The sequence below is a fragment of the Nostoc sp. CALU 546 genome (assembly GCF_048836525.1).
Genome location: NZ_JAWJTF010000063.1, coordinates 1 through 56461, shown reverse-complemented (window position 1 = coordinate 56461; position 56461 = coordinate 1). Strand labels below are relative to the sequence as shown.

Genomic DNA, 56461 nt, shown 5'->3' with positions numbered 1-56461 from the left:
AGTTTAGCTTTATGTCTTGTGCTATGCTGGTAAGGGTATTGATATTGGTTTTAACAAGGCTTAGGGAATGGGGGAGATGAGAGGACAAAGGGACAAGGTTAAAGGGAAAAGGATAAAGAAACAAACCCCTTCCCCTTTACCCTTTACCCTTTACCCTTTTTCATAATCTCCCATGCCCAATGCCCCATGCCCAATACCCCATAATTTAAACATTCTTTACATTTGTATTTGGAAAAATTGCCCACTTCAGCTAAAAATAAAAATGAGAGCAGTTGACAAAACTTTAATTTCTACTTAAGAGAGGGGTTCTAGATATGGATATCGATTACCGGATAGCGATCGTTTTAGCACCAGTTGCGATCGCAGCTAGTTGGGCAGTGTTTAATATTGGCGCTGCGGCTTTAAGACAAATTCAAGGCTTTTTGGATAGAGAAGCTTAAATTCATTAATCGGGGATTGGGCATGGGGCATTGGGCATTGAAAAGAGGTAGAGGGGAAAAAGGTAATTTTTTATTCTCTCCCCTGCTCCCCTGCCCCCTACTCCCCGTGCTTCTTCCTTATCCCCACACTCCCTATTCCCCACCCTTAAAACTTGGATATCGATTCTGTAATACAACCCTTGCAACGCTTTGGTGTGCATCTGGGACTCGATCGCATTGTCAATCTATTGGCAAATCTTGGCAATCCCCATCACCAAGTCCCGGTAATTCATGTTGCTGGCACTAATGGCAAAGGTTCAGTCTGTGCCTATCTTTCCTCCGTACTAACTGAAGCAGGTTATCGTACAGGACGCTACACTTCCCCCCATTTAGTCGATTGGACGGAACGTATTTGTCTGAATGAACAGCCAATTTCTTCTGAGGAATTGAGCCAATTATTAGAAAAAGTCCAAGCTGCTATTCGTGCTGGTGATGATTCTGCAACTCAGTTTGAAGTAATTACGGCAGCTGCTTGGTTATATTTTGCCCAGCAGCAAGTCGATGTGGCTGTGGTAGAAGTCGGACTAGGAGGGCGCTTAGATGCTACAAATGTCTGTTTGGAACCCTTGGTTACAATCATTACTTCTATTAGCCGGGAACACTGGCAGCAACTTGGCCCTACCATCGCTGACATTGCTAGAGAAAAAGCAGGTATTCTCAAACCTGGATGTCCCGTTGTGGTTGGAGGATTGCCACCAGAGGCAGAAGAAGTTGTGCGATCGCGTGCTTTAGAATTACAATGCCCGATTTTTACGCCTCAACCTGCCCGTCAAATCGCTACAGGATGGGCAGAATATCAAACTATTCAAAATTCTAAATTAATTAAATACCCGTTACCGTTAGCGGGACAAATTCAATTAACTAATTCAACTTTGGCTTTAACTGCTTTAGAAATTCTCCAACAACAGGGTTGGCAGATTTCTGAAGAAGCCATAATTAACGGCATGGCAAAAACTAAATGGCCAGGGCGAATGCAATGGACTACCTGGAAAAGCCATAAATTATTACTTGATGGCGCTCATAATACCGCCGCCGCCCAAGTTCTCCGCCAGTATGTTGATACCTTAGATGCAGTTAACCCTAACCCCGTCAATTGGGTTATGGGAATGTTTGCTGATAAAGATCATGCTGATATTTTTGCCGCCCTGCTGCGCCCAGGCGATCGCCTTTTTTTAGTACCAATACCAGTAGAACCTTGGCCAGGTAGAACTTCCGCTAATCTACAGGAATTAGCAAGCCTAGCTTACAGCCTTTGTCCCCAATTAAGCGATCGCCAAATCCATCCAGATTTATTCACAGCATTAGAAACTGCAACCTCAACCACCACCACAGACGATTTAATCGTTTTGTGTGGTTCCCTTTATTTAGTCGGCGATTTTTTACAACAAGGGAATAGGGAATAGGGAATGGGGAATGGGGAATGGGGAATAGGAAGAAAGGGAGAAGAGTTTTCCCCTCAGCAAGAGCAGCACCCCGCCCCTCTGCCTCTTTTCAATGCCCAATGCCCAATGCCCCATTCCCAAATTTATCTATTGTTCCACTCTTGCGCCGCATCTTCTACAGCTTTATCTACAGTCTTTTGGTTTAACATTGCTGCTTGTAAGTTCTCATAAACTGCTTTTTGCAGTTTCTTGGAATCTTTCAAAGTAGGAGTTAATATTTCTGCCTTTTGCAATTGTTCAGCAGTAATAACTCGTGCTTTTTCAACTGTTGAAGCATTAGCTGGAACATCTTTAAAGTAACTATCAGATAATGCCTTGACTGTAGAAGGTAGGACATTTGCAGCCTTAGCAAAAGCTAACTGATTTTCGTCATTGGTGACAAATAAAGCAAACTTCACAGCGCCGTCTGGTTGTTTGCTATCGCGGGGAATAACTATGTTCATCACTGCGACATTTTTCTTACCTGTGTCCCCAGTGAGTTGAGGTGCTATTCCCGAACCTTGAGCAATTTTCGGGGCGTTATTTGCGATCGTTTTTAGGAACTCTGGGCCAGAAGCTAGAAACACAGTCTCTCCAGATTGGTATAAATCGATCGCGTGGCGATGTCCTTGGGTTAAAGCCTCTTTGGGAAGTAACCCTTTTTTATACAAGTCTACCCAATACTGAAACGCTGCCTTACCTTGTGCTGAATTAAACGCCGCTTTCCCCTCAGCATCTATTAGGGTGACTCCCATTTGCACGAAAGATTCCAGCACTTCACCGGAATCTTGCGGTACGAAAGTCACAAAAAAGGCATATTTCCCTGTCTTATCTTTAATTTGTTGGGCTGCTTGTGCCAATTCTGCGTAGGTTGCAGGGACTTTATTGATACCTGCCTGTTTTAATAAATCAGTGTTATAAATGGTTAACCGTGTGGTGAGATACCAGGGAATCCCAAAACTCTTGCCATTAAGGGTACTTGCTTTCCATATATTCGGTAGATAGGAGGAACGTACATCGTTTGGAACTTTCGCATCTAAATCTAACCAGGCATTTCGTCCAGCAAGTTGGGAAGCAAAACCTGGATTGAGGTTAACTACATCAGGTGGCGTTTTTGCTGAGACGGCTGTTAATATTTTGTTCTCCATCGCCGCCCAAGGTACATCGACCCAGTTAATCTTTATACCTGGATTTTGCGATTCAAAATTCGTAATTAGGCTTTTGAAGTAGTCGGTAAATTGAGGTTGGAGTTGCATTGTCCAAAACTCAACAGTTGACACTCCTGAAGTAGCTTGTTTTGTATTTGTACTAACATTACCTGTGCTGCAACTTACCATCCAACTGGTTAATAAGCCAAGTAGTGTAAAAGCAACAAGTTGTTTAAATTTTCGCAATTGAATCATTTTCCCAGTATTTTTACGCTTGCTCAGTGTCAAAAGCTTAGATCAGAATTGTCGAGATTATAGGCTAAATAAATTACTTAGCACCAAGTCCGTTTTTAGTATCATTTAAATTTTCAATTTAGCAGTCCAGCGGGCACAACTGTGGTAAAAACCTTCAAAAGTCTGTTTGGCAAATCGAAGAAAGGGGTCGGCATTGAACTTGCTCCCGAACGGGTAAATGTAGTTCAGTTACGCAAGCAGGGTCAAGGCTTAAAACTAGAAACCTTTACATCTGTAGCAGTTCCAGAAGGTGTAGTTACCGATGGTCAAATAACCGACCCCGCAGCAATGGCGCAATTAATCCAGCAGGCGCTAGCTGAGAGCAAAATCAAAACTTCTCGTGTTGCTACTGGTGTACCAGGGCGAGATTCCATCGTTCGGATTATACCAGTGCCAACGGAGTTAGATGACAAAGAACTGCGAGAAATGGTGCTAAACCATGAAGCAGGTTTGTATTTACCCTATCCTCGTGAAGAGGCTGATGTAGATTATCAGAAACTTGACTACTTTATAGACGAGGATGGCATTGAAAAAGTACATGTACTTTTAGTTGCAACTCGCAAGGAGATAACGGATACCTATATAAGCACTTTCGAGCAGGCAGGATTGCAAATTGATGTTTTAGAAATTAACAGTTTTGCCCTGATTCGGACTATTCGCGAGCAACTGCGGCAATTCGGGCCACAAGAAGCAGCAGTACTAGTTGATATAGAGTTCGACAGTACAGAAATTGCCATCATCGTTAACGGAGTGCCGCAATTTTCGCGCACAGTCCCCATCGGGACTTATCAAATGCAAACTGCCTTAGCAAGGGCAATGAGCTTACCCACATCACGAGATATGGAACTGTTACACGGAATGGTTATTCCCCCAACTCCTATAGATGGCGGAAAAACCGGTGTTACCGAAATTGATCCTGGTATGGCAGCCATATTAAGAGTATTGGGAGAACTAACGGATGAACTGCGCCGTTCCATCGATTTTTACCTCAATCAAAGTGAAAATTTGGAGGTAGCGCAGATTTTATTAGCTGGGCCAGGAGGTGGACTCCAACAGCTAGATGAATTCTTTACCCAACGCTTGAGCTTGCCAACTACCCAAATCGATCCAATCGGGTCTTTGTCCTTAGAAGTTGACACTGATAAATATCCACAGGTACAACGCTCTGGTTTAGCGATCGTACTCGGTCTAGGAATGCGGGAGGTGTAATAAAATGTATAGCCTAGATGTTAACTTTCTTAAAGACCGCCCAGCATACCAGAAAAAGCCTGAGAGAAAGGGAGGAATAGGTCTAAAGCTGCCTACAGGAAATTTAACACCTGTGTATGTGGGTGTTGCATTAGGTGTAGGTCTTCCAGCTTTATTGGGAGTTAGCTGGTGGATATTGCAAGGGAAGATTGTTGAATTAGATGTTCAAATATCACAACTAGACCAAGAAAGCAAGAGGCTAGATACAGAAATAGGAAATCTGAATAAAATCAAAGCTGAGACGAATGCTATTAAAGGTGAAACACAAGCTTTAGTGACTGTATTTGACCAGATTCGACCTTGGTCAGCAATGCTGCAAGATTTGCGCGATCGCATTCCAGCAGCAGTGCAAATTGAGAATATCAAGCAGATTCCCCCTATTGCGGCAGCAGCAGGTCAGCCAGTAGGCAATCCCGCGGGAGGATTAGAAATCACCGGATTGGCTCGTTCATTTAACGATGTCAATGATTTCCTATTGAGTTTACAGCAGTCTCGCTTCTTGAAGTCCACAGAAAGCAGAATTCTGACGGCAACGTTAGTAGATGCTCCCTTACCACCAGGTGTAGGTCAATCTCCTGCTGGTGTAATAATTAAGCCACCCCAAGTAGTTAAATACACTATTCAATCAAGTATGAATGATGTTCCAGCTTCAGAATTAATCCGGGAGTTGGAAAAAAAAGGCACAGTGGGGTTAGTTACTCGAATTCGTAATATGCAACAAACAGGAGTCATTTCAAAATGACGCTGAGTGATGATTTAAATTTTGCTGAACATGGTGGGGAATTCGATTCGGAAACGCCAGCCCACCCCGTGGTATTTGGTATTGCCTTCACACCAAAAATTATTGGGATCTTAGTGGGGGTAATTGGTTTAGCAGGAGCAGGTTATATATTGTTAAACCTGCTGATGCCAGCTTGGGAAAGCTATCAGCAGCAGCAAGCAAAAAGCACTGAACTGCAAGGGCAAATTGAGCAAAAAAAAGCCAATATCAAACAGATTGACAAAGTTAAAGACGAACTAGCACAGGCAAAACAGCAAAAAGTTCAGGTTTTAGATTTATTTGCTAACGAAAAAACCTTAGATACATTGTTGTTGGATCTGAACCGCTTAATTGAGTCTGGTAATACTCCAACTTCTATTAATGCAGTGAGAGCCAAACTGAAGAAATTTGTGCCCGTTTCCCAAAAACCAGAACCAGTTATCGATGGAACTCTAGGACTACAGGTTGACGGTAAGCTGCAACGCAGCATTATCAATGCCGAAATTACCGGAACTTACGAACAAACACAATCGATAATGCGTAACATTGAGCGGTTACAGCCTTTGTTAATAGTTAAAGATTATGTGGCAACTTTGGCTCCAGTAGAGACAAGATCCCCATTAGATAAAACACCGATGCAGGTAGGGCCAGCAGCGATTAATACATCATTCCAATTACAGGTATTGATGCCACTTAGTCCAGAAGAAATAGCGGCGGCGGCAGCTAAAAATGCCCCGAAAAAATAGTCAACTAAAGCCAGGGCGAATAGAATTCGCGGCTACAGTAGCGTTCGCCCTTGGCGTTCCCGCAGGGTAGTCCGCCTCCGCGGACTAAGAAGAAATTGAGGGTTTGAAACCCACGGAGGTGGGTAAAGTCTTGTGTAGACGTGGTTTTTAAGCGCCTACGCACAAATTGTCTGTAAACAAGGTTTTATTAGGTGAGGAATGAACTGTGAAACAGCTTCACGGTAATAGTTTTATATTGAGTACTGCTGCTTTTGTATTTTTGGCAGCTCAACCAGTTTGGGCACAAATCAGCCAAGTTACTAATGTACAGTTAAATGCAGTTGATGGTGGAATTAGCGTTGCTTTGAAAACTTCTTCCGGGTCACGCCCCCAAGTTTTCACTACGAAAAGAGGCAATGCTTTAATTGCAGATATTATCAATACTCAATTACGATTACCACAAGGTAATAGTTTTCGTCAAGATAGCCCAGCACCAGGAATTACCTCTGTTGAGGTTAATCAGCTTGATGCCAATAGCATCCGGGTGACGGTAACTGGCAGTAACAACGCACCTGGCAGTCAACCCGTGGTGCGATCGCAAAATGGAATTACACTCAGCTTTAGCCCATCCACTGGCACTACAGCATCAGCACCAACGCCAACAGCACCAACATCCACAGCACCACCTGTTACTACTCCAGCCCAATCTGGTCAAAATTCAGGTGTTCTCGTTCCCAACCCACAAGTCACCATTGACGGACAACCTGCACAAGCTGCTGGGCCAGGTCAACCTCTGAGTCAGGCTCCACCTTTCTTACCTAGAGCCGTTGCCCCACCAGTGGGAGATATTGCCATATCTAATACTGATGCTTCTCCTAGCACAGTTGATTTAGGAACTCAGGAACGTGTACCCCGTCTAGTCCTGCGAGATGCGCCGGTGCGTGAGGTTTTGTCATTGCTTGCTCGTGCAGCTAATTTGAACCTAGCTTATATCGGAGGTGAGCAAGGTGCTGCTGCTAATGCACCAGCAGTTTCTCAAACAATCTCGTTAGATATAGAAAATGAACCAGTGCAAGATGTGTTTAACTATGTCTTGCGTTTGAGTGGTTTAGAAGCGAACCGTAGTAATCGCACGGTTTTTGTAGGGCCTAAACTACCTAATTCCACCCGTGATATGGTTATGCGTAGCTTGCGACTCAATCAGGTAACGGTGGGAGTCGCCCTGAATTTTTTGGTCGGCTTGGGAGCAGAAAGTGCCGTCAGCCGAGAACGACAAGTTACCAGTGTTAATGCTGTACCTGTAGGTGCTGGAGTTGCTCCCATTACACAAACTCAGACGACTACAGAAACCAAAGTTGAAACTCAACGCGTTGATTTCAAAGACTCTAACCCATTACTCAGAGGTTTACAAGCATTAGGAGATGAGCGCACCAATGCTCTAACCTTGATTGGGCCTCCTCGGCTAGTTGAGATGGCGATGGCTCAACTAACTCAACTTGATATCCGCCGTCGTCAGGTGGTAGTTAACGTAAAGATTATCGATGTTAACCTCTTGAACACCCAGGACTCTAACAGCAGCTTTTCTTTTGGTATTGGTAACAACTACTTTAGCAATGATAGTGGTGCTGCATCTCTGAATTTTGGTGGTTCCAGACCAGCTACTAGCGCTGAAGCAAGAAGCAATGTAAGCGGTGGTACGCCTGTTACTGCTAATCCTTATAGTGGTGGTAATACTTTCCTGGATTTAAATAACTCTACTCCTATTCCAGGAACTGGAATAGGCAACAGAACAATTGTGGACGGGGTGTTACAACAACCTGATGTACGAGGAGGAACTGAATCATTCTTTAACCGTCGAGCCGGGGTTTCAGAAAATCCATTCCAAACCGGTTTCACAGACATTACCCAGGGAACACCAAATGTAACCACTATTACAAATATTCCTGCCGTTGCTCCTATTGCTGCTGTTCCTGCTGTTCTTGATGCACAAGGTAATGTGCTTGTTCCTGCCGTTCCTGCTACTCCTGGTAGTCCTGCTAGTAGAGTTACTACGTTCGCACCAGGAACTCTGGGAACAGTAACATCTGCTCTACCATCTCTGTACCAGTTCCCCAGACGGTTACTCGCTAGCTTGCAAGCTCAGATTACAAATGGCAATGCCAAGATTTTGACCGACCCGACCTTAATTGTGCAAGAAGGTCAAACGGCTAATGTCAAACTTACTCAGGAAGTGGTAGGAAACATCAAGAGCGAAACAACTCGTGGTGATGGTAGTTCTGTGCAAACTGTTACAGCTGAGAAAACAGATGTGGGTTTAACCCTAGCTGTTAAAGTTGATCGGATTGATGACAATGGTTTTGTATCCCTGTCAGTGGCTCCTGTTGTCAAAGCACCCCAATCTTCAGCTGTACTAAATGTTTCAGGAAATAACCAAACAATATTTTTGGTGTCTGAACGCTCTCTTAATTCTGGCTTGATTCGCCTGCGAGATGGTCAAACGCTAATTCTCTCAGGTATTATTCAAGATTCAGACCGGACAACTGTTTCCAAGATTCCTATTTTGGGTGATCTTCCACTAATTGGTTCGCTGTTTAGAAGTACAAACAGATCCAACCAGCGTAATGAGGTGATTGTATTGCTCACACCTCAAATTATGGATGACTCTGAAAACTCCTCCTATGGTTATAACTACAATCCCAGCCCAGATGTACGGCAAATCCTTGAGCGCAGGGGGTTGAAGGTTCCAGGTAGATAATAAAGATGATATGCAGGTGAGTCAGTTCTGGCAAAGGCTCAGATCCCCGACTTCTTAAAGAAGTCGGGGATCTTCTTGTTCACGAATTCTCCGCGCAGAGCAGATAAGCGGCTGAAGCCTCGCAGTGAAATGCTGTAAGTTAGTATTTCATTGTCCTGTAGAACAAAATAGATATAGGTTTGTAGCCCAGTCAGCCAACAAAAACGGGAGATACTCCTATGTCTGTGACACGCTACGCGAACGCAGAGAAGAATTTATGATAGCGATCGCCATCATAAATGTTAAGAAAGATGTTGCCAATTGATAGCCTTCTAGGGGAGAGGCTTTAATTTTTTCTTTTTTCCTACTAGAGAAGCTTGCTATGGGATTAGATTTCGCGTTGGTTTTTCCACCTGACGTGAAAAGTGATCAAAATCCCCGACTTTTTAGATAAATCGGGAACCTGAGCCTTCGATTTCCATAAAAATTGGTTAATTTCAGCAATAACTCTTCAACAACGGTAATTAATCCCAACAAATGCTGACCATCTTCCACCTCTCCACTCCTCTGTTTTATTGGCAATAGGGGTATTTACTAGGTATTTTTTCCTACTTTTGGGGTGGTTTTTAGTGAAACAAGTACTCTAAAATTACAAAAAATCCTGAAATCTATATAAATTAATGGTTTCATCTATCCACATCAGGCTACAACGCCTTAGAATGATTCATTGAAAAGTCGAGCCGATGGGATGTACAGGCGTTTTGAGTAAAAATACTCCCAAAGGATGACTTTTGTATTTCTGCGAACAGAGATTTCAGTACTGATGTATCAAGGTGCATCCGTAAAGAATCTCAAGTAAACCTTCAGGAGATTGACATGAACAAAGGTGAATTAGTTGATGCCGTAGCTGAAAAAGCTAGTGTTACCAAGAAACAAGCGGATGCAGTCTTAACTGCCGCTCTGGAAACGATTATTGAAGCGGTTTCCTCTGGTGATAAGGTAACGTTGGTGGGATTTGGCTCATTTGAATCACGGGAACGTAAAGCCCGCGAAGGTCGCAATCCGAAAACAAATGAAAAGATGGAAATTCCAGCGACGAGGGTTCCTGCCTTCTCAGCAGGAAAACTGTTTAGAGAAAAGGTAGCACCCCCAAAAGCATAGGTTCTGTCTTCGGGAACTCTTTTTTAATGCGGCAACCTGCACACGGGGGAAATTTAGCCTGGGCAGCAGCACTGGCTGGTTGTCCCCCTGACGCTATTCTGGATTTTTCTGCTAGCATCAGCCCATTGGGGCCTCCAAACAGCGCGATCGCTGCTATACTGTCCCAAATTGGTAATCTTAAGCACTATCCAGACCCAAACTATAGTGAACTGAGACTAGCTCTCAGTCACTTCCATCAATTGCCTTCTGAGTGGATTCTGCCGGGTAACGGCTCCGCAGAATTACTCACTTTAGTAGGTAGGGAATTAGCTCAATTAGCCGCGACAATTTTAATCACTCCAGCCTTTGGTGACTATTACCGAACCTTGGCAGCGTATAACGCTAATGTGCTGGAGTGTCCTTTGTCATTGGTGAGCCACTGCGGTCTTGGGGTCTCCCCAAGTGAAGCACGTGGCGTCACTGGTCATTGGTCATTATTCATTGACAAAGGACAAAGAACAAATGACAAAGGACTATTGCTGAATAATCCCCACAACCCAACCGGAAAACTATTTTCGCGGGACTCTATATTGCCCTACCTGGAGCAATTTGCTTTGGTTGTGGTGGATGAAGCATTTATGGATTTTGTGCCGCCTAATGAGGAACAAAGCCTGATTCCGGTGGTGCAAGAATATCCGAATTTAGTAATATTGCGATCGCTGACCAAATTTTACAGTCTTCCTGGGCTGCGATTAGGATATGCGATCGCACACCCCGACTGCCTAGCTAAATGGCAGCTATGGCGTGACCCTTGGCCTGTAAACACGCTAGCAGCAGCGGCGGCAATTGCGGCCCTTCAGGATACGGAGTTTCAGCAGCAAACCTGGGCATGGCTACCACCTGCACGAAATCAACTCTTTCAGGGTTTAGCTAAAGTACCAGGATTGCAACCCCAAGCAAGTGCTGCTAACTTTTTACTGGTTGAGTCCCAAGAATCTACGTCGCAGTTACAGCAACAATTACTCAAGCATAATCAGATTTTAATCCGCGATTGCCTTAGTTTTAAAGAACTAGGCGATCGCTTTTTCCGGGTTGCTGTACGTGAAGAGTCCGATAACCAATGCTTACTCACAGCGCTAGACTCAGTGCTGAGTGCTGAGTGCTAAGTGGGGAGTAGGGGAGTAGGGGAGATGAGATAATTTTTCACTCTCCCCAATGCCCAATGCCCCATACCCAATGCCCAATGCCCAATGACAAATGACAATTGACTACGATGTTGTAATTATTGGTGGCAGTCTTGCTGGATACTACGCTGCTCTTGCTGCAACCCAACTACGAGCTACAGTTGCTCTGGTGGAACCTAAAGTAGACTATGGGTTCACTCATCACCATGCTCTTACCGAAATCGGTAAACTGGCGCAGAAGTTGAATGATGCTGCTGGTTTTGGTATTCATGCCACACACACTAATACCTCAGAAGAATGCGACATATCTATGGCATGGCAAGAAGCGATGCTGTATGCTCAATGCGTCGCCTCAAATCTCAAAGAACAGCATTCGCCAGCCATCCTAGCCGCACAGGGAGTCGATGTCATTGTTGGCAGTGGTCAATTTCAATCTTCACCCCAACTAGCTTTTGCCGTTAACAATCGCCTCCTATGCGCCCGTACCTATTTGCTGGCCAGTGGTTCGCGTCCAGAAATTCCAGAGATTGACGGATTGGAAGCTACAGGCTACTTTACCCTATCTAATATTTGGCAATGCCTTAATCAAGCGAAATTAACCAAAAATTGGGTAATTATCGGTGGTATTCCTCAAAGCATTGAAATCGCTCAAACTTTAGCGCGATTTGGTTGCAGTGTGACGCTGGCAGTCAAGCATCCATATCTTCTACCCAATATTGACCCTGAGATAGCCATATTGCTTCAGGCACAGTTGGAAGTCGAAGGTGTGCGCGTCCTCACCGATAAACTAGTGACTCAGGTGAGGGTAATTGAGAATAAAAAGTGGATTCAAGCAGGAGATAAGGCCATTGAAACTGATGAAATTTTAGTGGCGACTGGACAACAGCCGAATCTTGAATCTCTAAATTTGGCAATGGTAGGCGTGAAATGGCATCGGCGTAGCTTAGTGGTGAATGATAAACTGCAAACCACTAACCATCGAATTTACGCTTGTGGTGATGTAATTGGTGGTTACGACTTTGCGAATGTCGCTAATTATGAAGCAAAAATTGCCCTGAACAATGCACTGTTTTTCCCCAGATTACGAGTAAATTATCGTTCCATCCCTTGGGCGATGTTTTCTGTGCCGATGGTGGCGCAAGTTGGTCTGACAGAGGCTCAGGCAAAACGCCAATTTCGTCGAGATGAAATTTTAGTTTTGCGACAGTATTTTAAAACAGTGGCAGCAGCTCAACTTCGAGGCGAAACCACTGGTATATGTAAATTAATTGTGCTACAAAATGGTGAAATTTTGGGAGCTTCAATATTGGGGTTAGAAGCTGGAGAATTAATTAATTTGATTGCGTTGGCAATGTCACAAAAAATTAAAGTCAAAGATTTAGCAAATTTATCTCCCGTCTATCCTAGTTTTTCAGAAATTCTGGAACAAACAGCAAGAGAGTGGAGTAAGCAAAAGTTAAATAGAAATATTGCTTTGCAAGAGTTTTTAGAAGGCTTTTTCCATTTCCGCCGCAATTGGAATTTGTGAGTTTGTGAGTTTGCGAGTTTGGAGTTTGGTTAAGGCAAGAGACGCGATAAATCGCCGTCTCTACAAGGATCAATCTTTTGTAGAGACGGCGATTTATCGCGTCTTTGGATCTAGAATTTTCATCAAAAAACCTTAACCGAACCGTATTGGGTACGAGGTCATTGGGAGTTCTTTAAAATCCCTGCATGATAATCCAAACTACCCCTGCCGCTACTAGAGGTACGCTGAGGTTATCTGTACCGTGAGGTGAGACTGCCTCTGCTAGGGTTGCGAAAGTAGCAGTTACCACAGCCGTTAACAAAGCCCATCCTAAATCTAAAGGTGTTGCTAGGGGACTCAGGGATGAACCAGGTAGCAACAATAGCACCAAGAAAATCACCATTGTACTGGCCATAAACATCGCTGCTGAACCTTCCCAGGAACGCACAGAATTTCCCACTTGGTACTTATGCTGTCCGAAGCGTCTACCGATTAATGCTGCTATTGCATCACCCCAGGTCATTGCCATTATCCCAGCTACAGCGATCGCAACCCTATCTACTGGCCCATCTGGTCGCCACAGTAACCCAAACAACAGCGTCACTGAGATAGCAAAATAAACTGTGCCAGGTGAGCTATCCTCTGTATCCATTGCGCCGATGAATCGGTAGCGGTAAAACAGGTAGTTTAGTCCGATAAAGGTAGCAAAAGGTATAATTCCGATTTCCCAGCGATTAAATAGCAGCAGGACGCCGAAAACCCACATTCCTGCACCAATATGAATTACTTTGCGCGTCAAATCTGGCTTTACGCCCAATAGCCTACGCAGTCCTTCGCCAATAATAAGCAGACTAGTTGCGTAAATATAAGAAATTGCTAGCCCGATAAAATCATTGTTTGTCATTTGTCATTGGTCATTTGTGATTTTGCTTTCTGGCTTGTTTACTTAGTCCGATCGCTATTTTTTCTAAAGTTCTTTTCTATTAACGAAACACTACCAATACCTTGAAGAATACCACGACCGATTAAACCTAAACCCCTACCAATTATTTGGGTTAAAATGAAGACTATACCGCTACCTACAAAGGATACTAATGTTTTTAAACGTGGTGCGATCGCATCACTAAATTCTAAAAATAATGTCACCACTAAAGGAATATTAGAAAGTTTGGCTAATTCCTGATTTCGAGGAGCATAAACTGAAGTTTTGGCAATACCACGAGGTGCAATTACAAATAAATCATAACGGCTTTCAAAAACTGCTTTTGGCTCATCTATATAATTTTTTAACCGATATTTCCATGATAAATCGTTTCTAAACCGTTCAATCTCTCTTGTAGAAATAAATTGGCGACTATATAAATTTTGCTTAATCTTTTCTACATCTGCTAAAGAGTTGAGTAGTGGTTGCACTACGCCATTAGCTATCTGAATCAACAAGTTCTCTAAAATCATTAATGCTTGGGACTTTGCTTCATGGCTCACTGCGGGATAAGAGCCATTATCAATATACAATTCTGTTTGAAATAGTAGATAACAATACAACTCACAAACTAGCGGAATTTGATTGAGGATATCTCTTTGCACTGCTTCTGTATTTTGCAGTAATAAATCAACAATTTCTATGTTTTTATCACCTATTTTTATTCTAGAAAACCTTCCAAAAAAAACTGTGATTGCTGATTGCCATAAATCGCGCAACAAGATATATTTCACTTCATATAATTGATTAATCTCAATTTGAGAAGCACGCAGTTCATCCAACTGATCAGCTAATTTTTGTAGGATAAGATAAAGTAATTCTCGTTTTTTCTCTTCACGAAAAATGTCAATTTCTAAAGCTACATCTGTGACATTCTGTAAAGGAAATTGAAGTTTGGTAATGCAAGACGCAAACAAGGCAGATTGTAGCGCTCCTGGACTAAGTAGAGGTGACATTTTCCTTTGCTCAATAGCACTACTCAACGAAGGGGTCAAAGGCGGCTCATCAGCAACCGGAATATCTTCTTCTCGCCTTTCTTGTGATGAAACCAACAACCGATTTAGCAACCAACGAGCTGCTAGCAGTTCTCGTCGCTGTCCAGCTAGAATTGCTCGATCTAAGACTGGTAATCCGGGAACTTGTAATTGGGCTGTGACTACGGCTAAGGTAGCGTCAATGTAACCAAATCCTGACAAACGTAAATTATTTCGCAGTTTAGAAAAAGGGAGTGGGGAGTGGGAAGAGACATGATTAATCGCGTCTGTACTAGGGAGTGAGGATGTGATTGCTTCTGTGTCCCGAAACCAATAGGAACCACCATCTGCAACTTCTTGCATGGCGGCGACTAATTCCGGGAGTGGTGTACCTTTCGGGCAGTAGCCATTTACACCAACAGATTTTGCAGCTAATAGCAATCCTGGTTCTTGCACAGAACTGAGAAGCAAAATTGGCAGGTTGGGATATAAGGCTCTAAGTTGCCGACAGAATTGTAAACCTAGCTGTTGACTAGTGATGGAGCGACCATTACCGAATTCCAAAACCACCAAATTTAGCTGGTTGGGGTCTTCTTGAGCAATTTCTGCTAAAATCTGCAAGGCAGCGGTATCAGTTTCTACCACTGCTATTACTTCTAGGTTAGGAATTGCTTCTAGAGTTACCCGTAATCCCAGACGAAAAATCGGGTCTTGGTCGATTAACAATAATTTTAGATGGCGATCACTCATAGTCTACTCAATTACGCAAGCACTGTTTTTTACCAATCAGAAAACAGCTTTGATACAAAACTTTGTCTTCCCCATTGTTACCTGTTTTCGCAAACTGATAAATCGATCATAATTGCCTTGTGCAGCCTTCACTGTGTAATTAAATGAACTTGAGTATTCGGCACTGGTTGGCGGAACGCTATATCCCAATCAATCAAATCAGAGGATTTTCAGCGGGACAATTGGCAGGTATTGCTTACCGGATTGTTCAGGATATGGAAGTCAAAAGCCTCATGCCTTTTGATATCTGTACCTTGGTAGAGGTTTTAGAACTGCCTTTAGGGATTGTTTGGGAAGAAATCAGTGTCATTTCCCAGTTGACAGAAAACTTGTTGCGTAGTCTCAGCCAAAAAAAACCGTTAAAACGTAATGAGGGCACATGGCTGGCGTTTCAAATTGCCTATCTTCAAGCTTTGCAAGCAATTCTAGAGCAGGAAGCAAGCTTACAAAGACCGTGGCTAGACCGGGCAAGTATACCAATCCAAGCACAAATACTTCAAGAGGGCGTGGGTAAACTCATCCTCCAAGATTCGCAACTGCAAGGATTGTTGAAAACTCTCAGCCCTGGTAAATTGACTGATACTCAAGCTGAACAAGCATTATCTTTGGTTGCAGATTCATTACTGGTGCAACAAATAAATAATGCTGCTATGGCTTGGTTAGTTGCCAATGGTGCAGAGGAAGTTGAAGCTAAACTCTTAATACAGCGTTTAGTCAACTCACTTCCTGGTCATTTACTGGTAGTCGTTACTGAAAATGCTGCCCCTTTAGCCCAACTGCAAAAATTTTTCCGTTTGGGAATTTCATTATCTCCCAGCTTGATCACTCCAGAAGTTGGTTCTACGATCGCTGAAAAAATTGATTTGCACCGAGAACATTACCGTGCAAGTTTGATTAAAAATCTGAGTATGCCTTTGCTGATGGAATCCTTTGCCCTTAAGGATCTCTATGTGCCGCAAAAAGGCTTACCAATAGAAGAAAATATTTCTGAGCAAGATAAAAAAACTGTTAAACCAGTTGATTTAAAGACTTGGGCGCAACAACAGCTAAGTGATTTAGAAACGATCGCCGTCATTGAATCGGAACCTGGTTATGGAAAAACTAGTTTTTGCCAACTTTGGGCAGCACAGGTAGCAGAAGAATTTTACCCTACTTGGATGCCTATATTAATTAAGTTACGGGATGTAAAATATGGCAAAACTTTTACCGAAACCCTAAATTCTGCTTTTCCTGTTAATCTTTCAACTTGGTTAGAGCAAGAAAATCTGCCTTGTCTATTGCTGCTGGATGGTTTGGATGAACTGCCCCCTTCTGCTCAAGGTATCAGGGCAAAAGCCATTTTTATTCAGCAATTACTGAACTTTAAATTTCAGTATAGACACAAAATTGTGTTAACGAGTCGGTCAACAACATTACAGGAAATCGCCCCAGAGATCCCGTTGCCATTGAGGCGAATTATCATTCAGCCCTTCGATGTGGATGAACTCAAACAATGGTTTCAGCAATGGGCAAAAGTGCAATCGTTAGCGATCGCTCAAAATTTCTTTACATTGTTAAAACAGGCGGGTTTATTTACCAGCCAGTCCAAGTTAAGAGAATTATCTGCTCTGATCCGCCAACCCTTAATGCTGCATTTATTGGGCATTTTACACCGCGACGGACTGCTAGATGATGAACTATTGCAATTAGCCGCTAATGCTCCAAAGTCTTCTCTGTTATGGGAAATTTATCATCGTCTGAGTCGATGGTTATTGGGTTATCCGCTAACTGGTGGGATCAAGACGATGCTACTGCGTACAGGATCGGCTCATATCCACCGAACTCCAGAAGCGATCGCTAATTTACTCGCTAATCGTCATCCCCAAGATTTACTTGAGCAGATGCAAGCGATCGCTCTCAAAATTTTACACTCGCAACGTCATCAAATTAATCTGGCTGGTGAATTTAATCCTCTACCAGGCTTTTATTTTAAAATTCGGGATTTAGAAAGCGCAGCCAAAAGTAGTTTAATTGAGTTTTCGCATCTGAAGCTAGGAGAATCTCTTTGTGCAGATGCCATTGCTGCCCAACTTAAATTTCTAACTCAGTACCAAAATGAGGTTTATGGTAGCCTTGTTTTTGTGCTTGATTCTCCTAGTAGCGTTGCCCAGCATATTTACAATTTACTGGGTTACGGGATACTTAGCCAAGAAATTGAAGAACTGGCGATCGCAATTTTACGCCGGGAGCAAAAGCACAAATTTTCTTTTGAAGTATTGTTCCAACGGCTTTTGTCTTTTTGGCGTGCTTACTGTCAAGGGCGTTGGCTAGACGAAGGAATAGCCCACAAAGCTTTGACTCATTTCCACACACTGCAAAATCCGGTGAATGTTGAGCAAGTGAATGCTGCTGTGGGACTAAATGTGTTTTTATTGCTTTGTGCGTGCTATCGAGAAACAAAAATCCCTTTTTGGCCTTGTGGGAATCCGCTCAATTTCACAGAATTCAATCCAGAGGCTTTAAGTGTCCTAATTGCGAGGACAACCGTTTTGCACAAAAGTGCCTTCGCAACCCGAATCAAGTCTTTAGCTGGACTCAATTTATCAGGAGCCTCTTTATTGCAAGTAATGTTAATTGGGGTAAATCTTGAGCAGACAAACTTATCCAATGCGGAGTTAATCGGGGCGAATTTGGCTGGAGCTAATTTGCAACAGGCTAACCTCGCAGGTGCAAACCTGCAACAGGCTAACCTCGTAGGTGCAAACCTGCAACAGGCTAACCTTACAGGCGCAAACCTACGACAGGCTAACCTTATGGGGATAAATCTTAATTCTGCCAACCTTACTAACGCCTGTTTATTTGACACCATTTTGACTGAGGCTAACAAAAAATTAGCTACAGATAATGGTGGCTTGTTCTCTAAAGAGTCATTTCAAAAACTGAAAAGTTTGCGTAGTTTACCGCTCCAGGCATCGCAGCAACCCTTCTTAAACACTGTCCACATTGCGACAAACACAGATGTTAATTGGAGCAACACACCTGCGATCGGACTAATTGAAAGCTGCGAAGGAACTATTGTACCAATAGATTTATACGATGATGATGCCGATGATGAGACAGTTTTTGGCAATAATGTTATTGGAGAATAGGGAATTGGGCATTGGGCATTGGGCATCGGGCATTAATCAAAAATTTCTCCTTTGTCCCTCTATTCCCTACTCCCCACTCCCCATTCCCCAATAGCATTCCCTAACCCTCTTGCGGATTCCGGTAGCCAAAAAAGTTAATACTGTAGTCAGTAATCTGCACTCCTGTTTCTTCTTCAATTTTGCGGATCAAATCTTCTGGTAGTTCCACATGAACATCAAGAATTTGATTTGTATCCACACAGTTTATGTGACTGTGAGAGTCACTGATATTGCCGTACAAACGCCCATCACAGCGTTCAATACATTCAATGATGCCTTGACTGGATAATGCTTCTAAGTTTTGATAAACAGAAGTATGACCGATCTCTTTGCCTTGTTGATTCAAGCGATCGTAAATCTCTCTTGCCGCAAGATGTTCATTTGCTTGCCAAAGTAATTCCAGAATAAAGCGACGCTGACGACTGACGCGCATACCCAGAATTTGACAGCGCTCAAGCGCATCTTCTAAAGAACGAATTGGTTTTGTCGTAATTGTTTGTTTTTGCATATTACAGCTTGTTAACTGTTAGGGGAATTTTCCCGTCTAAAATGTTTATTGGTTATTTAATATATGCAATAATATTGCACACCATTGTTCTACCTGTACTTATGTTTTGGCTTTTTGATGCTGCGGAAGTAACAGGTGGCGATAAATAATGATCTATTTTTTGGTTGTTGATGGCTACTTTGTCAGACCTTAATCTAAAACAAACTCATTACAACTTTAACTTAAAATTGCTGTAAATGTCCACCTTGGGGCAAGTGTTGCCTTACCCAAGTAGGCTAATTCTAATGGCATACATATTAATCGTGTGGTAACTTTTTAATAAAATGTCGGTATTTATCGCAACTAGAAAAGTAACAATTAAGTGTAGCAAAATCTAGTGTACGTGAGTGGTGTAGGCATAGCCCACCGCAGTCATTGCCATAGGCTTATATCAAGGCTAGCAACTAAATAGACCTCTTGCAAAAGTGCTTTTTGCAAGAGGTGGGAAAAGGGTAAAGGTTAAAGGGGAAAGGCAAAATACAGAACCTTTCCCTTTCCCCTTCCCCTTTTCCCGACTTCTGCAAGAAGTCCAATAATCTGTCAAGTTTGTAGTCAGCACTTTAGTCCTTATTTTCTAAGCACTAAAGTGCTTACTACAAACCCTCAAAACTTGAGAAGCTCTGACTTGAATCTAAACCTTGTATAGGTTGACCAAATTATCAGCAAAAAAGTATCAGTAAATACTAATTGATTTGTGAACAAGACTTTGTGATCCTAAAGGTCAATCTAGCGTCAAGCCCTGAAAGCTGCTACTGTAGATTGTCGATCCTAAAGTTGAGCAAAAAGAAAGTGGCTGCTGAGTCAAAGACAATTGCGATCGCACTCAATAATGACCTGATTAACAATCTGGATATATCTCCTGCGTCAACGGTGCTTGAACAACTGCTGCAAGATGGGATTGCATCCCATGAACAGCAACTACGCTTTGATATCAATTACGATCTTGAACCTGACGATCCACGGGAACTATCAGAAATTCCAGAAATCCGGCTGTGGTTTGTGCGCCTAGATGCCAAATACCCCTGGTTAGCATTTTTACTAGATTGGAAAGCTGGAGAATTTGCTCGTTATGCCGCCATGCTAGTACCACACCAATTCAGTTCCAAAGAAGGCATTCAGTACAATCCTGAAGCCTTAGAGATATTTTTAATGCACAAAATCTTTGTCTTAGGTGATTGGCTCAAACAGCAAGACATCCCCAGTCTCTCGCGCCTGAAATCCATGGCCCAAATGCTAGGTTATGAATTAGATGACGCTTTTTTTGAGATATTTTAGCTGCGTGAAAGTTAAGTTGGCACTCTAAAATCAAACTATGCTAAAACCCAATTCCCCATTCCCCATTCCCAACTAGCTGCAATTGAACAATGCGGATTTTGCTAGTAGAAGACGATCCAGAGCAAATAGAACCGCTCCATGACGCCTTGGCTCGTTCAGGGCATATTGTGGATGCCGTCGAAGATGGGGCAACAGCCCAATGGTTGATGGGTGAAAAAGATTACGATCTGCTGATTTTTGACTGGATGTTGCCTGATGAAGATGGTATCTTTCTGTGCAAACAGTATCGTCAAGCAGGAAAAGCGTCTCCTATCTTGATGTTGACGGCAAAAGATACCACTGTCGATAAAGTGATGGGGCTAGATGCCGGAGCCGATGATTACCTTGTCAAACCTGTAGATATTGAAGAATTACTGGCACGGGTGCGGGCATTGCGACGGCGATCGCCCCTGTGGTGTGGTGATGCTTTGCAAGTCAACGGGCTATCGCTCCATCTCGACACCATGCGCCTGGAATGGGGAAGCAGTAGCTTGAAATTGAAAAGCCGAGATTTTCAATTACTAGAGTACATGATGCGCCATCCTCGGCAAATTCTCACCCACGATCAGATCGAACAGGCACTCTGGGAATGGGGACAAGAACCTGAGAGTAATGCCGTAGTTGCTCGTGTAAAACGCTTGCGTCAACGACTGCGCGAGATTGGTGTAGAAACTTGGATTGAAACCGTTTATGGCACTGGCTATCGTTTAGAACCTCCTGCGGGGTAATCTATGGCTTATCGGGTTCAACGGCTCTATCAAAGCTGGCAAACTTTGCCAATTCGAGTACGGGGAACAGCGATCGTTGCCATTCCCATAACCTGCTTGTTTATGGCTCTATCAGCCTTTGCTTGGCTAAAAGCCAGTCTGGTAGAAGATGAAACCTGGGTGCAGCATACTCAAACAGTACGGCTAGAAACAAAACAGCTTCTCAACGCCTTGATTGATGCTGAAACTGGAGTTCGAGGTTATGGGTTAACTCAACGGGAGGAATTTTTAGCTCCTTATAAGCAAGCTCAGACAATTATTCCTCCATCCTTGAATCGATTAGAAAAACTGGTACAAGACAATGCCCAACAAACCCAGCAAATTAAAAAAATTCGCACACTGGTTGATGATAATTTAGAAATATTTCAGCAGAAATTAACCTTACAGCGAGAACTGAAACGAATTCGTGGACAAACTGATACCTTGGTTCCCGTAGCGTCCCTTTATGAGTGGTTGGAGGAAGGGAAATTAACGATGGATCAGGCGCGTCAAGAAATAGATCGCTTCGCTCAAACCGAGGAAGAATTATTAGTACAACGCATACAACATCAAGATTTTTATCGGCAAATTACCTGGATTGTATTGTGTATTTCTGTTGTATTTGGAACGATCGCAGCTTTGTTTGCAGTTCATCTTTTCTATCAACTGGAGCGAGAGTTAGCGAACCGAGAAATCAATCTGCGAGAAACCAATCAGCGTTTAGAAATAGTCTGCGATCAACTCCAGCGATTTACTGCCAATGCTTCTCACGAACTCCGGGCCCCCTTAGCGGCAATCATGAGCAATGCCCAAGTTGGGCTAATGGATTTAGATGAGTTAGACGACTCACTAATGAAACTGCGAAAGCGCATTGAGAAGATTATCAGCCTTACCAAACAGATGAGTACGTTGGTGGGTGATTTGTTATTCCTGGCGCGACACGAAGGATTATTGGCTCCTGACTCGATGGAATCGGTGAATTTAACAGAGCTTTTAGGGAGTATGTCTACTGAATGGTTGTCACAGGCAAAAATTCATTCTTTAGAACTTACCAGTCAGTTACCCGATACGGCTGTTGTAGTTCAGGGTGATGCAAACTTGTTACAACAAGCGATCGCTAATCTCCTCAGCAACGCCTGTCGCTATACAACCCCTGGCGGAACCATTGAACTGCGCCTGATTAGACAGCTAGAACAAGCTTTAATTCAGGTTAAAGATACTGGAATTGGCATTCCCAGCCATGCATTACCTCATGTATTTGAACGGTTTTACCGAGCTGATCCAAAACGTTCTAGAGCATCGGGTGGATTTGGACTAGGATTAGCGATCGCCCAGCAAATTGTTCAGGTTCACGGGGGACAAATCAGTGTCACCAGTACACTCGATCAAGGCTCAACCTTTCAAATTACCCTGCCACTTTTGACGCAATACGCTTGGGTTAAGGGCTAATTATACAAAATTGTGGGTTTTCGAGACGCGATAAATCGCCGTCTCTACAAGTGTTTTGGTCTTATTTGAACTGTATTGACTTTTGACCCACAAATCCAAACAAATTGTGGTCATTTTTTGGTCATACTTCCTGTTTACATTTTATCCAGTGAAGTTCAAACCAATAAATTCTTATGAAAACCACTGTTGCTATGACCTTTACATCTGCACTGTTAGCGGTAGTTATTCCCACCGCTCAAGCACAGATCCCAATCCGTGATTTGCAGCGCGATCCAGGAGTCAGTGTTTCTGGTGAAATTCGCAGTGTTGTTGGCAATGAATTTATATTAGAGGATGGCACTGGACAGATTATTGTCGATGCCGGGCCACGTTGGCATCATCAGCTAAATTTGCGCCAGGGTGAAAAAGTGACTGTCGTAGGAGAATACGACGACTATGATTTTGATGCCTTTAGCATCACTCGCAGTAACGGAGAAGTGATTCGCATTCGCAATGCGGGAGGCCCACCCCCTTGGGCAGGTGGACGGGGACGGCGCGATCGCAAATAAGCACAAAGTATTGAGAAAAATCTGTTTTTTGTAGAGACGCGATTTATCGCGTCTTCAAAGACCAATTATCTACACCAATAACCCTTAACCCAACCGTATTGGTTTTTAGCCTGGTTTTAAATACTGAAATAACCGCAAAATCTAGCTGTCACAACCAGGTTTTGCGGTCATTCACAAACGTATAACTACATTGGATATCCAATAGACTTATTGCAGAAATCGGGACAAACTGCCCTTTAGCCACCCCAAATCTTTTCCAAAACGGCGTTTGGTGAAACATCCGCCGTTTTTCCCGTGGGGGATGCAATAGCCAGGAATTTATCGTTTTTTGGCAACAACTTAGCTGGATCAGTAGGCCCAAACAGAGCAATGGTATAAGTTTGGACTGCAACACTCAGTTGTAGTGCTGCATTATCAGTAGACAACATCAAATTTGCCCCGGCGATCATAGCAGTTAACTTGCCAATATCATCTGGAGAAGTCACCTTGATATCTGGAGAAGACCCCAGAAGCGATCGCACAAACTGCTCATCGTCAGTTCCCTTAATCACCACCACAGGCAAATCCGGCTGCTTATCTTGGAAGCCTTGAATAATTTGATGCCAACTTTCGACAGGGTAAATTTTATCCTGTTCTTTAGCCTGGGATAACTGGCCAAAACCGCCATGAATCAAGATATAGCCTGTTTCATTCACCCCTAAGCGTTTTTGTTCCTTTTGTGCCCACTCAATGTCTGGTTTGGGCACATTTACTGCTAACTCTGGGACAGGACTATTTATTTCCAATGGTTGCAGCAAATCGTGATATACTGCCGCCGCATACTGGGATGGTTTAAATGGCACAGCGTGGGTCAGAAAAACCGAACCTTTGCCTTTGTAGCCAATACGTATGGGAATTCCCGTCAACCAGAGCAAAAGACCAAGCAACCAAATTTGCTTAACAGCAATGACGACATCGTATTCGCGATCGCGAATGTTGCCGATCAAGTTACCCCAATCTGCCAGACTATTACGGTCTTGAAAATCAAAGTTCAGCACCTCGTGAACTGACTTGCTCACTCGGTAGGCAGCCTTTGACCGGGGTTCAACAACGACATCTATCTGAGCGTTAGGGTAATGGCGCTTCAGGTCATCTAGAGTCGGAAAGAAGAGAATTTGGTCGCCAATTCCGCCAGGTACAAGGGCTACTACTCGCATAATATTTATTGACGCTTACTCGCTCCCTATTTTAGGGGAAAATATATAGCTTAAAGATTGAGGAATTCTGTGTATTTACTAATTCCAGCTGCGGGCATCGGAAAAAGAATGGGGAGTAACCGCAATAAACTCCTACTGAAAGTGCGATCGCAACCAATTATTGCTTGGACTCTATTAGCCGCAGAAGCCGCCACTACCATCAGTTGGATCGGGATTATTTCTCAGCCGACTGATTGGCCGGACTTCAAGGCAATTCTCGCCGATCTCAAGCTGACTAAACCAGTAGAATTCATTCAAGGCGGCTCCACCCGCCAAGAATCTGTTTACAATGGCTTGCAATCTCTGCCGGTAGATGCAGAACAAGTGTTGATTCACGATGGCGCTAGATGCCTAGCCACACCAGATTTATTTAACTCTTGTGCCGAAGCCATTCGCCACTGTCCCGGTTTAATTGCTGGTGTACCCGTCAAAGACACCATCAAAATTGTCGATGAACAAGGCATAATTCAAGAAACACCCGATAGACGAAAATTGTGGGCAGCACAAACTCCCCAAGGATTTGATGTCAAGTTGTTGAAACAGTGCCATGCTGAAGGTGTTCGTCAAGGTTGGGAAGTAACTGACGACGCTGCTTTATTTGAAAAGTGCGGTATTGAAGTCCGAATTGTCGAGGGAGAGGAGACAAATTTGAAAGTGACAACTCCACAAGATTTAGCGATCGCAGAATTTATTCTCACAACTAGAGGCTTTTGAGAAGGGAATAGGTTACAGGTTACAGGGTACAGATTATTCCCTATCACCTGTCACCTCTCCCCTCTCCCCTAATCCCAATACCCAATTTGAGAGTTTCAAACAATATTTTGACAATTTACGATATAATGCCACACACTTATTGATTGTTAGTTGTCATGTACTAATGACCAATGACTAATGACCAATGACTAATAACTAAATGATTACAGCCACAGCGACGAAGATAGAAGCAATTCTTTATTTAAAGGGTAAACCCTTGTCGCTCGGCGAAATCGCCGAGTATGCCGCCTGCGATCGCGCCAGTGTCAAAGAAGGCATAATTGAACTCATGGACAACTATGCCCACCGAGATAGCGCCTTAGAGGTGGTAGAAACTCCAGATGGTTATAGTTTGCAACTACGGTCTGATTTTCATGATTTAGTGCAAACGATGATACCAGTAGAATTGGGTGTAGGTGCATTACGGACTTTAGCAGCGATCGCCCTTAATAGTCCCATACTCCAAAGTGACTTGATTAACCTGCGAGGTTCAGGAGTATATCAGCACGTTCCAGAACTCGTAGAACTGGGTTTCATCCGCAAACGCCGAGACAGCGATTCTCGTTCCTACTCACTCCAAGTAACCCCAAAATTTCATCAGTATTTCCAAATCGAACAACTCCCCCAAATACTTGCCACCACACAAAAGGAAGAACAACTAGAACTAGAGCTAGAACTAAAGGGAGTAGGGAGTGGGGAGTAGGGAGCTTTCAAGGGTAGGTATTTAATAAAGGCGTATTTTTGCAGGTAAAATACTATCTAGCTTTTATCAGCAGAATTACTACGGGTGCAGGAGGGTGAATGCAAGTAGGAAAAAGCGAGGAATTAAGAGAATGGACTAGAAAAGTAATTGAAAAAATGCCAAATCTCACAAAACCTCAAGCTGTTGTACTGGCAATGTGGACTTTTGGGATAGTAATGACCCAATCAAGTGGACTGACAACGGTTTCAGTATTTTTAGCAGAACTACTGGGTAAAAAGGAGAATACTATACGTCAGCAACTGCGGGAATGGTATCGAGACGCAGAAGATAAAACAAAAACTGGTCGAACTTCATTGGATGTGACATCTTGTTTTAGTCCACTACTATCTTGGATTCTAAGTCTTTGGCCTAAAGGTGAAAAACGTCTAGCATTGGCAGCAGATGCTTCAACTTTAAGCGATCGCTTTACTGTATTAGCAATTAGCATTGTTTACCGTGGCTGTGGAATTCCAATTGCCTGGAAAATAGTTGAAGCTACCATTCCTGGAAGTTGGAAACCTCACTGGGAAGAATTATTTCGCCATATAGACAAAACTGTACCACCAGATTGGTTTGTAATTGTCACCACAGATAGAGGGCTTTATGCTGAGTGGTTGTATCAACAAATCTTGAACTGTGGTTGGCATCCTTTTATGCGGATTAACCTTCAGGGGCAGTTTCAAATTAAAGGTACTGTTTCTTGGCTACCTCTAAATACTCTTGTTCGAGAAGTTGGTCAGTCATTTGAGTCATTGGTAACTTGTTTCAAAAGTAACCCGATTGAATGTACATTGTTAGCCCGTCATGACGAGGGCTATGCCGAACCTTGGTTAATTCTCACCGATTTACAACCCGAAGTTGCGGATGCTTGTTGGTATTCGATGCGCTCTTGGATTGAATGTCTATTTAAAGACGGTAAAAGAGGTGGTTTTGCTTGGCATCAAACTAAAATGACAGATACCAAACGAGCCGAGAGACATTGGTTAGCGATCGCAATCGCTACTTTATGGCAGGTTAGTGTTGGAGGTGCTATTGATGCCAATTTGCCTATTAGTAGTTTAGACGAATTACCACAAACCCACGTTGCACGACGCAATTTGAAAAATAGTGTCTTCCATCGTTGTCTCTCATGTTTCCGTCGTGGATTTTTAGTGATTAAGGCTGCCGTTCTTAATCGTCTTCCCCTACCTCAAGGTAGCTTTTTCCCTGAACCTTGGCCTTCCTTGACTCCACAACTCCATGTCTCTCAAATCACCCTCTCTACTGCCTGATTTTTAAATACCTACCCTTGAAAGGGAGTAGGGAGTGGGGGATTAGCTAGATGGGGATGAGGAGGATGAGGGAGCAGCGGAGGCAAAAGAAGAAGAACTATTCCCCATTCCCCATTCCCCATTCCCCATTCCCCATTCCCCATTCCCCTCCTATTGACTTATACCAATGATGAATGCGCTACCCTTGTACTATGGTTTAGAGTAGAGTTAGCAATTAAGCTAAATAAAACTGCCAATGGTGTTTAATCCTGACTTTTTGAATGACAACTCCGAGGAACACCCTAATCAACTTCTTTCCGACCACTTTGAGGAATACCCTAATCAGTTACTCAAATATCTACAGCATCAGTCTCCTGATGTTTTAGCTAGGATTGCTCAGTCCGCTAGCCCCGAAATTAAACAAATCATCTCGCAAAATGTCCAAGGGCTAGTAGGAATGCTCCCAGCGGAAAATTTCAACGTGCAAATCACAACGGATCGGGATAACTTAGCTGGACTTCTAGCGTCGGCCATGATGACGGGGTATTTTCTGCGCCAGATGGAGCAGAGAATGCAGTTAGAGCATTTGTCTAATGGTCAATAATCAATAGTCAATAGTCAAACATTCTGGGACTATTGACCAAATAATTCGTAATTCGTAATTAATAAGGGTACAGCAACCCACACTGTAAAAATTCAGTGTTCAACAAAACAGTGGAGAGTTCAAACTTCCACTGATAGCACAGCGTTAACGAGTCCGTGAGCGTATTGCAACTACGAATTACTGTCTTCTCTACGAGACGCTCCGCGAACGCAGCGGTAGCGAGTCCTCTTACTCTTAAAGCTTGCTACGCTTTTAGTGTCTCGTAGAGAGCGTCATTATCAATTACGAATTATTCTGACTACTTCTTTTCAGGATAAGCTCCTGATTGGACTTTAAAGGTTTGAATTTTACCGCTACGGTTGACTTCGATCGCTAAAACGTCGCCAACTTGGCTGGACTCTACCAGCTTCTGAACTTGGGCTGAGGTTTTGACTGGTTTACCATTAACTTTTTGAATCACGTCTCCAGGAAGCAGTCCTCCACGCTTGGCTGGGGAATCGTCTGTGACTCCTTTAATCACAATCCCCGCATCTTGCTGAATATTCAGTTGATTTTCTTGATTAATCTGCTGTTTTCTGGTTGGAGAAAGGTCTGCCATGTCAATACCTAAAAAGGGATGTACCACACGCCCTTTGGTAAAAAGTTGATTGGCGATGCGGGCGGCGGTTTCAATGGGGATGGCAAAACCGAGTCCTTGAGCATCAGCGCGAATTGCTGTATTAACACCAATCACTTCGCCTTGAGCGTTTAACAAGGGGCCACCAGAATTACCAGGGTTAATTGCGGCATCAGTTTGGATAAAGCTGACTCGCTTATCTGGGACACCAACCTGAGTGCTAGTGCGATCCGTAGCGCTGATAATGCCGATAGTGACAGTATTATCTAAACCCAGAGGATTGCCAATTGCGATCGCCCATTGTCCTGGTATCAAGTTTTGTGAATTTCCCAACTTTACTGTTGGTAAATTATCGGCTTTTATTTTCACCACTGCCACATCTGTCACAGAATCCACTCCCACCACCTTCCCCTCTAAAGTCCGACCATCCTTGAGGGTGACTTGTACTGTATCTGTATCGGCTACCACATGAGCGTTAGTGAGCAATTCTCCATTTTCGCTCAAAATGAATCCCGATCCTGTACCACGCTCAATCCTTTCTTGAGGAATTGGTTGCTCATCCTCTCCAAAGAATCGCCGCAAAAGGGGATTTTTCAATGCATCAGAGATGGGATTAGCTACTTTGCGAGTAGCATTAATTCGCACCACAGCCGGGCCAACTTTTTGGACTGCCGTCGCAATAAAATTCACGTTATCGCCCCCAGTAGCCCCAATTGCTCCGTTAGGAGAATTCGGAACCACGGATTCTGGTGGCAAAGCCATCGTTACATTTTTTAACTGTTGGAAGGAGCGACTTTGTGGCAGGAGATAGCGACTGCCCAACAAACCTGCACCACCGCCAATCACCAGTAAAAACACATAAACCGCCAGTTGCTTTAAAGATAACTTCATAATCATTTTGCTCAAGGACAGCAATGCAGTTGCTAATTTCTAAGTGTAGTCAAGCTAACGGCAAGTGGACAGATCAATTTACGAAGAATTAGGGATTGGGTATTGAGCATTGGGGACTAGGAGATCGGAAGTGGGAACTAAGAAATAGGGACTGGGGACTGGGGACTAGGAGATCGGAAGTGGGAAGTAGGAAGTAGATACTGGGGACTGGGGACTGGGGACTAGCAGATCAGAAGTGGGAACTAGGAAATAGGGACTAGAGAAGAGTTTTCTAATCCCCAGTCCCCAATCCCCAGTCCCCAATCCCCAATCCCCAATCCCCAGTCTTCCCATCTAAAATCTAAAGTTAATGCGCTCTTGACGTTTATACATGACTTTACCCTTTCGTCAACTGTTTCTCTGTAGCTTAGTTAGCGCCTTGGGCCTAGTATCCATACTGCCAAACACCAATAGCGCCAATGCTGCTGTGGGTGGCTGCCCAACCCCAGCCTTATCTCGCTTCCAACGCCATAAAGTAGTTCGTGGCGAAACTTTGGAGAGCATAGCGCAGCGCTACAATCTCATTCCTACAACTATTATTGGCATGAATCCAGCTTTGCAGAATGGTGCAACTGCCGCCGTTGGTAGTGTACTTCAAATTCCTCCCTACAATGGGATTGTAGTCGAAGTACCTCGTGGTCAAACTTGGCGACAAGTGGCGGCACAATACAAAGTTCGTGCTGATAGTCTTTTTGAGGTGAATGGTTGCCAACAAGACCCCAGAGTTGTGTTTGTTCCGGGGGTAAATTGGTCGCCAAATGGTGTTGTAACGAAATCCCCTTTACCTGCTGATACAGGAACACAAAACCCTGCATCCCTTTCTGGATATCCCTTGGCGCAAGTGGTAACTGTGGGATTACCTTACGGCTGGCAAATTAATCCTGCAACTGGTGAAGTTTTCTTCCACAGTGGTATTGACTTATTAGCACCAGTGGGTACAGATGTGCTAGCGATCGCACCTGGAACCGTAGCCTTTGCCAACGACCAAGGTTCTTATGGCAAGTTAGTCATTATCAACCACAGTGGCGGACTCCAAAGCCGCTACGCCCAGCTTGACAGTATCAAAGTTACCGTCGGTCAGCAACTAAAAGAAGGAGACTTACTAGGAACAGTAGGCACTAGTGGAAGACCAACTTCCACTCAACCGCATCTCCATTTTGAAGTGCGTTCTACCTCATCTCTGGGTTGGGTCGCGCAAGATCCCAAGGGTTATTTAAAGAAATGAGAGAATAGGCGATGAGGGAGACTACTAAACCCAATGCCCAATCCCCTATGCCCAATTCCCAAATTCGCTAGATTTGACGATGTGCATTCCTGCCTCTGCAAACCTTTTAAACGCTTTATCCGCCTGTTCTGTGTAGTCCACAACACCAGGGACAACAACAGGAGAAGTGCAATCTTCTAGTAGATAGATTTTTTTCGCAAGGTTAGCATCTACCTGTTTAATTTCTGTTAATAAATCATCAATTGTCCAGGCGACACAATGACTTTTAGCTTGACCACCAATAATTACAGCATCAAATTCTAAAAGTTGTTTAATCAGGCGCGTATTCTTTTGAGCAAGTGGACGTTGTTCAAAATCTTCCAACACCTCTGGACGTAAGATGGAATAGTTTTCTGTTAAAGGATTTTCACCTTTGATTTCAAATTGCGTCTGACTTTGACGCGCAATACCGTGGAAAAATATCGCTTCTTCTACCGATGAAACTAAAGCATGACCAATACCCCCCAACATAGAATGATAAGGCCAAATTGTGAGGGGATATTTACCGTCTTGACTGAGTTGCTTAACGTAATGGTAAGCGTGTTTTTCTAATAATTCATAATCCCCATTAGTAACACTGTTAGCAACGGCTGGGTTAACTTTCCAAATACCTTGTTCAATATCTACTGGTGTGATGCTAGTCGCTGCTGGAGTGGGATGTTCTCCGGCGGCGTTCACCCAAAAGATCGGATGGAAGATTTGCGTTGCTGTGTGGGTATCTAAAGTGGGTACAATTTTTGTAATTACCCCCAAGTTTTGATAGATAAACTCGCATAATCTGACGTTATCATCCACCGCCGCATTACCGGATTTTCCACCTACAAATAATTCAAAACCAGGAATACAAAAGGTGTTTTGGACATCGATTAATAGTAGACAAATACGAGTTTTATCTAAAGATGCTGGTTTAATATCGTGTTGTTTTGCCCAGATTTCAGCTTCGGCGGCACGTTCTTGGTAAGGTACGCGTGAAACTTCGCCGACTTTATCGGATTTAAAGTGCAGAGGAATGGATAGTTGGGTTGTTTTTTGAGTGTTCATTTAAAATCTGTAATTATTTTCTAATTATTAAGCTTGCCTTAGTTAAAAATAATGGTGAATTTAGTAAACGTCATCGTGAGAGCCTAAAGTTAGCAATAAAATTTCTTCCTCTCCTGATTCAGGGTTTGTAACGAATTTAAATAAAATCCGATTACGATAATCAATTGAACATGAGTATCTACCCGATGAATCACCTTTCAGCTTGTGACTACGTAAACTGAGTTGAAATGGGTCTTCAGCTATTTGTTGTAATACTTGCTCAATTTGAGAACGTAACTCAGGATTTTTCTTGACTAGACGCTTAAAAACACGAACAAAAGTCGGACTCCAAACCAAATTTTTCACTCATCTAACTCCGCCATCAAATCTGCAACTGACCCACGCCGGACATTACCCTGAGCATAATCACTCTCTGCTTGCGCGATTTCTTTTAATAAGTCATCCCGTCGCTGTTGTTTGAGGCGCTTTTGGATAATATCTACAAGAATAGCCTGAGCTTCTGGATCTAATGCTTCTACTGCTTCTATGGCTTTCTGGAATGTAGATGTTCTTTCTAGCATGGGCGTCAAATAATTTGGTGATAAGTCTAATTTAGCTGGTGCTAGGGGCGATCGCTCCTCGTCCTCTTGGTTAAATAGTATATTTGTATTATGTAAATATAAATTTAGCGATCGCTACTCAAGCTACTCAGATAAAAAGATTTTTAAGCAAAATATCTTTAAAAAATGAGCAAAACCTCTAAATCGCTCTTTATTAGCTTACCTGTGTTATTTTCCTTTTTTTTTCTATTTAATCGCCCAAAAATGCCCCTGCTGTGGCAATCTGGGAAACAGAGATTTATTAAATCTGATATTTGAGCAACAGCAAATTTACTTAGTCAGGTTATGCAAACTCTGCCCGCAGTAGACACTTCAAATCCCACATCAAGTCAAGACACCTTTGATACAACCATCAAGCGGCGTAAAACCCGTCCCGTAAAGGTGGGAAATGTCACCATTGGCGGTGGCTACCCCGTTGTGGTGCAGTCAATGATTAACGAAGACACCCTTGATATTGATGGTTCCGTGGCTGGTATTCGTCGTCTGCACGAAATTGGCTGCGAAATTGTCCGCGTCACAGTGCCAAGTATGGCTCATGCTAAAGCTTTAGCCGAAATTAAACAAAAATTAATTAAAACTTACCAAGACGTGCCAATTGTGGCTGATGTCCATCACAATGGGCTGAAAATTGCCGTGGAAGTCGCCAAGCACATTGAGAAAGTACGGATTAATCCGGGCTTGTATGTGTTTGAAAAGCCAAACATCAATAGAACTGAATATACTAAAAGCGAATTTGACGAAATTGGCGATAAAATCCGCGAAACCTTAGAGCCTCTGGTAGTTTCCTTGCGCGATCAAGGGAAATCGATGCGAATTGGGGTAAATCACGGTTCCCTTGCAGAGAGAATGCTATTTACTTACGGTGACACCCCCGAAGGAATGGTGGAATCCGCTATAGAATTCATCCGCATCTGTGAATCTTTGGATTTCCGCAACTTGGTAATTTCCATGAAAGCCTCACGAGTACCGGTGATGGTAGCCGCCTATCGCCTCATTGCCAAGCGCATGGATGACCTGGGTATGGATTATCCGTTACATTTAGGTGTTACGGAAGCCGGTGATGGCGAATATGGGCGAATTAAATCCACGGCCGGTATTGCTACCTTACTAGCTGATGGCATTGGCGATACCATTCGCGTCTCATTGACAGAAGCACCAGAAAAAGAAATTCCCGTTTGCTATAGCATTCTCCAAGCTTTGGGATTGCGAAAAACGATGGTGGAATACGTTGCTTGTCCTTCCTGTGGACGCACTTTGTTTAACCTAGAGGAAGTGCTGCACAAAGTTCGGGAAGCAACTAAACACTTAACTGGTTTGGATATTGCAGTTATGGGTTGTATTGTCAATGGCCCCGGAGAAATGGCAGATGCCGATTATGGCTATGTTGGCAAAACACCCGGTTACATTTCTTTGTACCGTGGCCGAGAAGAAATTAAAAAAGTCCCAGAAGATAAAGGTGTAGAGGAATTAATTAACCTCATTAAGGCAGATGAACGCTGGGTAGAACCATAAAGCAACTAGGCGAGCGGGCATTGGAAGAAGCAGAGGAGCAAATGAGCAGAGGGGAAGTTCCAGTAAGTATTTCCCCTCTGCTCCCTACTCCTCAATTCAGTGTGTCGTCAATTTAGAAAATGCGTTAAAATAAGCTACATCAAAGAAAATAGTGACCCTAACTCACCACCTGATTAAAGCAACGTGATTGCCAATAAATATAATCTGTCCTTAAAGCAGATGTATTGTCAGAGGCAAAGAACTGTAAAGAGCTAAATTTCAGGAATTTCCAGGTACAGAATCGAACATATCGTGTCTGTACACACATTAACTACTAATAAGTTAGGAAAATAAGTAAAAATCATACTCAGCCCCTACCCCCTGTAAATCTGGGGGGTTTGGATGTGAAAACACACCACCGACACTTCGCAAGGAGTGAAGGTAAGGGCGTAAGGGTAGTGGGGAATGGCACACCTGCTTCCTGCCACTAGCCTACTAAGGCTTGTCGGACTGAGCAATTAGGTCGCCTTCTCAAGCAAATTATATGCTGGCAGCCTTGAGAGTATCAAAAAAATCCAGGTTAAGCTAGAGAAGAGAATTAGAGTCAGCTTGCATACCCCAGTGGGTCAAGAGCAATACTAAGTCTCAGGTGGCAATATTATAATTTTGGCATTGTCCTTACTCCATGCTGCGAATCATTACTCAGCAGGCAGACGTCAGAGCAGAACTGCAACGGATCTGCGATCGCACCCATGACGAACAGGTGCTTCACAAAGAAGCAACGGTACGAGAAGTTTTGCAAGCAGTGAAGCGCCAAGGCGATAAAGCTGTATTGCATTATACTGCCGAATTTGACAAACAAACCCTGAAAGCAGACGAACTCCGAGTTACAGGCTCGGAATTGGATGCAGCCTATCAACAGGTGTCAAAGGAATTGCTTGATGCAATTCGGCTAGCTTGCCGCCAAATTGAAGCGTTTCATCGTCAGCGAGTACCGAAAAGCTGGGTACACTTTGGCGACGATGAAGTAGTGCTGGGCAAACGCTACACTCCCGTAGACCGAGCCGGGTTGTATGTGCCTGGTGGCCGTGCCGCCTATCCCAGTACTGTGCTGATGAATGCAATTCCGGCTCGTGTTGCTGCTGTACCCCACGTGGTGATGGTGACACCACCAGGCCCAGGGGGTGCAATTAATCCCGCAGTCTTAGTAGCTGCCCAAGAAGCAGGGGTGCAAGAAATTTATCGCATTGGGGGCGCACAAGCGATCGCCGCTTTAGCCTATGGCACTGAAACCATTCCAAAAGTGAATGTAATTACTGGGCCTGGTAACATTTATGTCACCCTAGCGAAAAAACTTGTCTACGGCACAGTTGGGATTGATTCTTTGGCAGGCCCCAGCGAAGTGCTGGTGATTGCCGATGAAACCGCAAATCCAGTGCATGTAGCTGCTGACTTGTTGGCCCAAGCCGAACACGATCCAATGGCGGCAGCGATTTTGCTGACGACAGATGCAGCTTTAGCGAAGAACGTGCAAGTAGCCTTGGAAAGACAGTTAGTGGATCACCCACGGCGAATAGACACAGAAAAAGCGATCGCTCACTACGGCTTGATTATCGTTGTGGAATCGCTCGAAGCAGCAGCAGAACTCTCAAATGAATTTGCTCCCGAACACCTGGAATTAGAAGTCAAAGACCCTTGGGCACTATTACCACAGATTCGCCACGCTGGGGCAATCTTCTTGGGTTACTCAACACCAGAAGCCGTAGGAGACTATTTGGCAGGCCCTAATCATACCTTGCCAACTTCTGGTGCTGCCCGCTATGCTTCGGCATTGGGGGTTGAAACTTTCTTAAAACACTCCAGTATTATTCAATACTCCCAAACCGCACTGCAAAATGTGGCTGGTGCAATTGATGTGCTAGCAACAGCAGAGGGTTTACCTTCTCATGCTGATTCAGTACGACGCCGAATTCAGCAAGAAGAGTGATTTGGAATGGTTAATTTTTTCTTGTACTGTTGGTAAAAGTAACTCACTAGCTTCAAACTAAAAGTTTAGCTGAAACAGCAATTCATCTCACATCTCATCCGTTAGGGGAGCGTGAGATGAATTGCGCGTGAGTTGACGACAGAAAGTTCTCTATCCAAATTGGCAAATAAAAAATTGGTTTAGTGTCGCTGCCGGCGGATTTTGCTAGATACTTATGTAAGGGGTCTACTCTTTAGGAGACAAGAGCGGTGCTAAATAGTGTTTTGGTAGCTCTAGACGGTTCGGAAATTTCAGAACGAGTAATTCAGACTTTAGATAATTTGGCGTTTTCAAAAGACGCCAAGGTTATTCTTTGCCATGTGTTTCCTACGCCAGAGTCAGAGATGGAACTACCCGCTGATCGCCCTCAGCCAGAGTCCCCAACATTTTCTTATTTTCATATTGAAAAACAACTGCAATCCTATCAGGAAAAGTTATCAGTCACAAGCGATTTAGAATTAGTAACTGGTGATCCTGCTGAAGAAATTATTCGCCTTGCCAATATTTACAAAACTGACTTGATCATAATTGGCAGTCGGGGATTGATGGGGATGAAGCGAATTGTTCAGGGTTCTGTCAGCAGTCAAGTTGCAGAAGAGGCTAATTGTTCAGTATTAGTTGTAAAACCAAGGTAAAAACTTGCAAGGGGAAGCAATGACTATAACCACCCCAAAACTAACCTTTGAAGAATACCTGAAATATGATGATGGCACTGATACGCGCTATGAATTGGTCAATGGAGAACTAATTCCCATGAGTCTGGGAAGTGGGCAACATGGCGCGATAACAGAATTTCTCAATGTTTGTTTCCGAGGAGAAATTCTCCGACTAAAGTGGGATTGGACTTCTAAACAAATGGTTATTGGTGTTCGTTCTCCCCGTGCTGGCAGATGGGATACATCAAGGATTCCAGATGTAGTTGTGATTCCGTTACCTCAATGGCGAGAGTTGAGAAACCGAGAGGCAGTTATTGAACTCAACGAACCACCCCCCTTATTAGTGGTGGAAGTCGTCAGTGAGTCAACAAAGATTGTAGATTACCGAGCCAAGCGAGTTGAGTATAACGTTTTAAATATTCCAGAGTATTGGATTGTCGATCCATTAACGAACAAAGTGACTGTTTTTACATTGATTGAAGAATTATACGAACCAGTAGAGTTTTTTGGTCGTGATCGTATTCAATCTCAAACTTTTCCGCATTTAGAATTAACAGTTCAACAAGTGTTAACAGCCTACAATTAAAAATAATTTAAGCATTTTAACCTATGCGAGTCTGTGTTAACTGCGTCTCTGTGGTTAGATAAATTACTTTTAAACCACAGAGACACAGAGAGAAAAAAGAGATTTTTCTAGTCACCTTGAAAGAGCTAGTCCTAAGGGACAAGGAAAATCCCCCTTCTACGTTCAATCGATTTAACGTTCTTGAGTTGCGAGAAACTGACGCAAGCTTAACAAACTCAGCGTTTGACCCAAATTCAAGGGCAAAATTGAAACTCCTTCCAAGCGGGACTGTACCCAACCTTCTCCCCAGTACCATTCATGGAACCCATCAATCCCTCCACTGAGTACCAAGCGGAGACAGTTGGATTTGGCAACATCCACCTGATGATGAATCGCAACTGGCCCAGTCCAGGTTGTAAACTGGAATCCGGGAAGTAGTTCTTCTGGCATTCCTGGCGCAAAACGTTGCCCTAAGAGCCATTTTTCTAATTGCACCGGATGCAGCAGACTGTCACGAATTGCATCTGTTGATGCTTCGATTTCGATCCGTAGTTGACTTTGTTGAAAATTACCCAGCATTTTTCTAGGATTACCTAAAGATGAGACATCGCTATTTCTAATATTGCAAATAGTCTTTGTCATTAGTCATTAGTCCTACTCTGCGGGAAGCCCCTGGCGCGTCTATGTCCTTTGCAAATAACTAATGACCAACGACCAATAACAGCCGTTTATTTACGTAGAACCCTACTAAAGTTACTTTTCTACCAGCAGAGAACTTAGAATAGAAAAAGTGAACTTGTTAAGAAATGTAAGGTTATTCATGGCGGATCAGTTAATTCGTGCAACAGCAGCCGAAGGTGGAATTCGTGCCATAGGTGTGATCACCACACGTTTAACAGAAGAAGCGCGAGGACGCCACAAGCTTTCTTATGTGGCAACGGCAGCACTGGGTCGGACTATGGCGGCGGGCTTGTTAATGGCTTCTAGTATGAAGCGAACTGGATCAAGGGTCAATGTCCGGGTTAAGGGCGATGGGCCTTTAGGTGGCATATTGGTAGATGCAGGTTTAGATGGCACGGTACGCGGATATGTTGGGAATCCATCTGTAGAATTGCCTCCCAATGCCAAAGGTAAGCTAGATGTTGGTGGTGCGGTAGGTGATGGCTATCTCTATGTTGTGCGGGATATCGGTTATGGTTATCCTTACTCTAGTACAGTAGAACTAGTTTCTGGCGAAATTGGCGATGATGTAGCTCATTATCTGGTGAATTCCGAACAAACACCTTCAGCTTTAGTTTTAGGTGTGTTCGTGGGAGCAGGGGGAGTAACTGCGGCTGGAGGATTACTAGTACAAGTATTGCCCAAAGCTGCCAGAGACGAAGCCCTAGTAGAAACGTTGGAATCGCGGGTTGCTGGTTTAGCAGGATTTACGCCATTGTTGCAAGCGGGGAAAACCTTACCTGAAATTTTTGGCGACTTGTTGGGAGACATGGGGCTGGTAATTTTTCCCGAACGGCAAATGCTGCGCTTCCACTGTGGTTGTTCTTTCGATCGCGTTTTGGGGGCACTGAAGATTTTGGGAGAAGCCGAACTGCAAGATATGATTATTAAAGATGATGGTGCTGAAGCAACTTGCGAGTTTTGCGGCAACGTCTACCAGGCAAGTAGCGATCAGTTAGCTCAACTAATTGCCGATTTGCAAGCTGAATCTACCGTTTCAGGATAAAGTATAAAACAGCACTATTTTTTTAGACCGCTAATGGTATCTGTGGGGAGAGAGCCTGAAAAAAAGTAGCTTTTTAATGATCAGAAAGTTACTATGACATCAATGGAATTATCGACCTAAAACAGAGCGCTATTCAATTATTTTGGTGTGAGAGATGACAGAGCGGGATATTCCAGACAGTTGGTCTTCAGCCAGTGGAAGAGAGCCAGATCAAAACAAAAGATTATCCCGAACAGAACAATTCGGTGAAACTCAACCATTTGATGTCCCTGCTACTGGTTCTACCTCCAAGTCAGTGAAACGGCGAAAAAAAAACCATAGGGAAGGATTACCTATAAATAGTCATTCAGAAGAAACTGCCCAACTCAGTAATACTTCTGGGAAATTGCCACGATGGATGAAAAGCTGGGTATTGTGGCTAGCACTGCTAACTTTGATTCCCGGCAGTGTCGCATTCTTGGCAATGGCAATGCTGCTAAAGTTGCCAACTGCCCCGAATTGTCCCTCGATTTTTTGGCCCCTAGCTAGTGCTTCTGTGCGGCTACACTGCGCTCAGTTGGCGGCTTCTAAGCAGACAGTGAACGACCTATTGCAAGCGATCGCTCTGGTGAAGCAACTACCACCAACTCACCCGTTGCATGGAGAAATTGATCGTTTCATCGAAGAATGGTCGCGGGATATTTTGAAGCTAGCCGATCAAAGTTTCCAAACTGGGAATTTAGAGGAAGCGATCGCAACAGCTCAGAAAATACCCGAAGATGTGGCAGCTTATAAGTTAGTCGATGAGCAAATTGGCAAATGGCAGTCAATTTGGTCAAAGGCAGAAGAAACATACAACAGTGCGATCGCTGAAGTAAAGGAACGGCGCTGGCAATCGGCATTCATGTTGTCCGCCAAAATGCTGCGCGTAGACAATCAATACTGGGCGAGTACTAAATACGACCAATTAAATCGTCTAATTGCCACAGCACGGGAAGATGGGGATAAGTTAGGAAAAGCTGAAAGTTTAGCAAAAAGCCAAGTTGTTGATAATTTATTAGAAGCTATCAAGTTAGCCGAGTCCATTGGTCAGGAAAGTTACCTTTACCAAAAAGCTCAGGAAGCAATTCCCGCATTTGGACGCCAAATGCTGGAGTTAGCACGGGCAAAACTAGACAAGCAGGATGCCGATGAAGCACTGAATATTGCTAGACAAATTCCAGAGATTACGAAACTACAGGGCGAAACAGATGACTTTATCGCCATAGCTGACGCGAAAAGGAGTGCTTGGATCGGTAACGTTTCTGGTTTAGAGGCAGCGATCGCTCAAGCACAACAAATTGATCCTTCCAGACCAGTGTATAACGAAGCACAGCAACTAATTGCTCGTTGGCAACTGGAAATTGAAGATGTTGCCCATCTGGAAAAAGCGAGAATATTGGCTAGCCAGGGAACAGTGAATAATTTAACAGCAGCGATCGCTCAAGTACAGTTGATTCCTGTGAATAATCCCAGGGGCACAGAAGCTAGACAAGAAATAGGTCGCTGGCGTGCCCAAGTGGAGACAATTGAAGACCAACCTTACTTAGAACGCGCCGAACAGATAGCCATATTCGACGATATCAATTCCTTACAAGCTGCGATCGCTCAAGCTAGCGAAATTCGTAGAGGTCGTGCATTATATCCAGAAGCACGGAAAAAAATTCGTACTTGGGTAGGAAAAATTCAGCGAATTCAAGACCAGCCTTACTTAGATCAAGCACAAGAACTGGCTCAGAGTGGAAATCTCACCGCCGCCATTAGCGCAGCTCAACAAATTGCCTCGTCGGGAAGGGCACTTGCTGGAGAAGCACAAGCTGCGATAAATGACTGGGAAGGCCAAATCCGCACTAGAGAAAACTGGAGAAAAGCTCAAGAGGTGGGCGCGGCTGGGACGCCAGAAGCTTTGGTTGAAGCAATACGACTGGCAGATCGAGTTTCAAACAATAGCATCTTACGTATGGATGCAAATCTGGCTATTGACCAATGGAGTCAGCAATTGTTAGAAATAGCACGCTCTCAAGGTCAGTCTGATATTGCTAGAGGCATCGGCATTGCAAAATCGGTTCCACGAGGTAGTGCTGCTTATAGTGCAGCGCAAGAGCAAATTAGGATTTGGCAGGAATTTCTCAACCCTCAACCAGAACCTCAGCCTCAACCGGAAGTTCAGCCTCAGCCTGAATCTTTACCATTTCCTCAATCAACAACTACTAATGGTCAGTGACCATCTATATTTTAAAAAGTTTTAATTTCTCATTTTCAAGGAGCGCAATACACTTGGGTTAAGAAAAATTGTAGTGATTGTCTTGAGAATCAGCGAAGCCCAACAAATACCAAGGTATTTGTTGGGCTTCGTTCCTCAAACGCCACTTGACGGCAGTTGAAGGCAGTTCCTTTTCCTGTCAGAGATGCTTACGCACAAAGAAAGAAGTCAGGAAATTAGCCCAACGCACTTGGACTTGGCTCCCCAATACCTGCGAAATCTAGGCGTGGGATGAGCTTAAACTCTTTATTCCCCGATTCCTTCTCCCCATTCTTTAATTACAGAAAATAGTGATGAGTAATCATCATCAGCAAATGACATTTTCACGGCTGTTTGCAAAATTTCCCGCACACCTTTAATACTGCTAAGATCCAAACTCCGAGATTTAGCTTCTGAGATAAACAATTCTGTATCTTTAAGCAAGTGTTTTGTGGGGAAATTGGGATCAGCATAATTGCCATCCAACATCCGTTGTAGCTTTTTGTCAAAGGTAGGTGCGTAGAGTGGACTGTCGCGCAATATTTGCATAAATACATCCACATCGACACCCTGACGCTGGATAAAAGCTAGACTCAGAGCAAAGCTAGTTGTTAGAGAAGCTATTAGTTGATTTAGTGCCAACTTGAGCGCCGCCGCAGATCCCACTGGCCCTATAAGTAAAGGTTCTGTCCCAAAATTTTGGAGTAACTTTAAATGGCGTTGATATTGTTCTGGCTCGGCACCTACCATAACACTCAACTTGCCAGCTTTTGCTTCTGGGATACTCCCTAATACAGGTGCTTCTAAATACTCACCACCACCCCCAACAACTGCATCTCTAATTTCCTGGCTTTCTGTGGGAGTAATTGTCCCCATTTGGATGATTGTGCGTCCTTCCAAAGTTTGCCAAGAAGTATCTGAAAGCAACACATTATAAATAGCCGGGGCATTAGTTAGCATGAGGATTATGCACTCAGCAGCACGAATGGCGTGGCGGGGATGTGTGACAATTTCAGCCCCAGCGGCTTGTAGTGGTGCTAATTTTTCTGGGGTACGATTGTAGGCAACTAGCTGTATATCTGCGGCTAATAACCTTTGAGCCATTGGTAGTCCCATCAGTCCAATTCCCAGAAATGCCACCTTCATTTTTCACGTTCCTTTAATACAGCATCACCGATAGCGTTCGTTTAGCGTCTCGTAGAGAAGCGTTAGCGAGTGATTAAGCGTCATAGCCCATCGTGGACATTGCGAAACCTCTTGCAAAAGTTCCTTAGCACCCCCCAGCCCCTCCCCATGTGCGGGAAGGGGAGACTTTGACGTAAGTCAAAGGCGGGGTGGGGTTCTTTTTTTGATTTATGCAAGAAGTCTATTATTTAATTCAAATTTGTTGGGAAGTAGTTATTTGAGACTTAAGATACAATCCCAAATCCCAGTTTCCTACTCCCTAACTTTGGCAATCAACCACCAGCGGCAAAAGTTACCATAATTATCACTGAAAGTAAAATCCCAGGGGTAAGTAGTGTTGCTAGCATTAGCAGGTCATGAGTGGACATAATTATTACTTTGGTAGTGTGTTTAACTTTACAGTAATCACTGTTATGCTAGTCTAAATAAGACTGATACTGCATTCTTAAATAGAGTTTTAACTTTTCAAATTTACGTTTACTCTGGCAGAGTCAATCCTTTTAGTGGCTGAGAAGTTTCTGTATTCTTCAGACCTTTGCTCTGAATTAGGACTCCAAAGCCGCCTAGTCCCGTGGGATCTATAAGTTGGTGTAGTGCGTCCCGCCGCTGTAGTAACTGTGAGAGCAGTTGCTTTTGATAAGAAAGGGCAGCAATGCGATCGCCTAACCCCAACGCCATCAAAAATAATCCCTGCTGGATAAAACCAATATTCTTTAAATTGTACTTCTCGCCCCAGCGTTCCAAAGCCGTAAAGTTAACATGGGCAGTGATATCTTGTCGCCCAATATTAATATAAGGGTTGTCATGGAAACGATGATGGTAATAACACTGTAGCGTTCCTTGCGATCGCCTGGGATTATAGTAACGATTGGCGGGGTAACCATAATCAATTGTTAACACATAGCCACGCTGCAAGCGGTCTGCTACTATACTCAACCAGTCTAAAGCAGCTAAATTAATTTCACTACGGTAGCCATCTGGATATGCACTTTGGGTCAAGTCCATTTCCACTAAGTCTAAATACTCAGCTAATTGGGGGGTTGAAGGTTCTCCTGTTACTTCTATAAATGGACATGGGGCATTGCTTGCTTTCTCATTCTTATCTGTGGTTACATAAATTTCTCGCAGTTCCCCCTTCTCTAGGACGAATTGATGGACGGGGAACGCATCTACTAATTCATTAGAAAAAAAGCAACCTGCGATCGCATTTGGTGGTATCTCCTCTAAATTGCACCAACGTACAGGGAAATCTTGCAAGCGTTGCTGCTGTTCTGCTCTTAAAGCTGGCGACTTTTCAACAATGATGTATTCCAGCGCGGTAAAAAAATCTGGGTAGCATAGCTGATGATATTTGAGGATATGCAATGCCAGCAATCCTTTACCTGCTCCCATTTCTACTAGAGTAAAGGGTACAGGGTTTCCTAAAATTTCCCACATTTGGAAAAATTGTTCTGCTAGTAACTCGCCAAAGTCAGGGCAGAGGTTAGGAGAAGTGAAAAAATCACCACCCTCAAAGCCAATTTTGACTGCATCGCTAGAATAGTAGCCATGTTCAGGGTGGTATAATACCATATCCATGAATTCGGCGAAAGTAATTCGTTGTTGGGGACTAGTGGTAATGTGATTTGCGATCGCTGCACACAATGCTGAATTTGAATCCATAAAATTTAATATTGGGGAAAAAAGAAAATAAATGAATTATGGATGATGCAAAACAAAATTCATAATTTCCCTGTTCAGCATCTATGTTCCTTAACCCGGACGAGAAGGATCAACTTTATTTAGAACAATTTTTACAGCATCTATGATTACATCAGGTTGATCTACCCATACAAAATGACCGCTCTTACTTGCTTGAAGTTGAGTACAATTCGTTGATAACTTCAGTAACTCTATATGCATCTGCTTCCGCAATTGGTTAGCACTTCGCAGAGGAATAAAAACAGTCCAAAGAGAAGGTTTTAAAAAAGAATTTGCTTTGATATTAACTATAGGCAGATCACCAAACTGGTTAGCTATTCTCACCTCACGTCCACTAATGCTGAGATTTAACATCTCTCGACTCATTGTAATCCAGTGTTTAGGACGGCAAAAGGAACGTTTGATTGAATTAAGTAAGTGCTGAGGAAATTTACCTAATTCCGGCTTCAGCACTTCAAATATTTTGCATATCCTCATTAATCGAATAATGCCAAGTATTGAGCCGAGAATAGACATCACAAAGCCAGATATAAAAAAGAGTTTTAAAGCTTGCAACTGAAAAGACATTTTGAGCATTTCAGTCTCATGTAGTCCGTCTGTGAGTACCATTCCAATAACTTTCTCAGGAAACCGATGGGCATACAGCCGGACATTGTAGCTACCAAAAGAATCTCCTATCAAAATATAGGGTGGTTCAATTCCTGCTTGAGTAAGGAGCGTATCTAATTCTGTCACAATTTGATTGCTGGTTCGGGGATGTGGGCTGTGATTGCTCCATCCATAACCCGCTCTGTCATAGATACATACTCGCGCTAACTTGGCCAATTCTTCAACTAGGAGATAGCCCTCAATTCCCCCTAAACTGTGGTCTAGGACAATTGTTGGATTAGTGTTTCCTGCAATGTAGAGATGTAAACTATATCCACCCACATCAAACATTTGACCGGGGGGCAGTTTTCGATCTTCAAACCAGCACGCGATCGCTTGATAAAGTGTTGTAGTAACTAGCATAAAAACTCTGATTAGGATCAACATAGTTAAGTCTTCTTGCTAGTTAACGGCCTCGCCGCATTGTGCACGATAGCATATTATGTCAAATTTGATCCAGTGCGGTCGAAATAACTAATATCAGAAAATTAGGTATTGATTTTTTAGAGGCGATCGCAAAACCCATTTTTGCAACTCATTCCTTGGTTAATCGAGCATCAGCGTTCTATGGGGTTGGTTAAAGCAACGCTTCAGAGGATGTTTGAAAAGTTTTGGGCGAATATAATTCGCTACTACACAAGCTAAGTCCACCTGCGTGGACTAGCAGAAAATCAATGCCTTCTGCCCTCAGCAAGAACTGCCTCCTGCCTTCTTGAAGCTATGAACTGATGTTAAACAGATAAGAATTGATGCATGATTGGTGATTAGATGAGTTTGGGCTACCAATTTAGGAGCAAAATAACACATCTAAAAAACCACCACTTTGTTAACTGTTTGCAATGAAGTATCAAGTTGGGGACAAGTTTTTACAAGAACTGCCACTGATTTTAGCGGGGCCAATCCTCCAACATACTGAACCAGAGTCGGTGACGGTATGGGTAGCACTGAAACAGTCTTGTCAGGTAGAACTTAAAGTTTATGACACAACAGATGATGGTAAAGCACTAGAAAATTGCTTATTGGATGGGGAACGCTCTACCTTTTCTCTGGGGAAGCATCTTCATGTAGTTGCGATAACGGCTCGGTCTACGGTTGGACATCGCCTAACTGGAGGTCACATCTATGCATACGATCTCCAGTTTACTGTTGCTGACCAAACCCCGCAAACTCTGCAACAAGCATTATGCTCAAACTCCTCTCCTACAGTCAGCATTAGCTACTTCGATCATCAAAAACCAACCTTTGTTTTGCCGCCTAACTGTCTGCAAGATTTACAAATTGTCCATGCTTCCTGCCGTAAACCTCATGGTCATGGGTTTGATGCACTGCCAATTCTTGACACTTTAATTGAGGCTGCGGCTAATCAACCCCAACATCGCCCTCACCAGCTGTTCCTCACCGGAGATCAAATTTACGGCGACGATGTATCAGAACCGTCATTGTGGGTTGCCAGTACTCTTGGTGATGCACTCTTGGGTTGGGAAGAACAACTTCCTGTGAATGGAGTATACTGCACTCCCCAGCAACTACCCCCTGGAGAGCGGTCTGAAGTTGCGACAAATCAAGCAGGCTTGACCGCAGGACTACATAATAAACCTGAGAAAGTTAACAGTCATCTTTTCAGTCTGGGCGAGTATTACGCTACTTATTTACTAGCTTGGTCGCCAGTATGCTGGCCGATCGCATTTCCCAAAGGACACCAAGTAATGCGCGATCGCCACGCTATCAAGGACTGGAATCGGGCAGTATGGCATTTGCGACAATTAATTTATACGCTTTGGAAAGTGCGTCGCGCCCTTGCCAATATTCCCATGTACACCATCTTTGATGACCATGATGTTAGTGATGACTGGAACCTAAACCAAGCTTGGTGTTTGCGAGTGCTGGGGCGTCCTTTAGGGCGAAGAATAGTTCAAAATGCATTGTTAGCCTACACGGTATTTCAAGCGTGGGGCAACACACCAGGGCAATTTGCTGAAGGTCAATCTGGTGAAAAGCTGTTGATGGCTGCACAAGCTTGGTCAGCTTCCCAAGGGACGGATGTAAAGGCTGATGAGGCGATCGCTCGTTATGTAGGTATGCCAGCCAAAGATCCGCACACAGGCTTACCTATCTTAGTCCGAGACGGTCCAGTATTTATTCTGGATCGACATCCTGAAGCACTGACTTGGCACTACATAGTCAGGAGCGATTGCCATGAAGTAATTGTGCTTGATACGCGTACTTGGCGGGGTTATCCAGCCGATCAAAAAGCGATCGCGCCGCCGATGTTGTTGTGTCCACAAGCCTTTGAGCAACAACTACTTTTACCTTTACAAGAAGTAGCTGAACAAACTCAGATTCAAACTACATTTGTGATTGCGCCCACTAATGTATTTGGACTACAAGTGATTGATTGGATTCACCATTGGCATTTAAAACGGGAGAAAGTTTTTTCAACCGATGTTGGAGATGCCTGGAACATTAATACTGGAGCGCTGGCACAATTCTTAACTACCTTGTTTGAGGAACGTCAACAAGTCGTGATTCTATCCGGGGATATTCACTACAGTTCTGTTGCTCACTTGTCTTATGCACGTACCCATTCCAAATTACAGTCTGTCTTAGTGCAGTTAACAGCTAGTGCATTAAAGAATGAAGAGATTTTGACACGGCTTATTCATACACGATTGAAAGATTGGCTGTTACCAGAAAAGGTGAGACATTGGATAGGGTGGCTCAATCCACCCAATATGGTAGAAATTTCCGAGAAACAATTACACCATAATCGCCAGATGCTAGCTAACTCTGACTGGCATTGTGTGCTGGAGTGGATACCTCGAAATAGTGTTCAAACTTCTGCCTACACAGCAGATATATTTTCGTTGATAGCTCCCTGGAAACGAGCCAAAAATGCCAAATGGAAATGGTTACAACCTGTGATGTTTTGGAAATCTCGTTGGTTTCAGGAGGGGCGGGAAGTCGTTGGATTGAATAATTTAGCTTTGGTTCACTTTGAGTTACCAGATGGGAGTAATTCTTGCAAAGTTATTCAAGATTTGTATTGGTTTTCTTCTTGGTATCCAACCCAAATTGTTTACAGCCGTTTTGAGAGCCAGTTAACGCCCAATCAGTCCTTATTACGATAACCAGCTTTGCTCATTAAAAAAAGCGCCCCCATCTCTGGAGGGCGCTTTTTATTTAGCTAATACTGAAGTATTAACCGTTGATAGCAGGAGCGGTCATTGCTACAGGTGCAATTTCACCAGCAGCCAAATCGAGTGGGAAGTTGTGAGCGTTACGCTCGTGCATTACTTCCATACCCAAGTTAGCGCGGTTGATTACGTCTGCCCAAGTGCTGATAACGCGACCTTGGGAGTCAATGATTGATTGGTTGAAGTTGAAACCGTTCAGGTTGAATGCCATCGTGCTGATACCCAAAGCGGTGAACCAGATACCGACGACAGGCCAAGCTGCGAGGAAGAAGTGCAGTGAACGGCTGTTGTTGAAAGAAGCGTATTGGAAGATTAGACGACCGAAGTAGCCGTGGGCTGCAACGATGTTGTAGGTTTCTTCTTCTTGACCGAACTTGTAACCGTAGTTTTGTGATTCGGTTTCGGTGGTTTCACGCACCAAGGAAGAAGTTACTAGAGAACCGTGCATTGCAGAGAACAAGGAACCGCCGAATACACCAGCCACACCTAACATGTGGAAGGGGTGCATCAAGATGTTATGTTCTGCTTGGAACACAATCATGAAGTTGAAGGTTCCAGAGATACCCAAAGGCATACCATCAGAGAAAGAACCTTGACCGATTGGGTAGATCAAGAATACTGCGGTAGCGGAAGCCAAAGGTGCGCTGTAAGCTACGCAGATCCAAGGACGCATACCTAAGCGGTAAGAAAGTTCCCACTGACGACCAAGGTATGCAGCGCAACCGATCAAGAAGTGGAAAACTACCAATTGGTAAGGGCCGCCATTGTACAACCACTCATCTAAGGAAGCAGCTTCCCAGATTGGGTAGAAGTGCAAGCCGATGGCGTTTGAAGAAGGAACAACTGCACCAGAGATGATGTTGTTTCCGTAGATCAAAGAACCTGCAACTGGTTCGCGGATACCATCGATGTCCACAGGAGGAGCAGCGATAAAGGCAATTACGAAGCAGGTGGTCGCAGCTAGCAGGGTAGGAATCATCAAAACACCAAACCAACCGATGTAAATACGGTTGTCAGTGCTGGTGATCCACTCGCAAAAGCGATCCCATACGCTAGCGCCAGAGCGCCGTTGTAAGGTTGTGGTCATTGTTTTATAAGTGCTATTTGTTGTTAAATATGGAACAAGCAAGATTGATTTTGCCTGTTGAAATACAGTCTACATGAATTTACTTTGACGCGATCTTTGACTTAATATTCTGTAACAGTATTCTTTAAAAAGATCATCGAAATATAAAGTTTTTCTACTAGATAAAAGCAATGGACTGAGGCTTTGTAAGCCACTTCAAGACCAATCTAGCTATAACTTTCAATGATGCGATCGCCTAGTTAATTGTCTTTACATTCCTTTACAAATAAGCTGTTAGAAAAATTTCAAGTCCTGTTGATTTGTAACGAAATAATAAGTTGTAAATTGTCTTATGTTTCTGTTAAAAATCAAAGTAAATGTAGGGCAAACTCCCTTCAGGAGCGAATAACCAAACAGCGTAGAAACAGATGGGAACGAAGACAAGCTTAAGAGGCCAATTAAACTCTAACTTCAGCATTCGGTTGAAGGCATAGACTATAGCCATGAAGGCAGCTAAAGTTAGAAGTACCCAAGTGAGTTGGTATTGACTCATATTTAAGGCATCTACATAGACCTTTTGAGCAAACTGGGCATCAGCTGGATAACCCCAAAGATGGCGAATTACCAAGGAAGAGTCTTGAAGATTAGGTAGACGGAACCAAATCCAAGAGGTAAAAACCATTAATTGGGTCAAGAACCAAGCGACAAAGATACCTAGAGGATTTTGCCAGAAATGTTCTAGATTTTCAAAGCGATCGCTTATAGAATCTGTAAGTCGATGAACCACCAAGGCTAACCCGTGGAATATCCCCCAAACTACATAACCCAAAGCAGCACCGTGCCAGATACCAGCGATTAGCATCACAATAAATAAATTCCAGCAGGTACGGACTAAACCCCGACGGGAACCACCCAAAGGAAAGTAGACATAGTTACGCAGCCAATCTCCTAGAGTCATGTGCCAGCGCCGCCAAAATTCTGAAATATTGGTGCTGAAGTAGGGAAAGTCAAAATTCTCAGGTAGAACCAAGCCGAAAAGCATAGCACTACCACGGGCAATATCTACGTAGCCATTGAAATCTAGATATAACTGCAAACCGTAGGCGAATGTAGCTAACCAGAGATCAGTACTACCCGCCCGTTGCAGATTACCAAAACATAAATCGACGAAAATTCCGAGGTGGTCTGCAAAAATACCTTTTTTGACTGCGCCCCTAGCAATCAACCACAGCGCCTCAGCTACTCTATCGCTACCGGGAAAGTTTAGTGTATTGAATTGATTTGCTAAGTTGTGATAGCGCGTAATCGGGCCGGAAATCAGTTTGGCAAAGAATAATTTGTAGGTGGCAAATTTGACAAAATTATCACTAGCAGGGGCACCACGATAGACATCTACTAAATAGGCAATGCATTCAAAGGTGAAAAAGGAAATTCCTAATGGTGCAATCAATTTAAAAGAGCTATCTGGTGAGTTTGTTTGCACATGAAAAACAAACTTGAATAAAGGAGTAAAATACTTAAAACCTAATAATAGTAAAACATTTAGACTTATACCCACCCACAAAACTTTTAGACGGCGACGATTCCAATCACCTTGAGCAAATTGCCACTCTTCATTAGAAATTTGCCAATCAAGAGAATGTTTTCCTGGTGATGTGTTTTGCCCAATCTCCAGCCCTACACGGAAATTAATAAACGTCAAGGCTAATAGTAATGGTATGTACTGAATATGCAAAGATGCATAGAAAACCAAACTGGCAATTAGCAGCGTCCACAATCGCAATTTCTGTTGTGCCAAAGACCAGTAAATTCCTAATACACTCAATAAGAACAGCCCATAGAAAATTGATATAAAGTTCATTTTTTAGTCATTTGTCATTTGTCATTTGTCATTGGTCATTTGTCATTAATCATTGGGTGTTGTAGATTACTCTTCCCATTCCCCATTCCCCATTCCCCATTCCCCATTCCCCAGTTCTTTACTTCACTGGCCAAGGAATCATCGGGTCATTAGCCAACTTTTTCGAGACTTCGTATGCACCAAAGCGGTTGAGGTGGCTAGGATCAGAAAAGTAGTCATTTACTTTTATCCACTGTTGGCTCAAATCACGATAAATAAAGTTGGGATTAGTAGCCAAACGCAACATATATTGCTGAAATTCTTGCTCATATTGCCTACGCACTGGATCTAAATAATCTCCTGTCAGAGGCATATTGACAAACACTAAGGAAATTTTCTGAGATTGGGCAAACTGAAGGACTTCTTGAAAAGCAGCATCTTGCTGTCCTTCTACTTGGAAAGATTTATAGTCATTGTCGTAATTTCCGGTAACTCTAGAATATTTTTGATAATATCTAGCGGGATTGAAGCGAATAGACAAAGGTAGAAAGCCATCGAAGTCAACTGATTGCCGAGAAGTACTTTCATCTGAAGTACCGTCTGTTAGCTGTCTTTCTGATGCAACTGTCTGATTATGACCAAGTATGAGTAGTTGTTTTTGCAGTAAACTTTTTATTTGATCGCGATTTGGATAGCTACTGGAAACAGATGCTAGAGCTTGATTCAATGACTCATTGACAGCTTGATACGTACTAATCTCCGGTACGTCCTCATTTGTCTTTTTCTCTCCCGAATTTACCGCATTTTCGGCTAAATCATCGCTATTTGCATCTGTTGGTGTTTTTTGGAATGCTTGTTTATAACCAGCTGATGCAGCGATGGATTTAAAGGTAATATCCTCGCGTCCACCGTTGAAAGCACGAGCACCATCTGCCCAGATAATTATTTTAGGCAGTTCTGATGGTTCTAATACGTGGCGAATCACAAAGTCTACAACTTGTGCGGTAGCACCGTTGATCCCAAAATTAAACACGTCCAGATTTGGATAGCCCTGAGTCGCTAAAGCTTTAGAAAGTGCTGCTGGATCTACTCCTCTGAGGGCGCGGGAGGAGCCGATAATTAATACATCTGGCGGATTACCAGTTCTCGCTAAACGCTGTTTATACAGTGCTAGTTGTTCATCTAACTGCCTGACATTGAAACTTGGCATCTGCGATCGCGCTGCTAAAAGAATAGCTGTTGCGGTTGCTTTTTCTTTCAGTGGTGCGGCTGCCAAATTCTTGGTCGGGGTATCATCATTTTGAGTAAATTCCGAAGCATTAAATACAGAACTCTGATTTGGAGGAGATTTTTTCTTGGAAGTGCTGCTAAAAAATGTCGTGTCCCCACTCTGATTTTTCCCAGATGTCAAAGATGCCTTATGCTCAGAGGATGATGGAAGCGAGACATTAGCGACTTTTGGCAAACTAGTACGTGCAATAATTCGACCCAATACCCAATCAGTTTGGAGGGTGAGCAATAATCCCAGTGTTCCCCAAACTAAAGCAATCTTAATTCCTTGAACATCATGGTTATGTTCCGCTGACTGGTTGCTTTCGGTAAATAACTGGCTTTTCAACAGGAATTTTTTCGCTGTTGAATTCGCCGTTGTCATCCAATCTCGCGCTACTTCGGTTACAAAATTTTGAACTTCTTCTGTTGTTAAGTCGGGGCGCAAAATTGGCTCACTAGTCTCAGAGGTTACAAGATCGTTAACGTATTTAGAGGTAGCAGCAAATTCTGGGGTTGCTTCTGGCACTAAACGCTGGCGATGTTCAAGATCAACGCCATAATGCCAAAAAGGTTCTTTATTCCCAGCGCGGCGACCGTATATACGTACTCCCATCATACCGGGAATTTTTAATTGGCGAATAAACTGCGTAATTTTACTTGCTACTTGTTGCCGCCCTGGACAAACAGGTGCATCACACATAATGTGCAATAAATCATTTTTGTTCAGTAAAAGTACGCGAATTCCACCTGTCAATAGCCGCCAATCCAAGTCAGGATTGAGTAAGCGCTCTAGTAAAAATATGATGGCTGGTTCATCGCCAGTATTTGCCAACTCTAGTGGTGATGGGGCAAAGGCGGGATGTTTTGCAGCGGGCAAAGCCAGCCAATCAATCCAAGTGGGTTGCTTGTCGCCTGCTTTTTGTCCGTATACGGTGGCAGCGAGAATGCCTTGAGGTGCGATCGCTTCTAGCTGGGGTAAGATCGCCTTTAAGCACACTTCCTTGTCTGGGATTGGGGCAGTTCCTAGGGGATCAAAAGCTGGGGTACAAAAAATATGTAGCGTTGATTCTTTCAGAGAAGCTTGGACAGCAATTTTTAACCCTGATAGTACCTCAGTTAATAATCGAGCGATCGCTTGTATATCCCCCCAACGTGCCCACTCTTTCAGCATCACTTCTGGTGGTGTCAAATCCACCCGCAGCAGCCAATCATGTACAGTTTCGCCGCTCACCTGGGAAACAATAACTGCATCTTGGTAGCCGGAAAGCTTGAGATAACGCAACTTTTGGGCTATTGGTTCAGCAAGCAAAGATGCATCAGGGCTATAGCTCGACTGACAAAATATCCACAGGCGATTTTCTTCTGGCTGAGAATTCTTTGGCTTATATAGCTTAATCTTTGCCTGTACGGATACACCTAAAGTACTCAGAGTTTCGCTGAGATATCGAGCGATCGCTTCTGGGTTCCCTTGGCGTGCCAAACTTTCGTTAGAGACAATTAACGCTCCACCCGATTGTTTTGATTTTTCCGAATCTGCTAGCAAGGCTTGCTCCACCTGCTCCAGATGCTTATCTATTTGATTCAAGTAAACCCGATGGCACCATTTGGGGCGCTGTTCCCCTTTTCTTCGGCCATAGACAAATACTTGATATATTGAGGGTTGTTCGTTACTTGTGAGGATATCTAAGTTTGTTTGCTGTAGTGCTTGCAGCAAATCAGACAAAGTGTGCCAACGCTGCGGACATTCTGTACCTTCACAAAGAATATGAAGGTCATTTCCCCGCAACCGGACTTTCACCCCGAAAGTGTTGATCCCTGTTGCTTGGCTTACCCATTGCACTAAGGATTGCTGGCGATCTGGTAATACTGTTTTCATGCTCAGTTAACTTTACAGGAAGCGATTGTTGGGGGATAGTGCCTGCACTTGTAAACTAGAACCATAGGTCTATCACACTCTGACGTTTTTTTTTAACAATTTTGTTACCTTCGTAGCTCACAAAATCGGCCAAGATAGTCTTGTACAGGTTGCAAGTCTGACTAATGTTGAGTTTTGCGTTTATTTTACTAATAGGGAGTCAAAATTCAAAAGTTAGGAGTTAGGAGTTAAAAGTTAGGAGTTAGGAGTCAGGAGTCAGGAGTCAGAATAATTCTATATGACTGGCTGATAACTTGTCCTTTAAAACCGGACTCGCGTCCCAATGTGCTAATGTAACGCCCCTGGCCCCTGATAGGCGAAACAAACAACAAGCTTATCTCATTTCAACTCCATCCCTTAAATGTTGGAGTCATCTTAACTCCTAACTCTTAACTCCTGACTCATAACTCCTTTTGCCTCATATTCCCATAACCAAAAATTAGCAATGCCTCCTACCAACCAACAACCCGCAACTAACCCCACATCCAATTTGGATTTTTTTAGCATTCCCCAATCTTTCCTTTTACAAATAGGTACAGCGTCTATATTACTGCTGCTCATTACCGGAAAAACTACAGTAAGAGCACTAGAATCCATCGGGGAAGCCAGTGAAGAATTATTTCGAGGCGATCGCCTACCCAACCTCGACTTCCCAGATGAACACGAAATCAATCAAGATGAGAAGATATACACCAAATAATTATTTGCTCAGGAACAACCCGGTGAGCATTCAGTGCAAAACCTAGAACCGTAAACAGTAATTAGCTTTACAAGAATAGAGAATATGGGTTCCCTTTTATACTCTTCGTCTCAAACTGCGGATATATACCCGGTGTCGGAATTATTTTTGCGTCATCGTCTCCAGGTAGTGGAAGAATTGTGGGAGTCAGTTCTCCGGCAAGAATGCGGTCAGAATATGGTAGATTTGTTGCGGCAGTTGCGCGATCTATGTTCACCAGAAGGACAAGCAACAAATGACCAAGCATCCTCAGCCGTTAAATTAATTGAACAACTAAATATCAACGAAGCAATCCGTGCGGCTCGTGCTTTCGCTCTATATTTTCAGTTGATCAACATCATAGAGCAGGAATACGAACAACGGCAGCAATTGAGTCGCTATGAAGCAGAAACAGAGCCTACAGACGCAGAAAGAGCATCTAATGTCAATTACTCGTCCAATCAAAGAGAAGATGATGCGCCTGTTAGCAAGGGAATCGCAGCAGAATTGCTGGCAAAAAATTATCTAGAAAAAGCGCAAGTCAAACCAAAAGGGACTTTTGCTGCTTTATTTCCCTATTTATTCAAACTGAATGTACCACCCCAGCAAATTCAACGTTTAATTGCACATCTGGATGTGCGTTTAGTTTTCACAGCGCACCCGACGGAAATTGTTCGCCATACTATCCGGGATAAGCAGCGCCAGGTGGTACAACTCTTGCAAAAGCTGGATACCTTAGAAAACCATTTTGGTACTACAGCCGGGGGATATGCTTGGGAAGCAGCAGATGTCCGCGAACAATTGCTCGAAGAAATTCGCCTGTGGTGGCGCACAGATGAACTGCACCAGTTCAAACCTACGGTGCTAGATGAAGTAGATTATGCCCTGCACTACTTCCAAGAAGTTTTATTTGATGGCATTCCCCAACTTTATAAACGTTTCAAACATACCCTATCCAATACCTTTCCTTGGCTAGAACCACCGAGTAAAAACTTTTGCTCTTTCGGTTCTTGGGTAGGCTCAGACAGGGATGGGAATCCATCAGTCACACCCGAAATTACCTGGAAGACAGCTTGCTATCAGCGCAAAATGGTGATCGGGAGATATATTCAGTCAGTGAAAAATCTGATTGAATTGTTGAGTGTGTCGATGCACTGGAGTGATGTTTTACCAGACTTACTGGAATCTCTAGAATTGGATCAGTCCCAGTTGAGCGAAGTTTATGACGCACTGGCGCTGCGTTATCGACAAGAACCCTATCGGCTCAAACTAGCTTATGTGCTGAAACGGCTGGAAAATACTCGCGATCGCAATCTAGCTTTATACAATCGAGAAACGCCAAAAAATCAAGATAGCCCCCTGTATCTTTCCGGAGCCGATTTTTTAGCAGAACTGCGGATGATTCAGCGCAACTTGACAGAAACAGGTTTAAGCTGTCGAGAATTAGAAAATCTCATTTGTCAAGTAGAAATTTTTGGTTTTAACTTGACACAGCTAGATATTCGCCAAGAATCATCCCGCCACGCCGATGCGCTGAATGAAATCCTGGAATACCTGCAAATATTACCTCAACCTTACAACGAACTCTCTGAGGAGCAAAGAGTCGCTTGGCTCACAGGAGAACTGCAAACCCGTCGGCCATTAATTCCGGCAGAATTGCCATTTTCCGAAAAAACCAACGATGTAATTGAAACCTTTCGCGTCGTGCGATCGCTCCAACAAGAATTTGGTCTAAATATTTGCCAAACTTACATTATCAGTATGTGCCGCGACGTGAGCGATGTGCTGGAAGTGTTGCTGTTAGCCAAAGAAGCCAGACTTTTTGACCCCGCCATTGCTGTAGGAACTATTCAAGTTGTCCCCCTATTTGAAACAGTAGAAGACTTACAACGCTCCAGAAGCGTCATGCGGAAACTGTTTGAACTGCCGTTATATCGCGCCTTATTAGCCGGCGGCTACGAACAAACAAAAGCAGAAGATACCGATGAAAATTCATCCTCCCCTGCCT

The 56461-nt window shown here is 43.5% G+C and carries 44 protein-coding genes; 28 read left to right on the top strand and 16 right to left on the bottom strand.

The window, feature by feature from the left end; genetic code table 11:
* The first annotated feature begins 314 nt into the window (after window positions 1-314).
* Both RRG12_RS26530 and RRG12_RS26525 read left to right on the top strand, forming a co-directional pair.
* Window positions 315-440 (top strand): photosystem II protein Y, encoded by a 126-nt coding sequence (locus RRG12_RS26530; protein ID WP_069072075.1) that lies wholly within the window; start codon window positions 315-317, stop codon window positions 438-440.
* Window positions 441-592: 152 nt separating this feature from the next.
* The gene (locus tag RRG12_RS26525; protein ID WP_420761237.1) at window positions 593-1882 is read left to right on the top strand and encodes a bifunctional folylpolyglutamate synthase/dihydrofolate synthase; all 1290 of its coding nucleotides are present in this window, start codon (window positions 593-595) and stop codon (window positions 1880-1882) included.
* Window positions 1883-2004: 122 nt separating this feature from the next.
* Here the strand turns inward: RRG12_RS26525 and RRG12_RS26520 are convergent, their stop codons facing one another.
* Window positions 2005-3303, bottom strand: coding sequence for an ABC transporter substrate-binding protein (locus tag RRG12_RS26520; protein ID WP_420761236.1), 1299 nt, complete (start codon window positions 3301-3303; stop codon window positions 2005-2007).
* Between the two features lie 141 nt (window positions 3304-3444).
* Between RRG12_RS26520 and pilM the strand changes: the two genes are divergently transcribed.
* The 7 genes from pilM (at window position 3445) to RRG12_RS26485 (ending at window position 12661) form a co-directional block, all read left to right on the top strand.
* A complete protein-coding gene (gene pilM / locus RRG12_RS26515; RefSeq protein ID WP_069072072.1) occupies window positions 3445-4551 on the top strand; it encodes a type IV pilus assembly protein PilM in 1107 nt (368 codons plus the stop codon).
* Window positions 4552-4555: 4 nt separating this feature from the next.
* Window positions 4556-5332, top strand: coding sequence for a PilN domain-containing protein (locus RRG12_RS26510; protein WP_069072071.1), 777 nt, complete (start codon window positions 4556-4558; stop codon window positions 5330-5332).
* Window positions 5329-6096, top strand: a complete 768-nt coding sequence (locus tag RRG12_RS26505) for a pilus assembly protein PilO (RefSeq protein WP_069072070.1) — start codon at window positions 5329-5331, stop codon at window positions 6094-6096. Before RRG12_RS26510 ends, RRG12_RS26505 begins: the two co-directional genes overlap by 4 nt.
* Window positions 6097-6301: 205 nt before the next feature.
* Complete coding sequence (locus tag RRG12_RS26500; RefSeq protein WP_420761235.1) at window positions 6302-8830, top strand: AMIN domain-containing protein; 2529 nt, start codon at window positions 6302-6304, stop codon at window positions 8828-8830.
* 855 nt (window positions 8831-9685) lie between these two features.
* Window positions 9686-9970, top strand: coding sequence for an HU family DNA-binding protein (locus RRG12_RS26495; RefSeq protein WP_010998076.1), 285 nt, complete (start codon window positions 9686-9688; stop codon window positions 9968-9970).
* A 26-nt stretch (window positions 9971-9996) separates the two neighbouring features.
* Window positions 9997-11115: a threonine-phosphate decarboxylase CobD gene (gene cobD, locus RRG12_RS26490; protein ID WP_420761234.1), complete on the top strand. Its 1119-nt coding sequence runs from the start codon at window positions 9997-9999 to the stop codon at window positions 11113-11115.
* Between the two features lie 91 nt (window positions 11116-11206).
* On the top strand, window positions 11207-12661 hold the full coding sequence (locus RRG12_RS26485) for a dihydrolipoyl dehydrogenase family protein (RefSeq protein ID WP_420761233.1): 1455 nt from the start codon (window positions 11207-11209) through the stop codon (window positions 12659-12661).
* Between the two features lie 172 nt (window positions 12662-12833).
* Here the strand turns inward: RRG12_RS26485 and RRG12_RS26480 are convergent, their stop codons facing one another.
* On the bottom strand, window positions 12834-13544 hold the full coding sequence (locus tag RRG12_RS26480; RefSeq protein WP_420761232.1) for a diacylglycerol/polyprenol kinase family protein: 711 nt from the start codon (window positions 13542-13544) through the stop codon (window positions 12834-12836).
* Between the two features lie 38 nt (window positions 13545-13582).
* Window positions 13583-15346 (bottom strand): DUF3685 domain-containing protein, encoded by a 1764-nt coding sequence (locus RRG12_RS26475; protein ID WP_420761231.1) that lies wholly within the window; start codon window positions 15344-15346, stop codon window positions 13583-13585.
* A 143-nt stretch (window positions 15347-15489) separates the two neighbouring features.
* Here RRG12_RS26475 and RRG12_RS26470 point away from each other — a divergent pair, with 143 nt between their 5' ends.
* Window positions 15490-18513, top strand: coding sequence for a pentapeptide repeat-containing protein (locus RRG12_RS26470; protein WP_420761230.1), 3024 nt, complete (start codon window positions 15490-15492; stop codon window positions 18511-18513).
* 100 nt (window positions 18514-18613) lie between these two features.
* Here the strand turns inward: RRG12_RS26470 and RRG12_RS26465 are convergent, their stop codons facing one another.
* A complete protein-coding gene (locus RRG12_RS26465) occupies window positions 18614-19060 on the bottom strand; it encodes a Fur family transcriptional regulator (protein WP_069072063.1) in 447 nt (148 codons plus the stop codon).
* A gap of 828 nt (window positions 19061-19888) precedes the next feature.
* Here RRG12_RS26465 and RRG12_RS26460 point away from each other — a divergent pair.
* The 4 genes from RRG12_RS26460 (at window position 19889) to RRG12_RS26445 (ending at window position 23156) form a co-directional block, all read left to right on the top strand.
* Entirely contained in the window at window positions 19889-20374 is a 486-nt protein-coding gene (locus RRG12_RS26460) for a CRR6 family NdhI maturation factor (protein ID WP_420761229.1), read from the top strand.
* 89 nt (window positions 20375-20463) lie between these two features.
* Entirely contained in the window at window positions 20464-21141 is a 678-nt protein-coding gene (gene rppA, locus RRG12_RS26455; RefSeq protein ID WP_181928783.1) for a two-component system response regulator RppA, read from the top strand.
* Between the two features lie 3 nt (window positions 21142-21144).
* Complete coding sequence (locus tag RRG12_RS26450; protein ID WP_420761228.1) at window positions 21145-22608, top strand: sensor histidine kinase; 1464 nt, start codon at window positions 21145-21147, stop codon at window positions 22606-22608.
* A 173-nt stretch (window positions 22609-22781) separates the two neighbouring features.
* A complete protein-coding gene (locus RRG12_RS26445; RefSeq protein WP_420761227.1) occupies window positions 22782-23156 on the top strand; it encodes a DNA-binding protein in 375 nt (124 codons plus the stop codon).
* A gap of 236 nt (window positions 23157-23392) precedes the next feature.
* Here the strand turns inward: RRG12_RS26445 and RRG12_RS26440 are convergent, their stop codons facing one another.
* A complete protein-coding gene (locus tag RRG12_RS26440; protein ID WP_069072058.1) occupies window positions 23393-24352 on the bottom strand; it encodes a glycosyltransferase family 9 protein in 960 nt (319 codons plus the stop codon).
* Between the two features lie 69 nt (window positions 24353-24421).
* Here RRG12_RS26440 and ispD point away from each other — a divergent pair, with 69 nt between their 5' ends.
* The 4 genes from ispD (at window position 24422) to RRG12_RS26420 (ending at window position 27740) form a co-directional block, all read left to right on the top strand.
* A complete protein-coding gene (ispD, locus tag RRG12_RS26435) occupies window positions 24422-25105 on the top strand; it encodes a 2-C-methyl-D-erythritol 4-phosphate cytidylyltransferase (protein WP_420761226.1) in 684 nt (227 codons plus the stop codon).
* Window positions 25106-25304: 199 nt separating this feature from the next.
* On the top strand, window positions 25305-25847 hold the full coding sequence (gene scpB, locus RRG12_RS26430) for an SMC-Scp complex subunit ScpB (RefSeq protein WP_069072056.1): 543 nt from the start codon (window positions 25305-25307) through the stop codon (window positions 25845-25847).
* 98 nt (window positions 25848-25945) lie between these two features.
* Window positions 25946-27157: an endonuclease gene (locus tag RRG12_RS26425; RefSeq protein WP_420758009.1), complete on the top strand. Its 1212-nt coding sequence runs from the start codon at window positions 25946-25948 to the stop codon at window positions 27155-27157.
* A 235-nt stretch (window positions 27158-27392) separates the two neighbouring features.
* Entirely contained in the window at window positions 27393-27740 is a 348-nt protein-coding gene (locus tag RRG12_RS26420) for a DUF760 domain-containing protein (RefSeq protein WP_420761225.1), read from the top strand.
* Between the two features lie 298 nt (window positions 27741-28038).
* Here the strand turns inward: RRG12_RS26420 and RRG12_RS26415 are convergent, their stop codons facing one another.
* Window positions 28039-29247, bottom strand: a complete 1209-nt coding sequence (locus RRG12_RS26415) for an HhoA/HhoB/HtrA family serine endopeptidase (RefSeq protein WP_420761224.1) — start codon at window positions 29245-29247, stop codon at window positions 28039-28041.
* 370 nt (window positions 29248-29617) lie between these two features.
* Between RRG12_RS26415 and RRG12_RS26410 the strand changes: the two genes are divergently transcribed.
* Complete coding sequence (locus RRG12_RS26410; RefSeq protein WP_420761223.1) at window positions 29618-30511, top strand: LysM peptidoglycan-binding domain-containing M23 family metallopeptidase; 894 nt, start codon at window positions 29618-29620, stop codon at window positions 30509-30511.
* Window positions 30512-30556: 45 nt separating this feature from the next.
* On the opposite strand, the gene RRG12_RS26405 is transcribed toward RRG12_RS26410, so the two are convergent.
* From RRG12_RS26405 to RRG12_RS26395, 3 genes are read right to left on the bottom strand one after another with little or no spacing between them, the layout of a single operon-like run.
* On the bottom strand, window positions 30557-31591 hold the full coding sequence (locus RRG12_RS26405; protein WP_420761222.1) for an isochorismatase: 1035 nt from the start codon (window positions 31589-31591) through the stop codon (window positions 30557-30559).
* Window positions 31592-31651: 60 nt separating this feature from the next.
* A complete protein-coding gene (locus RRG12_RS26400) occupies window positions 31652-31936 on the bottom strand; it encodes a type II toxin-antitoxin system YafQ family toxin (protein ID WP_420761221.1) in 285 nt (94 codons plus the stop codon).
* A complete protein-coding gene (locus RRG12_RS26395) occupies window positions 31933-32151 on the bottom strand; it encodes a hypothetical protein (RefSeq protein WP_420761220.1) in 219 nt (72 codons plus the stop codon). Before RRG12_RS26395 ends, RRG12_RS26400 begins: the two co-directional genes overlap by 4 nt.
* 324 nt (window positions 32152-32475) lie before the next feature.
* Between RRG12_RS26395 and ispG the strand changes: the two genes are divergently transcribed.
* The 4 genes from ispG to RRG12_RS26375 all read left to right on the top strand — a co-directional run bounded on the left by ispG (window position 32476) and on the right by RRG12_RS26375 (window position 36949).
* Entirely contained in the window at window positions 32476-33702 is a 1227-nt protein-coding gene (gene ispG, locus RRG12_RS26390) for a (E)-4-hydroxy-3-methylbut-2-enyl-diphosphate synthase (protein WP_420761219.1), read from the top strand.
* 664 nt (window positions 33703-34366) lie between these two features.
* On the top strand, window positions 34367-35668 hold the full coding sequence (gene hisD, locus RRG12_RS26385; RefSeq protein ID WP_420761218.1) for a histidinol dehydrogenase: 1302 nt from the start codon (window positions 34367-34369) through the stop codon (window positions 35666-35668).
* 248 nt (window positions 35669-35916) lie between these two features.
* Window positions 35917-36342 carry a universal stress protein gene (locus tag RRG12_RS26380; RefSeq protein ID WP_069072048.1) on the top strand — a complete coding sequence of 142 codons (426 nt, stop codon included), beginning with the start codon at window positions 35917-35919 and terminating at the stop codon, window positions 36340-36342.
* 19 nt (window positions 36343-36361) lie between these two features.
* The gene (locus RRG12_RS26375; RefSeq protein WP_420761217.1) at window positions 36362-36949 is read left to right on the top strand and encodes a Uma2 family endonuclease; all 588 of its coding nucleotides are present in this window, start codon (window positions 36362-36364) and stop codon (window positions 36947-36949) included.
* Window positions 36950-37120: 171 nt separating this feature from the next.
* On the opposite strand, the gene RRG12_RS26370 is transcribed toward RRG12_RS26375, so the two are convergent.
* Window positions 37121-37507: a hypothetical protein gene (locus RRG12_RS26370; RefSeq protein WP_069072046.1), complete on the bottom strand. Its 387-nt coding sequence runs from the start codon at window positions 37505-37507 to the stop codon at window positions 37121-37123.
* Between the two features lie 241 nt (window positions 37508-37748).
* Between RRG12_RS26370 and hslO the strand changes: the two genes are divergently transcribed.
* On the top strand, window positions 37749-38654 hold the full coding sequence (hslO, locus tag RRG12_RS26365) for an Hsp33 family molecular chaperone HslO (RefSeq protein WP_069072045.1): 906 nt from the start codon (window positions 37749-37751) through the stop codon (window positions 38652-38654).
* Window positions 38655-38808: 154 nt separating this feature from the next.
* Window positions 38809-40896 carry a chromosome segregation ATPase gene (locus RRG12_RS26360; protein ID WP_420761216.1) on the top strand — a complete coding sequence of 696 codons (2088 nt, stop codon included), beginning with the start codon at window positions 38809-38811 and terminating at the stop codon, window positions 40894-40896.
* Window positions 40897-41181: 285 nt separating this feature from the next.
* On the opposite strand, the gene RRG12_RS26355 is transcribed toward RRG12_RS26360, so the two are convergent.
* The 3 genes from RRG12_RS26355 to RRG12_RS26345 all read right to left on the bottom strand — a co-directional run bounded on the left by RRG12_RS26355 (window position 41182) and on the right by RRG12_RS26345 (window position 44811).
* Window positions 41182-42060, bottom strand: a complete 879-nt coding sequence (locus RRG12_RS26355; RefSeq protein ID WP_420761215.1) for an NAD(P)-dependent oxidoreductase — start codon at window positions 42058-42060, stop codon at window positions 41182-41184.
* Between the two features lie 516 nt (window positions 42061-42576).
* The gene (locus tag RRG12_RS26350; RefSeq protein WP_420761214.1) at window positions 42577-43761 is read right to left on the bottom strand and encodes a class I SAM-dependent methyltransferase; all 1185 of its coding nucleotides are present in this window, start codon (window positions 43759-43761) and stop codon (window positions 42577-42579) included.
* A 90-nt stretch (window positions 43762-43851) separates the two neighbouring features.
* Window positions 43852-44811, bottom strand: coding sequence for an alpha/beta fold hydrolase (locus tag RRG12_RS26345; protein WP_420761213.1), 960 nt, complete (start codon window positions 44809-44811; stop codon window positions 43852-43854).
* Between the two features lie 476 nt (window positions 44812-45287).
* Between RRG12_RS26345 and RRG12_RS26340 the strand changes: the two genes are divergently transcribed.
* Complete coding sequence (locus RRG12_RS26340; RefSeq protein ID WP_420761212.1) at window positions 45288-47576, top strand: PhoD-like phosphatase; 2289 nt, start codon at window positions 45288-45290, stop codon at window positions 47574-47576.
* Between the two features lie 70 nt (window positions 47577-47646).
* Here the strand turns inward: RRG12_RS26340 and psbA are convergent, their stop codons facing one another.
* The 3 genes from psbA to RRG12_RS26325 all read right to left on the bottom strand — a co-directional run bounded on the left by psbA (window position 47647) and on the right by RRG12_RS26325 (window position 53696).
* Window positions 47647-48729, bottom strand: coding sequence for a photosystem II q(b) protein (gene psbA / locus RRG12_RS26335; protein ID WP_069072082.1), 1083 nt, complete (start codon window positions 48727-48729; stop codon window positions 47647-47649).
* Window positions 48730-49069: 340 nt separating this feature from the next.
* A complete protein-coding gene (locus RRG12_RS26330) occupies window positions 49070-50569 on the bottom strand; it encodes an MBOAT family O-acyltransferase (protein WP_420761211.1) in 1500 nt (499 codons plus the stop codon).
* A 118-nt stretch (window positions 50570-50687) separates the two neighbouring features.
* Window positions 50688-53696, bottom strand: a complete 3009-nt coding sequence (locus RRG12_RS26325) for a DUF1574 domain-containing protein (protein WP_420761210.1) — start codon at window positions 53694-53696, stop codon at window positions 50688-50690.
* Window positions 53697-54180: 484 nt separating this feature from the next.
* Between RRG12_RS26325 and RRG12_RS26320 the strand changes: the two genes are divergently transcribed.
* Entirely contained in the window at window positions 54181-54435 is a 255-nt protein-coding gene (locus RRG12_RS26320) for a hypothetical protein (protein ID WP_420761205.1), read from the top strand.
* An 84-nt stretch (window positions 54436-54519) separates the two neighbouring features.
* Window positions 54520-56461: phosphoenolpyruvate carboxylase (locus RRG12_RS26315; RefSeq protein ID WP_420761209.1), on the top strand; the 1942-nt coding region annotated here is incomplete at its 3' end.

Excerpts from the sequence above, each read along its gene's own strand:
- RRG12_RS26530 (WP_069072075.1), top strand. The coding sequence starts at position 315 with ATGGATATCGATTACCGGATAGCGATCGTTTTAGCACCAGTTGCGATC.
- RRG12_RS26520 (WP_420761236.1), bottom strand. The coding sequence starts at position 3,303 with ATGATTCAATTGCGAAAATTTAAACAACTTGTTGCTTTTACACTACTT.
- RRG12_RS26510 (WP_069072071.1), top strand. The coding sequence starts at position 4,556 with ATGTATAGCCTAGATGTTAACTTTCTTAAAGACCGCCCAGCATACCAG.
- RRG12_RS26505 (WP_069072070.1), top strand. The coding sequence starts at position 5,329 with ATGACGCTGAGTGATGATTTAAATTTTGCTGAACATGGTGGGGAATTC.
- RRG12_RS26495 (WP_010998076.1), top strand. The coding sequence starts at position 9,686 with ATGAACAAAGGTGAATTAGTTGATGCCGTAGCTGAAAAAGCTAGTGTT.
- cobD (WP_420761234.1), top strand. The coding sequence starts at position 9,997 with ATGCGGCAACCTGCACACGGGGGAAATTTAGCCTGGGCAGCAGCACTG.
- RRG12_RS26485 (WP_420761233.1), top strand. The coding sequence starts at position 11,207 with ATGACAATTGACTACGATGTTGTAATTATTGGTGGCAGTCTTGCTGGA.
- RRG12_RS26480 (WP_420761232.1), bottom strand. The coding sequence starts at position 13,544 with ATGACAAACAATGATTTTATCGGGCTAGCAATTTCTTATATTTACGCA.
- RRG12_RS26475 (WP_420761231.1), bottom strand. The coding sequence starts at position 15,346 with ATGAGTGATCGCCATCTAAAATTATTGTTAATCGACCAAGACCCGATT.
- RRG12_RS26470 (WP_420761230.1), top strand. The coding sequence starts at position 15,490 with ATGAACTTGAGTATTCGGCACTGGTTGGCGGAACGCTATATCCCAATC.
- RRG12_RS26465 (WP_069072063.1), bottom strand. The coding sequence starts at position 19,060 with ATGCAAAAACAAACAATTACGACAAAACCAATTCGTTCTTTAGAAGAT.
- rppA (WP_181928783.1), top strand. The coding sequence starts at position 20,464 with ATGCGGATTTTGCTAGTAGAAGACGATCCAGAGCAAATAGAACCGCTC.
- RRG12_RS26450 (WP_420761228.1), top strand. The coding sequence starts at position 21,145 with ATGGCTTATCGGGTTCAACGGCTCTATCAAAGCTGGCAAACTTTGCCA.
- RRG12_RS26445 (WP_420761227.1), top strand. The coding sequence starts at position 22,782 with ATGAAAACCACTGTTGCTATGACCTTTACATCTGCACTGTTAGCGGTA.
- RRG12_RS26440 (WP_069072058.1), bottom strand. The coding sequence starts at position 24,352 with ATGCGAGTAGTAGCCCTTGTACCTGGCGGAATTGGCGACCAAATTCTC.
- scpB (WP_069072056.1), top strand. The coding sequence starts at position 25,305 with ATGATTACAGCCACAGCGACGAAGATAGAAGCAATTCTTTATTTAAAG.
- RRG12_RS26425 (WP_420758009.1), top strand. The coding sequence starts at position 25,946 with ATGCAAGTAGGAAAAAGCGAGGAATTAAGAGAATGGACTAGAAAAGTA.
- RRG12_RS26420 (WP_420761225.1), top strand. The coding sequence starts at position 27,393 with ATGGTGTTTAATCCTGACTTTTTGAATGACAACTCCGAGGAACACCCT.
- RRG12_RS26415 (WP_420761224.1), bottom strand. The coding sequence starts at position 29,247 with ATGAAGTTATCTTTAAAGCAACTGGCGGTTTATGTGTTTTTACTGGTG.
- RRG12_RS26410 (WP_420761223.1), top strand. The coding sequence starts at position 29,618 with ATGACTTTACCCTTTCGTCAACTGTTTCTCTGTAGCTTAGTTAGCGCC.
- RRG12_RS26405 (WP_420761222.1), bottom strand. The coding sequence starts at position 31,591 with ATGAACACTCAAAAAACAACCCAACTATCCATTCCTCTGCACTTTAAA.
- RRG12_RS26395 (WP_420761220.1), bottom strand. The coding sequence starts at position 32,151 with ATGCTAGAAAGAACATCTACATTCCAGAAAGCCATAGAAGCAGTAGAA.
- ispG (WP_420761219.1), top strand. The coding sequence starts at position 32,476 with ATGCAAACTCTGCCCGCAGTAGACACTTCAAATCCCACATCAAGTCAA.
- hisD (WP_420761218.1), top strand. The coding sequence starts at position 34,367 with ATGCTGCGAATCATTACTCAGCAGGCAGACGTCAGAGCAGAACTGCAA.
- RRG12_RS26375 (WP_420761217.1), top strand. The coding sequence starts at position 36,362 with ATGACTATAACCACCCCAAAACTAACCTTTGAAGAATACCTGAAATAT.
- RRG12_RS26370 (WP_069072046.1), bottom strand. The coding sequence starts at position 37,507 with ATGCTGGGTAATTTTCAACAAAGTCAACTACGGATCGAAATCGAAGCA.
- hslO (WP_069072045.1), top strand. The coding sequence starts at position 37,749 with ATGGCGGATCAGTTAATTCGTGCAACAGCAGCCGAAGGTGGAATTCGT.
- RRG12_RS26360 (WP_420761216.1), top strand. The coding sequence starts at position 38,809 with ATGACAGAGCGGGATATTCCAGACAGTTGGTCTTCAGCCAGTGGAAGA.
- RRG12_RS26355 (WP_420761215.1), bottom strand. The coding sequence starts at position 42,060 with ATGAAGGTGGCATTTCTGGGAATTGGACTGATGGGACTACCAATGGCT.
- RRG12_RS26350 (WP_420761214.1), bottom strand. The coding sequence starts at position 43,761 with ATGGATTCAAATTCAGCATTGTGTGCAGCGATCGCAAATCACATTACC.
- RRG12_RS26345 (WP_420761213.1), bottom strand. The coding sequence starts at position 44,811 with ATGCTAGTTACTACAACACTTTATCAAGCGATCGCGTGCTGGTTTGAA.
- RRG12_RS26340 (WP_420761212.1), top strand. The coding sequence starts at position 45,288 with ATGAAGTATCAAGTTGGGGACAAGTTTTTACAAGAACTGCCACTGATT.
- psbA (WP_069072082.1), bottom strand. The coding sequence starts at position 48,729 with ATGACCACAACCTTACAACGGCGCTCTGGCGCTAGCGTATGGGATCGC.
- RRG12_RS26330 (WP_420761211.1), bottom strand. The coding sequence starts at position 50,569 with ATGAACTTTATATCAATTTTCTATGGGCTGTTCTTATTGAGTGTATTA.
- RRG12_RS26325 (WP_420761210.1), bottom strand. The coding sequence starts at position 53,696 with ATGAAAACAGTATTACCAGATCGCCAGCAATCCTTAGTGCAATGGGTA.
- RRG12_RS26320 (WP_420761205.1), top strand. The coding sequence starts at position 54,181 with ATGCCTCCTACCAACCAACAACCCGCAACTAACCCCACATCCAATTTG.